General features: G+C 54.3%; 55 protein-coding genes and 2 pseudogenes (2 of these 57 cut by a window edge). 24 read left to right on the top strand and 33 right to left on the bottom strand.

What is annotated here, in order from left to right:
- On the top strand, positions 1-376 hold the 3' portion of the coding sequence (locus M2422_RS05955; RefSeq protein WP_008500779.1) for a glycine zipper 2TM domain-containing protein. 164 nt of this gene lie to the left of the window's left edge; 376 of the gene's 540 nt are visible here — the last part of the coding sequence; its start codon lies beyond the left edge, outside the window; the stop codon is at positions 374-376.
- Between the two features lie 60 nt (positions 377-436).
- On the opposite strand, the gene M2422_RS05950 is transcribed toward M2422_RS05955, so the two are convergent.
- The gene (locus M2422_RS05950; RefSeq protein WP_029739866.1) at positions 437-1,072 is read right to left on the bottom strand and encodes a TetR/AcrR family transcriptional regulator; all 636 of its coding nucleotides are present in this window, start codon (positions 1,070-1,072) and stop codon (positions 437-439) included.
- A gap of 244 nt (positions 1,073-1,316) precedes the next feature.
- Here M2422_RS05950 and bhsA point away from each other — a divergent pair, with 244 nt between their 5' ends.
- Entirely contained in the window at positions 1,317-1,574 is a 258-nt protein-coding gene (gene bhsA / locus M2422_RS05945; RefSeq protein WP_023616599.1) for a multiple stress resistance protein BhsA, read from the top strand.
- Between the two features lie 74 nt (positions 1,575-1,648).
- Here bhsA and M2422_RS05940 read toward each other — a convergent pair.
- From M2422_RS05940 to M2422_RS05930, 3 genes and pseudogenes are all read right to left on the bottom strand, one after another.
- Positions 1,649-2,191, bottom strand: a pseudogene (locus M2422_RS05940) (L,D-transpeptidase family protein); the annotation flags it as partial.
- A 702-nt stretch (positions 2,192-2,893) separates the two neighbouring features.
- A complete protein-coding gene (gene mfd / locus M2422_RS05935; protein ID WP_259140215.1) occupies positions 2,894-6,340 on the bottom strand; it encodes a transcription-repair coupling factor in 3,447 nt (1,148 codons plus the stop codon).
- Positions 6,341-6,489: 149 nt separating this feature from the next.
- Positions 6,490-7,563: an acyltransferase family protein gene (locus M2422_RS05930; protein ID WP_064672288.1), complete on the bottom strand. Its 1,074-nt coding sequence runs from the start codon at positions 7,561-7,563 to the stop codon at positions 6,490-6,492.
- A 256-nt stretch (positions 7,564-7,819) separates the two neighbouring features.
- Between M2422_RS05930 and lolC the strand changes: the two genes are divergently transcribed.
- From lolC to cobB, 5 genes are read left to right on the top strand one after another with little or no spacing between them, the layout of a single operon-like run.
- Positions 7,820-9,019 carry a lipoprotein-releasing ABC transporter permease subunit LolC gene (lolC, locus tag M2422_RS05925; RefSeq protein ID WP_032668182.1) on the top strand — a complete coding sequence of 400 codons (1,200 nt, stop codon included), beginning with the start codon at positions 7,820-7,822 and terminating at the stop codon, positions 9,017-9,019.
- The gene (gene lolD / locus M2422_RS05920; RefSeq protein WP_064672289.1) at positions 9,012-9,713 is read left to right on the top strand and encodes a lipoprotein-releasing ABC transporter ATP-binding protein LolD; all 702 of its coding nucleotides are present in this window, start codon (positions 9,012-9,014) and stop codon (positions 9,711-9,713) included. Before lolC ends, lolD begins: the two co-directional genes overlap by 8 nt.
- The gene (lolE, locus tag M2422_RS05915; RefSeq protein ID WP_045401911.1) at positions 9,713-10,957 is read left to right on the top strand and encodes a lipoprotein-releasing ABC transporter permease subunit LolE; all 1,245 of its coding nucleotides are present in this window, start codon (positions 9,713-9,715) and stop codon (positions 10,955-10,957) included. The genes lolD and lolE overlap by 1 nt, the downstream gene beginning before the upstream one ends.
- Before the next feature lie 53 nt (positions 10,958-11,010).
- Positions 11,011-11,922, top strand: coding sequence for an N-acetylglucosamine kinase (gene nagK / locus M2422_RS05910; protein WP_058840821.1), 912 nt, complete (start codon positions 11,011-11,013; stop codon positions 11,920-11,922).
- A 14-nt stretch (positions 11,923-11,936) separates the two neighbouring features.
- Complete coding sequence (gene cobB / locus M2422_RS05905) at positions 11,937-12,758, top strand: Sir2 family NAD+-dependent deacetylase (protein ID WP_045888802.1); 822 nt, start codon at positions 11,937-11,939, stop codon at positions 12,756-12,758.
- A 45-nt stretch (positions 12,759-12,803) separates the two neighbouring features.
- Here the strand turns inward: cobB and M2422_RS05900 are convergent, their stop codons facing one another.
- On the bottom strand, positions 12,804-14,735 hold the full coding sequence (locus M2422_RS05900) for a methyl-accepting chemotaxis protein (protein WP_033145225.1): 1,932 nt from the start codon (positions 14,733-14,735) through the stop codon (positions 12,804-12,806).
- Positions 14,736-14,971: 236 nt separating this feature from the next.
- On the opposite strand from M2422_RS05900, the gene M2422_RS05895 reads away from it, so the two are divergent.
- Positions 14,972-16,201, top strand: coding sequence for an EAL and HDOD domain-containing protein (locus M2422_RS05895; protein WP_039261925.1), 1,230 nt, complete (start codon positions 14,972-14,974; stop codon positions 16,199-16,201).
- A gap of 46 nt (positions 16,202-16,247) precedes the next feature.
- Here M2422_RS05895 and potD read toward each other — a convergent pair whose 3' ends face one another.
- The 6 genes and pseudogenes from potD to potA all read right to left on the bottom strand — a co-directional run bounded on the left by potD (position 16,248) and on the right by potA (position 22,101).
- Positions 16,248-17,282, bottom strand: a complete 1,035-nt coding sequence (gene potD, locus M2422_RS05890) for a spermidine/putrescine ABC transporter substrate-binding protein PotD (RefSeq protein ID WP_064672291.1) — start codon at positions 17,280-17,282, stop codon at positions 16,248-16,250.
- Entirely contained in the window at positions 17,279-18,070 is a 792-nt protein-coding gene (gene potC, locus M2422_RS05885) for a spermidine/putrescine ABC transporter permease PotC (RefSeq protein ID WP_033145228.1), read from the bottom strand. The genes potD and potC overlap by 4 nt, the downstream gene beginning before the upstream one ends.
- Before the next feature lie 161 nt (positions 18,071-18,231).
- Positions 18,232-18,417 (bottom strand): annotated as a pseudogene (locus tag M2422_RS05880) (hypothetical protein); the annotation flags it as partial.
- Positions 18,418-18,507: 90 nt separating this feature from the next.
- A complete protein-coding gene (locus M2422_RS05875) occupies positions 18,508-19,719 on the bottom strand; it encodes an acyltransferase (protein ID WP_071891535.1) in 1,212 nt (403 codons plus the stop codon).
- A 386-nt stretch (positions 19,720-20,105) separates the two neighbouring features.
- Complete coding sequence (potB, locus tag M2422_RS05870) at positions 20,106-20,969, bottom strand: spermidine/putrescine ABC transporter permease PotB (RefSeq protein WP_064672293.1); 864 nt, start codon at positions 20,967-20,969, stop codon at positions 20,106-20,108.
- A complete protein-coding gene (gene potA, locus M2422_RS05865; protein WP_172421426.1) occupies positions 20,953-22,101 on the bottom strand; it encodes a spermidine/putrescine ABC transporter ATP-binding protein PotA in 1,149 nt (382 codons plus the stop codon). The genes potB and potA overlap by 17 nt, the downstream gene beginning before the upstream one ends.
- A gap of 237 nt (positions 22,102-22,338) precedes the next feature.
- Between potA and pepT the strand changes: the two genes are divergently transcribed.
- Positions 22,339-23,562: a peptidase T gene (gene pepT, locus M2422_RS05860; protein WP_064672294.1), complete on the top strand. Its 1,224-nt coding sequence runs from the start codon at positions 22,339-22,341 to the stop codon at positions 23,560-23,562.
- A gap of 95 nt (positions 23,563-23,657) precedes the next feature.
- On the top strand, positions 23,658-24,149 hold the full coding sequence (locus M2422_RS05855; protein WP_064672295.1) for an REP-associated tyrosine transposase: 492 nt from the start codon (positions 23,658-23,660) through the stop codon (positions 24,147-24,149).
- A gap of 92 nt (positions 24,150-24,241) precedes the next feature.
- Here the strand turns inward: M2422_RS05855 and M2422_RS05850 are convergent, their stop codons facing one another.
- The 8 genes from M2422_RS05850 to rluE form a co-directional block, all read right to left on the bottom strand.
- A complete protein-coding gene (locus M2422_RS05850; protein ID WP_023311180.1) occupies positions 24,242-25,363 on the bottom strand; it encodes a cupin domain-containing protein in 1,122 nt (373 codons plus the stop codon).
- 91 nt (positions 25,364-25,454) lie between these two features.
- Complete coding sequence (gene phoQ, locus M2422_RS05845) at positions 25,455-26,918, bottom strand: two-component system sensor histidine kinase PhoQ (protein WP_064672296.1); 1,464 nt, start codon at positions 26,916-26,918, stop codon at positions 25,455-25,457.
- Positions 26,919-27,590 (bottom strand): two-component system response regulator PhoP, encoded by a 672-nt coding sequence (gene phoP, locus M2422_RS05840; RefSeq protein ID WP_028019015.1) that lies wholly within the window; start codon positions 27,588-27,590, stop codon positions 26,919-26,921.
- A gap of 123 nt (positions 27,591-27,713) precedes the next feature.
- Positions 27,714-29,084, bottom strand: coding sequence for an adenylosuccinate lyase (purB, locus tag M2422_RS05835; RefSeq protein ID WP_008500757.1), 1,371 nt, complete (start codon positions 29,082-29,084; stop codon positions 27,714-27,716).
- A 19-nt stretch (positions 29,085-29,103) separates the two neighbouring features.
- Complete coding sequence (hflD, locus tag M2422_RS05830) at positions 29,104-29,733, bottom strand: high frequency lysogenization protein HflD (RefSeq protein ID WP_032657965.1); 630 nt, start codon at positions 29,731-29,733, stop codon at positions 29,104-29,106.
- A 26-nt stretch (positions 29,734-29,759) separates the two neighbouring features.
- Positions 29,760-30,872 carry a tRNA 2-thiouridine(34) synthase MnmA gene (gene mnmA / locus M2422_RS05825; RefSeq protein WP_032657963.1) on the bottom strand — a complete coding sequence of 371 codons (1,113 nt, stop codon included), beginning with the start codon at positions 30,870-30,872 and terminating at the stop codon, positions 29,760-29,762.
- Between the two features lie 40 nt (positions 30,873-30,912).
- A complete protein-coding gene (locus M2422_RS05820) occupies positions 30,913-31,386 on the bottom strand; it encodes an NUDIX hydrolase (protein ID WP_064672297.1) in 474 nt (157 codons plus the stop codon).
- Between the two features lie 9 nt (positions 31,387-31,395).
- On the bottom strand, positions 31,396-32,049 hold the full coding sequence (rluE, locus tag M2422_RS05815) for a 23S rRNA pseudouridine(2457) synthase RluE (protein ID WP_023311239.1): 654 nt from the start codon (positions 32,047-32,049) through the stop codon (positions 31,396-31,398).
- A gap of 117 nt (positions 32,050-32,166) precedes the next feature.
- Here rluE and icd point away from each other — a divergent pair, with 117 nt between their 5' ends.
- The 3 genes from icd to M2422_RS05800 all read left to right on the top strand — a co-directional run bounded on the left by icd (position 32,167) and on the right by M2422_RS05800 (position 34,162).
- Positions 32,167-33,417: an NADP-dependent isocitrate dehydrogenase gene (icd, locus tag M2422_RS05810; protein WP_032657958.1), complete on the top strand. Its 1,251-nt coding sequence runs from the start codon at positions 32,167-32,169 to the stop codon at positions 33,415-33,417.
- Between the two features lie 77 nt (positions 33,418-33,494).
- Positions 33,495-33,842, top strand: a complete 348-nt coding sequence (locus M2422_RS05805; RefSeq protein WP_023311240.1) for a DUF1304 domain-containing protein — start codon at positions 33,495-33,497, stop codon at positions 33,840-33,842.
- 74 nt (positions 33,843-33,916) lie between these two features.
- On the top strand, positions 33,917-34,162 hold the full coding sequence (locus M2422_RS05800; RefSeq protein ID WP_033145234.1) for a DUF2543 family protein: 246 nt from the start codon (positions 33,917-33,919) through the stop codon (positions 34,160-34,162).
- A 290-nt stretch (positions 34,163-34,452) separates the two neighbouring features.
- Here M2422_RS05800 and M2422_RS05795 read toward each other — a convergent pair whose 3' ends face one another.
- Entirely contained in the window at positions 34,453-35,952 is a 1,500-nt protein-coding gene (locus M2422_RS05795; RefSeq protein WP_064672299.1) for a cyclic diguanylate phosphodiesterase, read from the bottom strand.
- A 235-nt stretch (positions 35,953-36,187) separates the two neighbouring features.
- Between M2422_RS05795 and M2422_RS05790 the strand changes: the two genes are divergently transcribed.
- The 3 genes from M2422_RS05790 (at position 36,188) to M2422_RS05780 (ending at position 39,840) form a co-directional block, all read left to right on the top strand.
- Positions 36,188-37,708, top strand: coding sequence for a cyclic diguanylate phosphodiesterase (locus M2422_RS05790; protein WP_081273714.1), 1,521 nt, complete (start codon positions 36,188-36,190; stop codon positions 37,706-37,708).
- 113 nt (positions 37,709-37,821) lie between these two features.
- Positions 37,822-39,306, top strand: coding sequence for a diguanylate cyclase (locus M2422_RS05785; RefSeq protein ID WP_370642431.1), 1,485 nt, complete (start codon positions 37,822-37,824; stop codon positions 39,304-39,306).
- 285 nt (positions 39,307-39,591) lie between these two features.
- Entirely contained in the window at positions 39,592-39,840 is a 249-nt protein-coding gene (locus M2422_RS05780; protein ID WP_006174788.1) for a GlsB/YeaQ/YmgE family stress response membrane protein, read from the top strand.
- 130 nt (positions 39,841-39,970) lie between these two features.
- Here the strand turns inward: M2422_RS05780 and M2422_RS05775 are convergent, their stop codons facing one another.
- Both M2422_RS05775 and M2422_RS05770 read right to left on the bottom strand, forming a co-directional pair.
- Positions 39,971-40,069, bottom strand: a complete 99-nt coding sequence (locus tag M2422_RS05775) for a YoaK family small membrane protein (RefSeq protein WP_029739841.1) — start codon at positions 40,067-40,069, stop codon at positions 39,971-39,973.
- A 45-nt stretch (positions 40,070-40,114) separates the two neighbouring features.
- The gene (locus tag M2422_RS05770) at positions 40,115-41,143 is read right to left on the bottom strand and encodes a sensor domain-containing diguanylate cyclase (protein WP_064672933.1); all 1,029 of its coding nucleotides are present in this window, start codon (positions 41,141-41,143) and stop codon (positions 40,115-40,117) included.
- 309 nt (positions 41,144-41,452) lie between these two features.
- Here M2422_RS05770 and M2422_RS05765 point away from each other — a divergent pair, with 309 nt between their 5' ends.
- Together M2422_RS05765 and M2422_RS05760 are read left to right on the top strand one after the other, a co-directional pair.
- Positions 41,453-41,707: a DUF333 domain-containing protein gene (locus tag M2422_RS05765; RefSeq protein WP_023311246.1), complete on the top strand. Its 255-nt coding sequence runs from the start codon at positions 41,453-41,455 to the stop codon at positions 41,705-41,707.
- 80 nt (positions 41,708-41,787) lie between these two features.
- Positions 41,788-42,093, top strand: a complete 306-nt coding sequence (locus M2422_RS05760) for a periplasmic protein (RefSeq protein ID WP_039262013.1) — start codon at positions 41,788-41,790, stop codon at positions 42,091-42,093.
- On the opposite strand, the gene M2422_RS05755 is transcribed toward M2422_RS05760, so the two are convergent.
- The gene (locus M2422_RS05755) at positions 42,094-42,438 is read right to left on the bottom strand and encodes a DUF488 domain-containing protein (RefSeq protein WP_064672300.1); all 345 of its coding nucleotides are present in this window, start codon (positions 42,436-42,438) and stop codon (positions 42,094-42,096) included.
- A 101-nt stretch (positions 42,439-42,539) separates the two neighbouring features.
- Here M2422_RS05755 and M2422_RS05750 point away from each other — a divergent pair, with 101 nt between their 5' ends.
- Positions 42,540-43,247, top strand: a complete 708-nt coding sequence (locus tag M2422_RS05750) for a CTP synthase (protein WP_033145239.1) — start codon at positions 42,540-42,542, stop codon at positions 43,245-43,247.
- Positions 43,248-43,279: 32 nt separating this feature from the next.
- On the opposite strand, the gene M2422_RS05745 is transcribed toward M2422_RS05750, so the two are convergent.
- The gene (locus tag M2422_RS05745) at positions 43,280-44,467 is read right to left on the bottom strand and encodes a CynX/NimT family MFS transporter (RefSeq protein WP_064672301.1); all 1,188 of its coding nucleotides are present in this window, start codon (positions 44,465-44,467) and stop codon (positions 43,280-43,282) included.
- 99 nt (positions 44,468-44,566) lie between these two features.
- Here M2422_RS05745 and M2422_RS05740 point away from each other — a divergent pair, with 99 nt between their 5' ends.
- Positions 44,567-45,358, top strand: coding sequence for a helix-turn-helix transcriptional regulator (locus M2422_RS05740; RefSeq protein WP_033145241.1), 792 nt, complete (start codon positions 44,567-44,569; stop codon positions 45,356-45,358).
- On the opposite strand, the gene M2422_RS05735 is transcribed toward M2422_RS05740, so the two are convergent.
- Complete coding sequence (locus M2422_RS05735; RefSeq protein WP_064672302.1) at positions 45,342-45,788, bottom strand: DUF441 domain-containing protein; 447 nt, start codon at positions 45,786-45,788, stop codon at positions 45,342-45,344. The two genes, M2422_RS05740 and M2422_RS05735, sit on opposite strands and share 17 nt — an antisense overlap.
- A 145-nt stretch (positions 45,789-45,933) precedes the next feature.
- Here M2422_RS05735 and yoaI point away from each other — a divergent pair, with 145 nt between their 5' ends.
- A complete protein-coding gene (yoaI, locus tag M2422_RS05730; RefSeq protein ID WP_087822389.1) occupies positions 45,934-46,038 on the top strand; it encodes a small membrane protein YoaI in 105 nt (34 codons plus the stop codon).
- 21 nt (positions 46,039-46,059) lie between these two features.
- Here the strand turns inward: yoaI and M2422_RS05725 are convergent, their stop codons facing one another.
- From M2422_RS05725 to yeaG, 3 genes are all read right to left on the bottom strand, one after another.
- Positions 46,060-46,560 (bottom strand): YbaK/prolyl-tRNA synthetase associated domain-containing protein, encoded by a 501-nt coding sequence (locus M2422_RS05725; RefSeq protein ID WP_064672303.1) that lies wholly within the window; start codon positions 46,558-46,560, stop codon positions 46,060-46,062.
- 98 nt (positions 46,561-46,658) lie between these two features.
- Positions 46,659-47,942 carry a YeaH/YhbH family protein gene (locus tag M2422_RS05720; RefSeq protein ID WP_032651499.1) on the bottom strand — a complete coding sequence of 428 codons (1,284 nt, stop codon included), beginning with the start codon at positions 47,940-47,942 and terminating at the stop codon, positions 46,659-46,661.
- Positions 47,943-48,017: 75 nt separating this feature from the next.
- Positions 48,018-49,952, bottom strand: coding sequence for a protein kinase YeaG (gene yeaG / locus M2422_RS05715; protein ID WP_008500713.1), 1,935 nt, complete (start codon positions 49,950-49,952; stop codon positions 48,018-48,020).
- Between the two features lie 431 nt (positions 49,953-50,383).
- On the opposite strand from yeaG, the gene M2422_RS05710 reads away from it, so the two are divergent.
- A complete protein-coding gene (locus tag M2422_RS05710) occupies positions 50,384-51,130 on the top strand; it encodes a MipA/OmpV family protein (RefSeq protein ID WP_032657936.1) in 747 nt (248 codons plus the stop codon).
- A 78-nt stretch (positions 51,131-51,208) separates the two neighbouring features.
- On the opposite strand, the gene M2422_RS05705 is transcribed toward M2422_RS05710, so the two are convergent.
- Positions 51,209-52,093 carry a D-hexose-6-phosphate mutarotase gene (locus M2422_RS05705; RefSeq protein WP_064672304.1) on the bottom strand — a complete coding sequence of 295 codons (885 nt, stop codon included), beginning with the start codon at positions 52,091-52,093 and terminating at the stop codon, positions 51,209-51,211.
- 74 nt (positions 52,094-52,167) lie between these two features.
- Positions 52,168-53,163 (bottom strand): glyceraldehyde-3-phosphate dehydrogenase, encoded by a 996-nt coding sequence (gapA, locus tag M2422_RS05700; RefSeq protein ID WP_023311257.1) that lies wholly within the window; start codon positions 53,161-53,163, stop codon positions 52,168-52,170.
- A 340-nt stretch (positions 53,164-53,503) separates the two neighbouring features.
- Here gapA and msrB point away from each other — a divergent pair, with 340 nt between their 5' ends.
- Entirely contained in the window at positions 53,504-53,917 is a 414-nt protein-coding gene (gene msrB, locus M2422_RS05695; RefSeq protein ID WP_008500710.1) for a peptide-methionine (R)-S-oxide reductase MsrB, read from the top strand.
- Positions 53,918-53,973: 56 nt separating this feature from the next.
- Positions 53,974-54,237 (top strand): YeaC family protein, encoded by a 264-nt coding sequence (locus M2422_RS05690; RefSeq protein ID WP_196238666.1) that lies wholly within the window; start codon positions 53,974-53,976, stop codon positions 54,235-54,237.
- Positions 54,238-54,282: 45 nt separating this feature from the next.
- Here M2422_RS05690 and pncA read toward each other — a convergent pair whose 3' ends face one another.
- The 3 genes from pncA to sppA all read right to left on the bottom strand — a co-directional run.
- Complete coding sequence (gene pncA / locus M2422_RS05685; protein ID WP_064672305.1) at positions 54,283-54,924, bottom strand: bifunctional nicotinamidase/pyrazinamidase; 642 nt, start codon at positions 54,922-54,924, stop codon at positions 54,283-54,285.
- Between the two features lie 9 nt (positions 54,925-54,933).
- Positions 54,934-55,950 (bottom strand): asparaginase, encoded by a 1,017-nt coding sequence (gene ansA / locus M2422_RS05680; protein ID WP_008500705.1) that lies wholly within the window; start codon positions 55,948-55,950, stop codon positions 54,934-54,936.
- A gap of 63 nt (positions 55,951-56,013) precedes the next feature.
- On the bottom strand, positions 56,014-56,391 hold the end of the coding sequence (gene sppA / locus M2422_RS05675; protein WP_064672306.1) for a signal peptide peptidase SppA. Its footprint extends 1,479 nt past the window's final position; 378 of the gene's 1,857 nt are visible here — the last part of the coding sequence; its start codon lies beyond the right edge, outside the window; the stop codon is at positions 56,014-56,016.

The raw sequence follows: 56,391 nt of genomic DNA, 5'->3' as shown, positions 1-56,391 counted from the left end.
TAACGTCTCCGTGACGCACCGTCGTCCGGTGCAGGATGAAAACCGCATTGCCGGTTCTGTTCTGGGGGCGGTAGCGGGTGGCGTAATTGGTCACCAGTTTGGCGGCGGCCGGGGTAAAGACGTGGCGACTGTGGTCGGCGCGCTGGGTGGCGGCTATGCCGGTAACCAGGTGCAGGGCGCGATGCAGGATAATGATACCTACACCACGACTCAGCAACGCTGCAAAACCGTCTATGACAAGTCGGAAAAAATGCTGGGCTATGACGTGACGTACAAAATTGGCGATCAGCAGGGTAAAATCCGCATGGATAAAGACCCGGGCACGCAAATTCCACTGGATGGAAACGGCCAGCTGGTTCTGAATAACAAAGTGTAAAAAAGATGTTCTCTGAATTTAGCTCCTCATGCGCTCAGGCTGAGGAGCTTTTTTTTTGCTTCAGATTTTCAGTAGCTCAGGCCACAGCCGCAGCGTGGTTTCGCTAATATGCTGCAGTTTTTCCAGCGTGGCCCCTTCGCGGGCGCTGATCGACATCCCCTGCAAAATACAGCTCAGGTATTGCGCCAGCAGCTGAGGGTTGCATTGCGCGGGGATTTCACCGCGCTGCTGGCGCTGAGCCAGAAATGCGCTGAGGGTCTCCTCCTGCATGGCATGCCGTGATTTCACCGTATTGGCAATCTCTTTAGAGGACGCCGCCAGGGTGGCAGAGGTGTTAATCATAAAGCAGCCCGCAGGCGTCTCTTTACTGGTAAAGCAGGTCGCGACGGCGGTGAAATAGTCCCGGAGCGCCTGTTCAACGCTTTTCTCTTCGCAGAACAGCTGGGCTTCGTGTTTCGCCGCAAAGCGCGAAATGTATCTGTCCAGCACCGCCCTGAACAGCCCCTCTTTATTAGTAAATTCGGCATACAGCGTCGGCGCTTTGGCTCCGGTAGCTTCTACCAGATCGGAAAGCGAGGTTGCTTCATACCCATGTTGCCAGAAGAGAGTCATGGCCTTATCAAGCGCTGCATCCCTGTCAAACACTTTTGGTCGGCCACGGCTTTTCTTCGCACAACTCGTGACATCGGTTGTCATTTGCCGTTGGTCCTCTGTTGGTTTGGTGAATGACCATTATAAAAATAAACGCAACCCACCACCAGTGCAGAATGCTTAAAAATAAATTAATCATATATGTATGAAAAATAACAATTTTAAAATTAAGTTAACGCTCGTTATAAAATTATGTTGACGCGTGACATGGATCACATTTATGATTTACCTATCGATCGTTAACTAAATGATTAACGACCTCCAAATTCATCTGCTAAAGGTAAACATCATGAAAAACGTAAAAACTCTCATCGCTGCCGCTGTCCTGAGTTCACTCTCTTTCGCAAGCTTTGCTGCTGTACAGGTGCAATCCACCCCTGCCGACCAGCATAAAGTCGGGACAATCTCTGCGTCTGCAGGTACTAACCTGGGTTCCCTGGAAGATCAGCTGGCGCAAAAAGCGCAAGAGATGGGTGCAAAATCTTACCGCATCACCTCAGTGACCGGTCCTAACACCCTGCACGGCACGGCGGTCATCTACAAATAAGCCGTGCATAAACCCTCATTTATGCCACTGCAATAAAAAACGCCCTGCTCAGCAGGGCGTTTTTTATTTCTGATTTACATCGACTGCGGGACGACATCGTGATGCCGGGTGACATCGGTCGGCATGCCTGACCGGGCTTCCATCGCACGCTCCATCACCACGCTGTTGGTATTGGCATTCGTTTTAAAGCTTACCATCGCGGCATTCAGGTTGATGGGCAGCGTCTGCGGATCGTCACCAATGTTTTTCGATAACGGCTGATGTATCTCAACCAGCCGCACGCCGCCGGGCTCCTCTGAAACTTTAATCGGCGTATTGATAATATTCACTTTGGTTCCCGGCGTAACGACGTTAAACAGCGTTTTGATATCGTCATCGCGCAGACGAATACAGCCGGAGCTGACGCGCATGCCGATGCCAAAGTCCGCATTCGTTCCGTGCAGCAGGTAGACGCCGCCGTATGCCGCGAGGCGTATCGCGTGGTGCCCCATCGGGTTATCCGGACCAGCCGGCACCACGGCAGGAAGATCGATCCCCTGGGCCTTATAGCGGGCACGAATGTTGGCCGTCGGGGTCCAGGTTGGATTCGCGCGTTTATCCGAGACGGTGGCTGCCAGCGCCAACAGGGTCATCCAGCGAGTAAAACGCGAAGAGGTCATCATCACCATAATCCATATAAATGATAAGGTTATTTTTTTATAAGGCGTTAAACATAATTATGGCGAATGGGTGTGTCGGGAAGATCGGGTGAAGTGCAAAGAGTTTGTAAATTGTCCCCCCGTAGCGCCGGGCTAACAGGGGGAAGGGATCCCATAAAATAATGCCTTCACGGACGACCCCCTTTCCCTTGAGGGAGAGGGCTGGGGTGAGGGGGAACATACGGCTCTGGTGGTCATTCCGTTCACTTCATGTTCCTTGCTACTCTTTAACGACATAACCGGTGAACGTGCCAGGGTGGCTCAATCGCCACCACCCTGGCGACCCAGGCTCCCGGCGGTAAATCGCCGCTTCGCGGATTGTTCGCCCCATCCCTGGGGCTCACCCCTTCGGGGCCAGCGCAAGCGCTGTCCAAAATTGCTCCCGGCAATTTTGTCTTCGGCTTATTCCTTCCGGCTTATCGGGGACGGGCGGAGGCAACGACCATGTAAAGCCCGCCCTCTCGGCGCATCCCTGCGCCTCGCCCCGGCCTGCAGGAAACGCCTCAGCGATTTACAGCCGGACCAGGGTGTCGCTGTAAGCTGTTCATTCCCGGAAGCAACTTTCATCGCTTCCGGTTAATAAACTACATGAAACTCCTCAGCTAACAGGGGGAAGGAAGGTTAAGCGATCGCGTTCTCTTCCAGCTGACGCATAAAGTTACGCACCCAGTCCATACGGGTTTTGCGCTCCGTCAGCTCCTGGGTAAATTTCAGACGGGTTGGACCATCCAGACGGAAATGCTGCGGCTGTTTTTGCAGCAGGCCGATTAGCCACATCGGGTTGACGTGATTCTTCTCGGCGAATTCAATCACGCCGCCTTTTTCATTGCCTTCAAGCTTGCGGATCCCCAACTTTTGCGCCTGCTGGCGCAGCCTCGCGATATCCAGCAAATTTCTCGCCGGATCGGGCAGCAGACCAAAGCGGTCAATCAGCTCCACCTTGATCTCTTCCAGCTCGTTCTCCTTCTTCGCGCTGGCGATGCGCTTGTAGAACGACAGTCGGGTATTCACGTCCGGAATGAAATCGTCCGGCAGCAGGGAAGGCATACGCAGCTCGACCTCGGTCTGCTGGCTGGTGAGATCTTCCAGCGACGGCTCGCGTCCGTCCTTCAGGGCATCAACCGCGTTCTCCAGCAGCTCCATATAGAGCGAGAAGCCGATGGTCTCCATGGAGCCGCTCTGGTCTTCACCCAGCAGCTCGCCGGCACCGCGGATCTCGAGATCGTGCGTGGCCAGCGCAAAGCCTGCGCCGAGGTCTTCCAGCGAGGCGATGGCTTCCAGACGCTTTTGCGCGTCGGTGGTCATCGCTTTCGGATGCGGCGTCAGTAGCCAGGCGTAGGCCTGATGGTGCGAACGTCCGACGCGGCCGCGCAGCTGGTGAAGCTGCGCCAGGCCAAAGTGATCCGCACGCTCAATGATGATGGTGTTTGCCGTCGGAATGTCGATCCCGGTCTCAATGATGGTGGTGCACACCAGCACGTTAAAGCGCTGGTGGTGGAAGTCGTTCATTACCCGCTCCAGCTCGCGCTCGCGCATCTGCCCGTGACCGATAGCTATGCGCGCTTCCGGCACCAGCTCCGCCAGCCTGTCCGCCGCTTTCTGGATGTTTTCCACGTCATTGTAGAGGTAGTAGACCTGACCTCCGCGCAGCACTTCACGCAGAATGGCCTCACGCACCACCAGATTATCGTACTCGCGGACAAAGGTTTTCACCGCCAGACGGCGCGCCGGCGGCGTGGCGATAATAGACAGATCGCGCATGCCGCTCATCGCCATGTTCAGGGTTCGCGGAATCGGCGTTGCGGTCAGAGTCAGGATATCGACGTCGGCGCGCATCGCTTTGATGCGCTCTTTATGACGCACCCCGAAGCGGTGCTCTTCGTCGACGATCAGCAGCCCCAGATCTTTCCACTTCACATCGCTTTGCAGCAGCTTGTGGGTGCCGATCAGAATATCGATTTTGCCTTCGCTGGCCTGTTCGAGGATCTGCGTCTGCTCTTTAGTGCTGCGAAAACGCGAGAGCATCTCGATACGTACCGGCCAGTTGGCGAAACGGTCGCGGAAGTTGTCAAAGTGCTGCTGAGCGAGCAGGGTGGTCGGCACCAGCACCGCCACCTGCTTGTTGTTTTCCACCGCAAGGAAGGCGGCGCGCATCGCCACTTCGGTTTTGCCGAAGCCGACGTCGCCGCAGACTAAGCGGTCCATGGCCAGCGGCTGGCACATGTCGCTCAGCACGGCGTTGATGGCCTGGGCCTGATCCGGCGTGGTTTCAAACGGGAAGCTGTCGCAGAACAGCTGGTACTGTTCTTTATCGTGCTTAAAGGCGAAGCCCTGTTTGGCCGAGCGCTGGGCGTAGATATCCAGCAGCTCGGCCGCCACGTCGCGCACTTTTTCCGCCGCCTTCTGGCGCGCGCGCGCCCAGGCATCGCCGCCCAGCTTGTGCAGCGGCGCATTTTCTTCGGCGCCGCCCGCGTAGCGGCTGATCAGATGCAGGGAGGAGACCGGGACATACAGTTTGGCGTCGTTGGCGTAGGTGAGCATCAGATATTCACCTTTGATGCCGCCCGCTTCCAGCGTGGTCATCCCCTGATAGCGCCCAACGCCGTGTTCCAGGTGAACAATCGGCTGGCCCGGATGCAGCTCGGCCAGGTTACGGATCAGCGTGTCCGGGTTGATGGTCCGACGGCTGTCCTGACGGCGGCGCGCGACGCGCTCGCCCAGCAGGTCGCTTTCGCAAATCAGCGCCAGGTTGTTGAGCGTGTCGATGAACCCGTGCTCGGCGGCGCCAATCATCAGGTAACGACCGTTTCCGGTCGCTTCGCTCAGACGCAGGATGCGCTTCGGCGCCACCTTAATGCGTCCCAGCAGCTCACCTAACGCTTCGCGGCGGCCTTCACTCTCAACGGAGAACACCACCGGGCCGGTGAAGGACTCCAGGAACTTGCGCAGATTATCCAGCGGGGATTTCTGCTGCGCCTGAACGGCCAGGTCCGGCAGCGTCCGGAAGGCGAGGTTGGTATTGGCGGCCTTTTCGGCAAGCGAATCGGTTTTCAGCTGCATGCGCGGCCAGCGCTTCAGCTCGGCGTTGAGCTCGTCGGTGCGCAGCCACAGCGCTTCCGGCGGCAGCAGCGGACGCATTGGGTCAACGCCACGGTTTTCAAAACGGGCGCGGGTTTCGCTTTCAAAGCGGCTGGCGCTGGCGTCGATATCCCCGGTGTTGACAATCAGCGTGTTCGCCGGGAAGTAGCTGAACAGGGCAGGCAGCGGCTCGTTGAAGAACAGCGGCTGCCAGTATTCGATCCCGGCTGGAAGCGTGCCTTTACTGACCTGCTGATAAATATGTTCCGCGTCGCGCTTCACCTCGAACTTATCGCGCCACTGGCTGCGGAACAGCTCGATAGCGGTTTTGTCCGTGGGGAACTCATGCGCGGGCAGTAAATTGATCGACTCGACTTCCTCCAGCGTGCGCTGCGTGTCGGCGTCGAATACGCGCAGACTGTCGATTTCATCATCAAAGAAATCCAGACGATACGGCTGGTCGCTGCCCATCGGGTAAAGGTCAAGCAGCGCGCCGCGGGTCGCGTATTCCCCGTGCTCCATCACCTGGTCGACGTGGCGATAGCCGGCACCGTCAAGCTGCGCGCGCAGGGCATCACGGGAGAGGCGCTGGCCTTTTTTCATCACCAGCGCGTGACCGTGCAGATAGCTGTGCGGACAGACGCGCTGCATCAGGGTGTTCACCGGCACAATCAGCACGCCGCGCTGCATGGTCGGCAGCTGATAGAGCGTCGACAGGCGCGAGGAGATGATCTCCTGATGCGGAGAGAAGCTGTCATACGGCAGCGTCTCCCAGTCGGCCAGGCTGAATACCAGGCTATCGGTGAACTGGCGAATTTCGTCGTGCAGGCGCAGGGCGTTTTGCATATCCGGGGCAACCAGAATCACCGGGCCTGGGTGACGCTCGGCGATTTCCGCCACCAGCGTGGCGCACGCCGCGCCCGTGAGTTCACCCAGCTGGCGCTGGTCGCCCGCTTTGACAGGCAAGGAATAACGATAGTGTTCAGGCATAGCTATGTCAGAGTCTCTTATGGATATACCAACAGTATTGGGGCATATCACTGATACGCAATGTCTTTATTATCCTCGATCGTTTTACATAAGCAAATCGTAACCGCACGGCGGGGCTAAACGCCCCCGAAACGGGGGCGGAGAGGGCATTAACGCGTTGAAGGTGACAGGGTTAGCGTAGACGGAGGAGAGAAGAAAACGTCCCCAAACAGCGCGGTGGAGATTTTACGCACTCCGAGCCCGGCAAGGGTACAGATAAGCAGGCTGGCAAACGGGTAGACCAGCACCAGGGTGAGCTCTGCCCAGACCGGCCACGAGGCGGCATTCATTTCGCCAATCAGGAACAGGCTAAAGGCCTCAATCAGGATGCGGTGGGTGGTATAAATCGCAATGGTATTGGAGCCAATCACGTTCAGCAGATTGTTCGGGTTAACGGCGTAGCGCTGCTCAAGGCTGTAGAACAGCTTCATGATCAGCACAATCGACAGCAATGAGAGGAGCAGCGGAACGTTAGCAAACCACAGCACCACGGAGACGGCGGCGAAAGCCCCGGTTGCCAGCCAGATGCGGCGCAGGTTGACGCTTTTCATCCACGCCATCAGCGCTGCGCCATACCACGCCCCGAGGCTGTAGTAGATCATGTTGCGGACCACGCTGTTCATTCCCCACCACGGCAGCGGCAGGAAGTTAATCGCGATGCTCGCCAGCGCCAGCAGTCCAAGAACCGGCAGCTTCCAGCGGCTCAGCAGTTTACACAGCGTGAAGTAGACCACCAGGGCATACAGATACCACAGGCTGGTGCTGGCGGTGAGCATACCCCGTACAAATCCTGAGAGCGAGTCGGCGTAGGCCGCGTTCGACGCGGTGGCAAGCTCACGCTCGGGCGCCAGCCAGGCGTTCAGGTGGGTCAACGCCTGCCATTGCAGAACGCCCCACAGCGCCAGGACCCAGACAATGCTCCAGATCCGTTTATCGAGACTGGTTCGCCAGTCCACTTCGTCAATATAACGACGGATCAGATAGCCGGAGATAAAGAAGAAGACCGGCATACGAAACGGTGCGAGATAGAGGTTAAAATAGACCCAGCATTTGGCGAGAAGGCCGGAGAGCGGGTGCTGCAGCCCGATCAGATGCGGATAAAACGTGATAACCGAATGATAGATAACCACCAGGCAGATACACAGCCCTTTTATCTGGTTAATCCATAATGCTTTTTGCTTCATTGTTCGCCACTACCTTATTGCCATAAACGAACGAGCAATTGTTGTAATACGAAGCCGGGATGTAATGGGTAACAGTCTGTATCCGGCGGTTTTTCGGAAAAGGTGGAGGTTGCGAGGCGAGTATTCAGACAATAGCACCCTGATTTATCTGAATTTTTAGGAAGAATGATTACCAAAGCTTACTGTTTCAGTCATTTACGCTTAACGGATTCGCTTATATACTCGTGGGTCTGCTATCAGCAAACAGACGGATTTCATGTATCAACCTGTCGCACTCTTCATAGGCTTACGTTACATGCGTGGGCGCGCCGCGGACCGCTTCGGTCGCTTTGTCTCCTGGCTTTCGACTATTGGCATTACGCTTGGCGTGATGGCACTGGTGACGGTGCTTTCCGTCATGAATGGCTTCGAACGCGAGCTGCAAAACAACATCCTGGGGCTGATGCCGCAGGCCGTTCTCTCATCATCCAACGGTTCGGTTAACCCGCAACAGCTGCCGGAAAGCGCGGCGAAGTTACAGGGCGTCACGCGCGTCGCGCCGTTGACGACCGGCGACGTGGTGCTGCAAAGCGCCCGCAGCGTGGCGGTCGGCGTGATGCTGGGTATTGACCCGGCGCAAAACGATCCGCTGACGCCGTATCTGGTTAACGTGAAGCAGACCGATCTGGAAGCCGGGAAATACAACGTGATTCTGGGTGAACAGCTTGCCGGACAGCTTGGCGTCAACCGTGGCGATCAGCTGCGCGTGATGGTGCCTTCTGCCAGCCAGTTTACGCCGATGGGGCGCCTGCCAAGCCAGCGCCTGTTTAACGTGATTGGTACCTTTGCCGCCAACAGCGAAGTCGATGGTTACCAGATGCTGGTTAACATCCAGGACGCTTCACGCCTGATGCGCTACCCGGCAGGGAATATCACCGGCTGGCGCCTGTGGCTCGACGCGCCGCTGAAGGTCGATACCCTCAGCCAGCAAAAACTGCCGGACGGCACCAAATGGCAGGACTGGCGCGAGCGTAAAGGCGAACTGTTCCAGGCCGTGCGGATGGAAAAAAATATGATGGGGCTGCTGCTGAGCCTGATCGTGGCCGTGGCCGCATTTAACATCATCACATCGCTGGGCCTGATGGTAATGGAGAAGCAGGGCGAAGTCGCCATTCTGCAAACCCAGGGGCTCACGCCGCGCCAGATTATGGCGGTGTTTATGGTGCAGGGTGCCAGCGCAGGCATCATTGGCGCGCTGCTCGGCGCCGTGCTGGGGGCCTTGCTTGCCAGCCAGCTTAATAACTTAATGCCGATCATCGGCGCCCTGCTCGACGGCGCGGCGCTGCCGGTGGCTATCGAGCCGCTGCAGGTGGTCGGTATTGCGCTGGCCGCGATGGCCATTGCGCTGCTTTCTACGCTTTATCCTTCCTGGCGCGCTGCCGCCACTCAACCCGCTGAGGCTTTACGTTATGAATAAGATCCTGTTGCAATGCGACAACCTGTCCAAACGCTATCAGGAAGGCACTGTGCAAACCGACGTGCTGCACAATGTGAGCTTCAGCGTGTGCGAAGGCGAGATGATGGCGATTGTCGGCAGCTCCGGCTCGGGTAAAAGTACGCTGCTGCATCTGCTGGGCGGGCTGGATACGCCAACTAACGGCGACGTGATTTTCTCCGGCCAGCCGATGAGCAAAATGTCCTCTGCGGCGAAGGCCGAGCTGCGCAACCGCGAGCTGGGCTTTATCTACCAGTTCCACCACCTGCTGCCGGATTTCACGGCGCTGGAAAACGTGGCGATGCCGCTGCTGATTGGCAAAAAGAAACCGGCAGAAATTAACGCCCGCGCCAGCGACATGCTGAAAGCGGTAGGGCTGGGCCATCGCGGTAACCATCGTCCCTCTGAGCTTTCCGGCGGCGAGCGCCAGCGCGTGGCGATTGCCCGTGCGCTAGTCAACAACCCGCGTCTGGTGCTGGCGGATGAGCCTACCGGTAACCTGGATGCCCGCAATGCGGACAGTATTTTCCAGCTTCTGGGCGAGCTGAACGCCTCGCAGGGCACCGCGTTTCTGGTCGTAACCCACGATCTGCAGCTGGCAAAACGCATGGGGCGTCAGCTTGAGATGCGCGACGGCCATCTGAACGCGGAACTGACCCTGATGGGAGCAGAGTAATGGCGTCACCGTTATCGTTACTCATCGGTTTACGTTTTAGCCGCGGCCGCCGTCGCGGCGGCATGGTGTCGCTGATCTCCGTCATCTCGACCATCGGTATTGCGCTCGGTGTGGCGGTGCTGATTGTGGGCTTGAGCGCCATGAACGGCTTTGAGCGCGAGCTGAATAACCGCATTCTGGCGGTAGTGCCGCACGGGGAGATCGAGCCGGTTAACCAGCCGTGGACGAACTGGAGCGATGCGCTCGCCAAAGTCGAAAAGGTGCCGGGCATTGCCGCCGCCGCGCCCTACATTAACTTTACCGGGCTGGTGGAGAGCGGGGTAAACCTGCGCGCCATTCAGGTGAAAGGGGTCAACCCCGTCCAGGAAGCGCGTCTCAGCGCGCTGCCAAACTATGTGCAGAACGGCGCGTGGGCCAACTTTAAGGCCGGCGAGCAGCAGATCATCATGGGTAAAGGCGTGGCCGATGCCCTGAAGGTGAAGCAGGGCGACTGGGTGTCGATCATGATCCCGAACGCCAGCGCCGACCACAAGCTGCAGCAGCCTAAGCGCGTGCGCCTGCACGTCACCGGTATTCTTCAGCTGAGCGGTCAGCTTGACCATAGCTTTGCGATGGTGCCGATGGAGGATGCGCGCCAGTATCTCGACATGGCTGACAGCGTGACGGGCATTGCCATTAAGGTGAACGACGTCTTTAACGCCAACAAGCTGGTCCGCGACGCGGGCAGCGTGACCAATAACTATGTCTACATCAAAAGCTGGATCGGCACTTACGGCTATATGTACCGTGATATCCAGATGATCCGCGCCATCATGTATCTGGCGATGGTGCTGGTGATTGGTGTCGCGTGCTTTAATATCGTCTCGACGCTGGTGATGGCGGTCAAGGACAAGAGCGGCGACATCGCGGTGCTGCGTACGCTGGGGGCGAAAGACGGTCTTATTCGCGCCATCTTCGTCTGGTACGGTTTGCTGGCAGGGCTGTTCGGCAGCCTGTGCGGCGTAGTGATTGGCGTGGTGGTTTCCCTGCAGCTGACGCCGATTATCAATGGGATCGAAAAGCTTATTGGTCACCAGTTCCTGTCGGGTGATATCTACTTTATTGACTTCCTGCCGTCTGAACTGCACTGGCTGGACGTTTTTTATGTGCTGGTTACAGCACTTTTACTGAGTCTGCTGGCAAGCTGGTATCCGGCGCGTCGCGCAAGCCGAATTGATCCGGCGAGGGTATTAAGTGGCCAGTAATTACGTCATGATCTAGCGGCTTTCGGGCCGCCAGGTTAAAAGAGGAATGCGTTATGTATTACGGATTTGATATTGGCGGCACCAAGATTGCGCTAGGCGTGTTTGATAAAGACCTCAAACTACAGTGGGAAACCCGCGTTCCCACGCCGCGCGAAAGCTACGACGAATTTTTAACAGCGATTGCCGCGCTGGTGGCGCAGGCCGATGAACGCTTTGGCGTGAAAGGCAGCGTCGGCATTGGCATTCCGGGTATGCCCGAAACCGACGACGGCACGCTGTATGCCGCCAACGTGCCTGCCGCCAGCGGTAAACCGCTCCGCGCCGATCTCTCTGCCCTCCTTGAACGCGACGTGCGTTTAGACAATGATGCTAACTGCTTTGCGCTCTCCGAAGCCTGGGACGATGAGTTCCGTCAGTATCCGCTGGTGATGGGGCTGATCCTCGGTACCGGCGTCGGCGGGGGAATTGTGATCAACGGGAAGCCAATCACCGGGCGCAGCTACATCACCGGCGAGTTTGGTCATATCCGTCTCCCGGTGGATGCCCTGGAGGTAGTGGGGCGCGATTTCCCGCTGACCCGCTGCGGCTGCGGCCAGCACGGCTGTATTGAGAACACCCTCTCCGGTCGCGGGTTTGCATGGCTTTACGAACACTTCTATCATCAGAAACTTGAGGCCCCTCAAATCATTACCCTGTGGGAGCAAGGGGATGCGCAGGCGCGTGAGCACGTCGAGCGTTATCTGGATCTGCTGGCGGTGTGTCTGGGAAATATTCTCACCATCGTCGACCCGGATCTGCTGGTGATTGGGGGAGGGCTGTCAAACTTTACCGCGATTACGGAACGGTTGTCCGGGCGTTTGCCCCGACATTTATTGCCGGTTGCCCGCGTGCCGCGTATTGAACGCGCGCGACACGGGGACGCAGGAGGCATGCGCGGAGCCGCATTCCTTCATCTCACCGATTAGTTTACGAGGTTTCTATGCTGTCGCGTCGCCAGGGTCGACTCAGCCGTTTTCGCAAAAACAAACGCCGCTTGCGTGAGCGCTTGCGCCAGCGGATTTTTTTCAGAGACAGAATAATGCCAGAAGCGATGGATAAACCCAGAGTGGTGGTGCTGACCGGGGCGGGGATCTCCGCCGAGTCAGGAATTCGAACCTTCCGCGCGGCGGACGGGCTATGGGAAGAGCACCGCGTGGAGGATGTGGCCACGCCGGAAGGCTTTGCCCGCGATCCGGATCTCGTGCAGGCGTTTTACAACGCCCGCCGCCGTCAGCTTCAGCAGCCTGACGTCGCGCCGAATGCGGCACATCTGGCGCTGGCGAAGCTCGAAGAGGCGCTCGGCGATCGTTTTCTGCTGGTGACGCAGAATATCGATAACCTGCACGAGCGGGCCGGTAACAAGAACATCATCCACATGCACGGCGAGCTGCTCAAGGTTCGCTGCGCCTGGAGCGGTCAGGTGCTGGACTGGCAAGAGGACGTGCTGCCAGAGGATAAGTGCCACTGCTGCCAGTTCCCGTCGCGCCTGCGTCCGCACGTGGTCTGGTTCGGCGAAATGCCGCTGGGAATGGATGATATCTACAGCGCGCTGGCGATGGCCGACGTGTTTATTGCCATCGGCACATCCGGTCATGTTTATCCGGCGGCGGGGTTTGTCCACGAAGCGCGACTGCACGGTGCGCATACGGTAGAACTCAATCTTGAGCCAAGCCAGGTGGGCAGCGAGTTTGAAGAGAAACACTACGGTCTGGCAAGCACGGTCGTCCCGGAGTTTGTCGACAAGCTGCTGAAAGGGCTATAACGGCAATCGCGTGAAAAGGCACCCGTCCAGCGGGTGCCTTTTTATTTATGAATGGAAGAACGCCAGCGTCTTCTCGAGCGATTTAGCCTGCTCATCCAGCGAGAGCGCCGCCGCAGAGATCTGCTGAACCAGAGAGGCGTTCTGCTGGGTCGTGCTGTCCATCTGGTTAACGGCGGTGCTGACCTGGCTAATCCCGCGATTTTGCTCGTCCAGCGCCTGAACGATATCGTTGATGACCAGATGCACATGCGACACCGCTTCAATCACCTGTTTCATCATCACGCCGGTTTCATTGACCAGCTCAACGCCTTTGCTGACGCGCCCTGAGGACTCGGCAATCAGCTGAGAGATCTCTTTTGCCGCGTTAGCGCTTCGCTGGGCAAGATTGCGCACTTCCCCAGCGACAACCGCGAAGCCGCGCCCCTGTTCGCCTGCCCGTGCCGCTTCAACGGCAGCATTCAGCGCCAGGATATTGGTCTGGAAGGCGATGCCGTCGACGATGCTGTTAATCTCGCCGATCTTACGCGCGCTCTCATCAATCTCCCCAATCACCACGACCACGTCGTTCACCAGCGTTTCGCCATGCCCGGCGAGGCTCGCGGCGCGATCGGTCAGCGTGGTCGCCTTGTGGGCGTTGTCGGCGTTATTCTTCACCGTGACCGAAATCTCTTCCATGCTGGCTGCCGTTTCAACAATCGCAGCCGCCTGTTCCTCGGTTCGCGAGGCGAGGTCAAGGTTGCCCGCCGAAATTTCGCTGGTGCCGCCGTGCACGGAGTGGCTGGCTTCGCTGATATTGTCGACGATGCGCTTGAGCTGCATCTGCATGGTGTGCAGGGCGTAAAAAATGCTGTGGGTATCTCCGGAACGCACCGGGATGGTGTTGTTCAGGTCTCCCCGGGCAACGGCCAGAGCGATCCCGGCGGCCTCAGAAGGTTCTCCCCCAACCGGACGGTCAACTTTGCGGGTGAAGATCTGTGCCATGACCAGGCTAACCGCCACGATGCTTAGCACCATCATGATGATGGCTTTCAGTAAAAATGCGCGCGCTTCGGCCATCACTTCGCTGACCGGCGTGATAATGGCAAGTTTCCACGGCGTCTGGCTGTTACCGACGGCAATGTCCTGCCAGGTGATAAACACGTCCTCCTTCAGCAGCGGATCGTTAATGCGGGTGACGTCATGACCGGCAATCTGACCGGCGTAAGGCTTGCCCGCCGCGCGCTTGTCCGGGCTGGACACCACGTTATGACCTGCGGAGAGGAGCAGGGCATAGCCCGTGCCGTTCCACGGTTTAATCGCGCCGATCGTCGACTGCAGCGTGGCGAGGGAGAAGTCAGAGGTGACCGAGCCCAGAAACTGACCGTCACGCATGATGGGGGCGGCAATCGAGGTGAGCATCACGTCCACGCCGTTGTAGGGATAGATATAGGGTTCGATGATCACATCTTTATGGCGTTGTTTCGGCAGCAGATAATAATCGCCGCTGCCGGGCGTTTCGATGTCCGTCAGCAGGTGTAATGCCGGTTTGCCGGTGGCGTCCCGGTCAACGTAGCGGGCGTAGCGCCCGGCAGGATCTTCACCGCTTTGACCGGCCCAGACGGCATCTTTATCGTCGAACGCGTTAGGCTCAAAGGCCATCGACATGGAGAGAAACTGTGGGTGAGCCGAAAGGTAGTGGATGAGCAGCTGGTTCAGGCTCTGGCGATCGGTCACGCCCGCCTCGCGCAGCGCCAGGGCGCTGTTGCCCATATCCCGGGCGGCAGTCAGGGCAGAATCCAGCTGTTTACTGACCTGCAACGCTTGCACCTCGGCAATCTGGCGGATATGCTTTTTGGCCAGAACCTCCTGCTGTGCCATCCACTGCCACATCATAAACCCGATCGTTGCCGTAAAGCCCACCGTTACGGTGAGGAAAATGGACAATAGCATCAACGTCTTGACTCTTATTTTTTTTCTTTGGACCACGGCGTCTTTCATTCTCATCTCCCGTAATATCGTGCATGTCGGGCAGGCACATATTCCTTATCGGATATTTTCTCCTCTTTCTGTAGAGCGCCAGGGATATTTAATTTAAATTTTGATTTGTAAATCCAGTTAATTAGTGTGGATGCTTTTATTTTGTGCATTCAATCAAAATAGTGCTCGATAAAGCTCGTTATCGTCGTGTAGAAAGAGGATGCTAATAAATATAAAGTTGTAGAGGAGGATGGGATATGTACGGATTTATTGCGCGACAACCCATTTTTAACCCTGAGATGAAGACGGTGGCCTATGAACTGCTCTTCAGAGATGGGATGACAAACCGTTTTCCGGACGTGTCGGCGGAATATGCCACCTCCAGGATGATATCAGATCAGTTTTTATGCGTGCCGTCCCAGCGCATCGCCGGGGCACATACGTCGTTTATTAATTTCCCTTCGCGGATGGTCATAGACCGCAGTGGAGAAGCGCTGGATAAAGAGAGCGTGGTCATTGAGATCCTGGAAGATGCTGTGCCGGGAGCGGAGCTGTTGCAGGCCGTCAGGGAAATGAGTGCGGATGGTTATCAGTTTGCGCTTGATGATTTCACCCTTGCTCCAGAATGGGATGCTTTTTTACCCTATATTTCAATACTGAAATTTGACGTCAGAAATTATACCTTAGCGCAAATTAAACAGTATCTGAAAGAGCGTAAACATTTAACCGGACATATTAAATATCTCGCTGAAAAAATTGAGACTAAAGAGGAATTCAGCCAATACAGGGAAGAGGGATTCTCGCTGTTTCAGGGCTATTTTTTCTGCCGTCCGGAGGTCATTAAATATAAACGGCTATCGCAAAATCAGCTGGCAATTTTTCGGCTGCAAATGGAGGTTGGGCGCAATAAGCCTGATTTTCGGATCGTCGAGTCGTTGATTAAAACCGATCTCACGCTGTCCTGGAAAATCATGCGCTACATGAAGCACACCGCCTTTAAACATATCGGTGCCTGTAATTTCAGCAAGTTAACCCTGAGTGAAGTCCTCAGATACCTTGGAGAAAATCAGCTGAGACGGTTTGTTGCCGTCGTGGTCCTGGCGAGCGCGGGCAATGACACCGTCAGCGAGCTTTATCCGCTGAGCATGATGCGCGGCAAGTTCTGCGAGCTGATAGCCGGGACGATGAACGAACCGGCGCTGGCTGAAAATGCCTTCATGTGCGGCCTGTTTTCGCTGCTCGATACCCTCCTCGAACAGCCGATGGCCGAGTTGATGAAGCAAATTGCGGTCCCGCAGAGCGTGAGCAATGCCCTGTGCCATCAGGAGGGACGGTTAGCCGATATGGTGAGCCTGTGCCGATACTATGAACAGCAGCAGTGGGACGAGGCGACCCGGGTTCGTCAGGCGCTGGGTCTGTCGGATGAGGATGTGGTTGAGGCGATGAGAAAGGCGACGATCTGGGCTGGGGAGAATGCGGTCGGTTAATCCTCCTCACGCCGCACGTACGGCGTGAGGAAGAACGCGATACCGTTTATCGGCCCGCTTTTAATTTCTGGTAATACTCTTCGTAGAGGCGGCTGGCGTCACCGACATCGTTTTGCCATTCACCTTTGCTGATGGTTTCGGCATTCGGGTAGAGCGATTTATCGTTAGCCACTTCAGGTTTCAGCAGCTTGCGTGCGGCGAGGTTTGGCGTCGGGTAGCCAATCGTCTCGGCAACCTGTTTCGCCACGTCCGGGCGCAGCAGGAAGTTAATCAGCTTGTGCGCCCCTTCAACATTTTTCGCGTTGGCGGGGATCGCAAGGCTGTCCATCCAGAAGATCCCCCCTTCTTTCGGCCAGACCACCTCAAGCGGCGTCCCGGCCTGGCGGGCGACATACGCGGAGCCGTTCCACACCATCCCCAAATTCACTTCGCCTTCCATATACGGGTTTGCCGGGTTATCAGAGTTGAACGCCGCCACGTTAGGCATCAGCTTTTTCAGCTCGTTATACGCCGCTTCAATCTCTTTAGGATCCGTCGTGTTGCCCGAGTAGCCCAGCTTGCGCAGCGCGACCTGGAACACTTCACGCGCGTCGTCGGTTAACAGCAGGCTACCCTTGTATTCTGGTTTCCACAGGTCGGCCCAGCTTGTCACCGTTTTCGGATCGACGGCATCGCTGTTCACGCCAATCGCGGTTGCCCCCCAGATGTACGGAATGGAGTAGTCGTTATTGGGGTCGAACGGCTTGTTGAGCATCTCTGGATCGAGGTTTGCAAAATTGGTTAGCTTCGTTTTGTCGATCTTCTGGATCATGCCCTCTTTGCGCATTTTGTCGACAAAGTAGGTGGAAGGCACGACCAGATCGTACGCGCCGTCTTTGTAGGTTTTCAGCTTGGCGTACATGGTTTCATTCGACTCGTAGGTCGAGTAGATAACCTTGATGCCCGTCTCCTTCGTGAACTGTTCCAGCAGGCCCGGCGGCACGTACTCGGTCCAGTTGTAGAAGTAGAGCGTTTTGCTGTCATCAGCGTGCGCGGCACCCATGCCAAGCACCAGCGCCGCAGCGGCGAGCATTTTTTTCATTTCATTGTCCCCTGAGATTTTGTTTTATCACGAGCAATAACCTGGCTGGCGATCACCAGCACCAGCGAAAACACCAGCAGAATGGTCGCCAGCGCGTTCACCTCCGGTGAGACGCCGACTTTCACCATGGAATAGATCTTCAACGGCAGAATTTCATAGCTCGGACCGGTGACGAAGGAGGACACGACCACGTCATCCATCGACAGGGTGAAGCTAAGTAGCCATCCGGCCGCCACGGCGGGCATCGCCAGCGGCAGGATGATTTTGCGCAGGATGGTCATCTCGCTGGCGCCCAGATCCTTCGCCGCCTCCAGCATGCGCACGTCGAACCCTTTCAGGCGCGCGAAAACGGTCACCACCACAAACGGCAGGCAGAAGGTGATGTGCGAGAACAGCAGCGACCAGAAGCCAAGCTGTACGCCCAGCAGCATAAACAGCACCAGCAGCGAAATGGCCATCACGATGTCCGGCGACATCATCACCACAAACAGCATGCCGCTGACGAACGGTTTGCCGCGAAAGCGATAGCGGTACAGCGCCACGGCGGTGAGCGAGCCAATCAACGTCGCGAAGGTGGCGGAGAAGATCGCCATCGTCAGCGAGTGCTGAGCGGCCTGAAGGAGGCTATCGTTGTTCATCAGCAGGCTGTACCAGCTGGTGGTAAAGCCCTGCCAGTTAATCCCGAAGCGTGAGCTGTTAAACGAGTTCACGATCAAAATAACGATCGGGATATAGAGATAGGCATAAATGGCGGTCATAAAACCGCCGCGAAGCAGTCGACCGATCATTCGAGTTCCACCTTTTTATTCAGAAGGCATGATGCTTTCAGCATATTGAAAATATTCAAGTTTTCCCTTCTCCAAACCTCTCCAAAGCTTTTCACCAAAACCAACGACCACAACAACACAGAGCGACCATCACTAAGGCCGCGCATTTTACAATAATTTTCTTATGATCGGGAAAAAACGGCCATTCTTATGACCAGCTTGCTCCACTCTCGCCCGCTACTGTAATTATATTTGTCGGTAGTGGCCTGTACTTTATGACCCAACAGAGTTTTCGTGTCGATCCCTTGTGCTCGATATAAACGTTCTGACAGAGAGCGCTGTTCGTGAAATCTAGTTGGATTTTCTCCCTCCATAATAAGCCTGAGGGGTAGTTATAATATATTATTAACTAAGTGAATGTGTATGTGTATGTTTTATAACATTCACTTAGTTATGTTTTATTCTTTGGTTTCTTTTAGTGATGAGTATCCATTAGCCCTGAATTTATTAATAAATAAAACGGAAGCTATTTTACTGGAGAGTCTCATTGATGGCTTGTCGACCATTTTAAATACTAAATTTGATAGCGCATAAATTAATAATGCAGATACGATAGATGCACTGAGGGCACAGGTTGCATAACCGAAGCCTTTTCCATAAAAATAATTAAATATAAGTGGGGATGTGATTACTAGTATGGGTAAGTGGAAAAGATATACGCTGAAGGAAACTTTACCCATAAATGTAAAGATCCCATGCCCGAATGTTTTTTTGAATGATACGTTTTTAAGGATAATGGTTGTGATTATAACCCCGGATATGAAGTTAAATAGGATGTATGCATTTGATTCTTCGCCATTTAAAAAGAATCGAGTATAATATATTGTATAAATATAAGGGGATGAACCATAATGTATCCCCCCTGCATATATGCCAAGGATTAATAAAATGAATGCTGATATATTACTTACTCTAAAGTTAGAGAAGAAAAGATAAATCCCAACAAGAAATGCTATGTAACCATACTTTTCTTTTTGAGGAATGGTTGAAAGGAAAAACATCATTCCAAAGAATAAAATTATTAGGCTTTTCTTATGAGATTTAATAAGAGTTGTGCACAAAAAATATGTAAGAAACGAACCTATTAATTCTATTTTCATAGTCCAAAGCACTGGGTTGTAAGAAGAACCATCTCCCAAAAATGCGCTGATACTACCTGAATATAAAGCGTTTGCAATTGAAGGGTTGTCGACCCTATAAGATTGGATCCAACTTGATAGCATTTCTCGGTTTGGAAGATCACTTGTTAGAACCATTAGACAAAAAAAACAAGAGACAACTGCAGGTATTGCCAGTCTAAAATAACGTTTTGTGACCATTGGCGTAATATTTTCTAATAAATCTTTCCCATTCATAAATGCATGAGAAAGAATAAAACCACTTAACGTGAAGAAAATAAAGACTGCTGCCGTGCCGGAATAAAAAAATGAAAGAGGGCTATTGAATATGAAATTAACAAATTGGTTATTGTTAATCAGATTGGAATCGTGCAATCCAGGATAAAAAATTAAAGCCAAATGTGAAAAAACGACCATAAGACAGGCTATACCTCTGAGCCCATCAACGTGATGAAGCTTATCATAAGCAACAGCTGATTTTGTACTATACATTTTTTGCGATTTGATGAGTTAGTCTGGAAGAACATTATATCATGAAATTTTTATTGTCACAGAACTATAGTTAATTCAGCTGATTAAAAAGGCTAAATTACATGCTAGAGATTTAAAAATGTGAAGTTGTCTAACCAAATGACACTGAAAATGTCCGATGCAAACTGAGCAGCTTCGCTATATGAAATAGAGGGTGGCTCAGGGTAGTGAAGGCTGAGTCCATCACTAACGCGTTTATGATGAAAGAAATTTTTACGTTAACGATGGTTAAAAAATCGTTCTCCAAAACTCAAGCGTAAATGCTTGAGTTTGGTTGTTTTAGGGGAGCGTTTATTAGCAATGGTTTTGTGCTAAAAAACGCGACTTAATTTTTTGATTTATGATGATTAATCATCAATATCGCTAACCTTTTTATTCAGCAAGCGTGAGGCGCGCCAGTAGACCAGCAGCATCAGGCCCATGATCACCGTCAGCGTAATGCTGGTCGCGGAGCCGAACGGCCAGTCGCGGATGTTCAGGAACTGGCTCTTGATCACGTTACCGATCAGCAGGTTTTTCGCGCCGCCCATCAGATCCGACACGTAGAACAAGCCCATCGCCGGGAGCATTACCAGCAGACAGCCCGCGATAATGCCGGGCATGGTCAGCGGGATAATAATGCGGATGAAGGTCTGCAGCTTGTTAGCGCCCAGATCTTTTGCCGCCTCCAGCAGCGGTTTATCCAGCTTCTCGATGCTGGAGTAGAGCGGCATCACCATAAACGGCAGCAGGATATAGACCAGGCCGACAATCACCGCGCTCGGGGTAAACATGATGCGGATCGGCGTCTCAATCACCCCCAGCCACAGCAGAAACTCGTTGAGATAGCCTTTAGTGCTAAGGAAGATTTTCAGCCCGTAGATGCGGATTAACGAGTTGGTCCAGAAGGGAACAATCAGTAAAAACAGCAGCAGGGGCCGCACCTTTTGCGGCAGGCCCGCGAGGAACCATGCGAAAGGATACCCCAGCACCAGACAGGCAAGGGTGGCAATCAGCGCCATGTTGAGCGAGTGCAGCAGCACGTCAAAATAGAGCGGATCGAGCAGGCGCGCGTAGTTGTCCAGCGTAAAGACCAGCGAAACGAAGCTAGCGTCGTCGCGGGTCAGAAAGCTGGTGGCAACGATCATCAGGTTGGGTAAAAAGACAAACAGCACAAGCCAACCGACGATCGTGGCGATCACCACATTCTGGAATTTACTTGTGTTCTTCATCAGCCAGCACAACCTCCCAGCTTTCTACCCAGTTGATAACCATTTTCTGGTCGAGAGAGTGGTCGAAGTCAGGGTCGTCTTCGTTAAAGAACTCGCTGACCATCACCATCTTGCCGTTCTCCAGCTCGACAACGGACTCCAGCGTCATCCCTTTGTAGTTGCGCTCGCGGATATAGCCGATTAACCCTTCAGCCTCGGTATTGCCGTGAATTTCATCGACGCGCAGATCTTCCGGGCGCAGAAGAACGTTGAGCTTTTGTCCCTTTTCGACGGGGAAATTCACCGTGATATTACACTCGCGTCCTTCGACGCTGGCGCGCACGCGCTGGTCGTCCAGACGCTCAATCACCGTGGCGTCGAAGATATTGATCTCGCCAATGAAGCTGGCGACAAACAGATTCTTCGGCTCTTCGTAGATTTCGCGCGGCGTGCCGTCCTGCTCGATTTTGCCGTCGCGCATTACCACGATGCGGTCGGACATGGTCAGGGCCTCTTCCTGATCGTGGGTGACGAAGACAAAGGTAATGCCGAGCTTGCGCTGCAGGGCTTTAAGCTCGTTCTGCATCTGCTTGCGCAGCTTGTAATCCAGCGCGGAGAGGGATTCATCCAGCAGGAGCAGGCGCGGCTTGTTGACCACGGCGCGGGCGATGGCCACGCGCTGCTGCTGGCCGCCGGAAAGCTGATGGGGTTTACGCTGGGCAAACGTCTCAAGCTGCACCATGCGCAGGGCGTCGGTGACGCGCGGTTCGATCTCATTCGCCGGCGTTTTTTGCATCCGCAGGCCAAACGCCACGTTTTCAAACACGGTCATGTGCGGGAACAGGGCGTAGCTCTGAAAGACGGTATTGACGTGGCGGTCTTCGGCAGGAACTTGGGTGATGTCCTGGTTTTCAAGATGGATATGGCCGTTATCGACGCTTTCCAGCCCGGCGATAAGGCGCAGTACGGTTGTTTTGCCGCAGCCCGAGGGGCCAAGCAGCGTCAGAAACTCACCGTCATTGATGGTCAGAGTGAGGTCGGAAATAACGTCTTTACCATCAAAACTTTTACGAATTCGTTCCAGTTGCACCAGCGGTGAACGTGAACGGGATTGTGTATTCAATTTTTGCGCTGTCCCATATAGACGCCTCAGGCAGCAGACTGAAGCGGGGTTTGTGTGTAACCACCTTGGTGACTCGTAATGAGGGCGGACATTCTACGGCAATCCCCTGCGAACGCCAAACCTTGTCACTGATTCATAAGCTACATTTACTAACGCATAACCATATAAACGGAAAATATTCTCGTTTGCGGGATAAAAGTGACCTGACGCAATATTTGCGTTTTGATGCTTACTGATAATGTTGTCACGAAAAGTGAGGGTGACTGCATGGATAAATTACTTGAGCGTTTTTTACAGTACGTTTCGCTGGATACCCAATCTAAACCGGGTGTTCGCCAGGTGCCGAGCACCGAAGGCCAGTGGAAGTTATTAAACCTGCTTAAAGAGCAGCTTGACGCCATGGGGCTGGTCAACGTCACGTTAAGTGAAAAAGGCACTGTGATGGCAACGCTGCCGGCGAATGTTAAGGGTGATATTCCGGCGATTGGCTTTATCTCCCATGTCGACACCTCTCCGGATTTTAGCGGTAAACATGTGAACCCGCAGATTGTGGAAAACTACCGCGGCGGCGATATTGCGCTGGGCATTGGCGACGAGGTGCTCTCGCCGGTGATGTTCCCCGTGCTGCACCAGCTGCTGGGCCAGACGCTGATCACCACCGACGGTAAAACGCTGCTGGGGGCGGATGACAAGGCGGGTATCGCGGAGATCATGACGGCGCTGGCGGTGCTGAAGGGCAAAAATATCCCGCACGGGGATATCCGCGTGGCCTTTACGCCGGATGAAGAGGTCGGCAAGGGCGCGAAGCACTTCGACGTGGAAGCTTTTAACGCGCAGTGGGCCTATACCGTCGACGGCGGCGGCGTCGGTGAACTGGAGTATGAAAACTTCAATGCCGCGTCCGTCACGATCAAAATTGTCGGCAACAACGTTCACCCCGGCTCGGCGAAAGGTGTCATGGTGAACGCGCTGTCGCTGGCGTCCAGAATTCATGCAGAAGTCCCGGCGGAAGAGAGCCCTGAACAGACCGAAGGGTATGAAGGTTTCTATCACCTGACCAGCATCAAAGGCACCGTGGACAGCGCGCAGATGCACTACATCATCCGCGATTTCGACCGCAAAGCCTTTGAGGCGCGCAAGCGCAAGATGATGGAGATCGCCAAGAAGGTCGGTAAAGGTTTACACCCTGATTGCTATATTGAGCTGATCATTGAAGACAGCTATTACAACATGCGCGAGAAGGTGATGGCGCATCCGCATATTCTCGATATCGCCCAGCAGGCGATGCGCGATTGCGATATTGAACCGCAGCTGAAGCCGATTCGCGGCGGCACCGACGGTTCTCAGCTGTCGTTTATGGGGCTGCCGTGCCCGAACCTGTTTACCGGTGGCTACAACTACCATGGCAAGCATGAGTTTGTGACGCTCGAAGGAATGGAAAAAGCGGTGAAGGTGATAGTGCGGATAGCGGAGTTGACCGCGAAGCGGTAAGAAAAAGCCCGGTGGCGCTACGCTTACCGAGCCTACGATCGTAATGTAGGCCGGGTAAGGCGAAGCCGCCACCCGGCATTCAGGCAAGGAGCGCCATGTCAAACTATCGTCGCCACTACGTCCCTGGTGGAACCTGGTTCTTCACCGTCAACCTGCAAAACCGCCAAAGCGATTTGCTTACCCGTCATATCGACAGCCTGCGTGCTGCCACCTCAACGGTTAAACATGCAAAGCCATTTACTATCAACGCATGGGTAATCCTTCCTGAACATATGCACTGTATCTGGACCTTACCGGAAGGCGACAGTGACTTTTCGGCCCGCTGGCGCGACATTAAAAAGACATTCAGCCGCTACATCGGCATGCGCCATATCTGGCAGCCACGCTTCTGGGAGCACACAGTCCGTAACGAAAAAGACTACCGTCGGCATGTGGATTACGTCTACATCAATCCGGTGAAACATGGCTATGTCAGTAAGGTCAGCGACTGGCCGTATTCAACGTTTCATCGCGATGTACGGGAAGGCTTGTATCCGGTGGATTGGGCGGGAGAGATCGAGGATTTTGCGGCGGGTGAGCGGAGATAAAAACGCCCGGTGGCGCTACGCTTACCGGGCCTACGGGATCGTGCTTTTGTAGGCCGGGTAAGGCGAAGCCGCCACCCGGCAAATATCACGACTTAGTCCTCAAAGAACCAGTACCCGCTGTTGACCAGCGCGGCGAGCATCGCGAGGAAGGAAGGATCTTCCAGCGCATCGCCAAAGGTGTCGGCAGTCAGCACCAGATGGCTGGCAATGGCTTCCAGCGCCGGACGGTGCGGAGAGTCCAGCTTCTCGCCGTTGACGAACACCTCTTCACCAATGCGCAGCACGCGCAACCCGCCCAGACGCGTCAGCTTGTCGCCCTGCTGAAGCGCATCATAAATCTCGTCGGCCTGATACGGCGGCTCCGGCGGCGCAACGTCCAGCTCATGACGAGACTGGCTGATAAACTCACCAAACCACTGTTTGAAGTGCTCCGGCTCGTTGATCAGATCCAGCATCATGCCGCGCAGCTTATCGAGTTCTTCTGGCAGAATATCCGCCGGATGCTCGCGCGCAGGCACATCAGGATCGCTGTAACGATAGCTGCCCAGCTCGCGTTGCAGAACATAGTCGGCAAATCCGCTGATCATCTCGCGGCCGCTTGGCGCGCGGAACCCCACGGAGTAGTTGAGTGAGTTTTCCAGGGAGTAGCCTTCGTGAGGGAATCCCGGCGGAATGTAGAGAATATCACCCGGCTCCAGCTCTTCATCGATAATCCCTTCAAACGGGTCAACCTGAAGCAGGTCAGGATGCGGGCAGTGCTGCTTCATCGGGACTTTTTCGCCCACGCGCCAGCGGCGGCGGCCCGTACCCTGAATGATGAACACGTCGTACTGGTCAAGATGTGGACCTACGCCGCCGCCCGGCACGGAGAAGGAGATCATCAGATCGTCCATGCGCCAGTCGGGCAGGGCGCGGAACGGGCGCATTAAGGCGGCAGTCGGCTCGTGCCAGTGGTTGACCGCCTGCACCAGCAGCGACCAGTTGTTTTCACCGAGGTGATCGTAGCTCTCGAAAGGACCGTGGCTAACCTGCCATTTCCCGTCCTGGTGGCTCACCAGACGGCTGTCGACTTCGTTTTCCATGGCCAGACCTGCCAGCTCGTCAGGCGAGATAGGGTCGACAAAATTGCTGAATCCGCGTTTCAGAACCACCGGGCGTTTTTGCCAGTAACGTTCAATAAACTCGGGCCAGTTAAGCGTTAAGTGATAATCCATATTTTTTTATTCCGCAGGCTCTTACTGACTCGGATTATAACGGAAGCTCAGCCCCCCGGCTGCGAGATCCTCGCATTTTTCACATAACGGGTTAACTATCGTTCAATGTGGGCTGCTGGCGGCCAAAAATAACCTCCATTCTGGCGCCGCCCAGAAGACTTTCGCCGGTTTCGATTTTCCCGTCGTACTGGTCGACAATCTCACGGGCGACGGCTAATCCTACGCCCTGGCCAGGACGTAGCGTATCGGCGCGCTGACCGCGATCGAACACCACATCGCGTTTATTTCGCGGGATCCCCGGGCCATCATCCTCAACGATAATATGCAGTTCGGTTTCCGTCTGACGCGCAGACACTTCCACGAACTCCAGACAGTATTTGCAGGCGTTATCCAGCAGGTTACCCATCACTTCCATGAAGTCATTTTTTTCACCCACAAAGCTTATCTCTGGCGAGATATCGAGGCTGATGTTCACCCCTTTACGCTGATACACCTTGTTGAGGGCGGACGTGAGGTTATCCAGAAGCGGGGCTACCGGGTGCAGCTCGCGGCTCAGAAGCGCGCTTCCTGAACGCATGCTGGCGCGATGCAGGTAATAGCCAATTTGCTGGGAAATACGGCTGATTTGCTCCAGCATCACCGGCTCGGCATCATCGACGCTCAGCTTCGAACTGCGCATTGAACGCAGGGTACTTTGCATGACGGCCAGCGGGGTTTTCAGGCTGTGGGTCAGATCGGTAAGGGTGGTACGGTATTTATCGTAGCGTTCGCGTTCACTTTTCAGCAGGCGGTTGAGGTTACGCACCAGGCTGGTGAGCTCTCGGGTGGTCTCCGGGTTCAGCTTCTCGCGATGATGTTCTTCCAGCTCACGAACCTCTTTCGCCAGTGACTCAATGGGGCGCAAGCTCCACCACGCCGCCACCCACAGCAGCGGGATCACCAGCAGGAGATTCGCAGCCAGAACGTAGATGAACCAGCTCCAGACCATATAAGAACGCTTCAGCTCGACCGGAATGGTGTCGATCACCACAATGGTCAGCTGCGGCATGTTCAGCGTCGCCGGATAGAGGTTAATCGCGACGGAGTGCGTCATCTCCGTTTCGGCGTTGTCGGCGCGGATCTCGTTCAGCTTTTGCTGCAGGGAACGATCTTCACGGATCAGCGAGCTGGTGGTGTTGAGATCGGCTTCAATTTCATGAAACCCGTTGGTTTTGAGCCAGTCCGGACGAATGCTTTTAACCAGCCAGGGGATATCACGCTGCGCCCACAGTAATTTCCCTTTTTCGTTATAAATCAGGGCCAGCGTTGGGCTCTGCTGGTTGAGGTTTTCCGGCATTTCGACGGTGATTCGGTTGTTTTCCCACTTCGCCAGGGTATAAAACAGATTGCTTTCGCCGCGCAACAGCCGAAAGGTGGTTTTATCAAAGCTGACGCTGTAGCCCACCAGGGCGACCATGCCGTAGGAGAGCGACAGCACCAGCACGACGGCGGCTGTTGCCAGTAAGAAACGAACCCGCAGCGAGAGGGGCAGAATGTGGCGTAAAATCCCTCTCATTTAGCGTAATTCGAACAGGTAGCCCTGGCCACGGACGGTGGTAATCACATCCTGCGGATACTGCGCCTGAATTTTCTTACGCAAACGGCCCATCAGCACGTCAATGGTATGGCTCTCGCGCAGTTCAGCATCAGGGTAAAGCTGGAGCATTAAGGAATCTTTGCTCACCACTTTGCCATTGTTACGGATCAGCGTTTCCATAATGGTGTATTCGAAGGCGGTGAGCTTAATCACTTCATCATTGATTGCTAATTCCCGGCGGGAGAGATCGACCTGGAATGGTGGGATGGAAATAACCTGTGAAGCCAGCCCGCTGTTGCGGCGTAACAGCGCCTGCATGCGCGCCGCCACCTCTTCAATATGAAACGGCTTGGTGACGTAATCGTCTGCACCCGCGCTGAGCACTTCGACCTTATCCTGCCAGCCTTCACGGGCGGTCAGAACCAGAACCGGCAGGGAGACATCGTGGCTGCGCCAGCGGCGAATTAACGACAGACCGTCTTCGTCAGGCAACCCTAAATCGACAATGGCGATATCCGGCAGGTGTTCATTGAGATAATAATCGGCTTCTTTTGCATCTTCAGCATCGTCCACCTGATGTCCCATCTCCTGAAGCTGAACCTTCAGGTGATGGCGTAGCAATGCGTTATCCTCAACAACCAGTACGCGCATCATCTCTTCTCCCTAAATAATTGGTATGAATAGTTTAACGCTGATTATGTTGTTGTGGGGATAAACATTGAGTAAACCGGGGAAAAGCATCCCCCTTTTCGGGCGAAAAGGGGGAGAGGGGCGTTACTTCAGCTCGTCGACCATGGTGATGGCGCGGCCAATGTAGTTCGCCGGGGTCATCGCCTTCAGGCGCGTTTTCTCTTCTTCCGGCAGCGCCAGACCGTCGATAAACTGCTTCATGCCTTCGGCGTCAACGCGTTTGCCGCGGGTCAGCTCTTTCAGCTTCTCGTACGGTTTTTCGATACCGTAACGGCGCATCACGGTCTGGATTGGCTCCGCCAGCACTTCCCAGTTGTGATCCAGCTCGTCCAGCAGACGGTCACGGTTCACTTCCAGTTTGCTCACGCCTTTCAGGGTGGACTGGTACGCGATCAGCGCGTAGCCAATGCCCACGCCCAGGTTACGCAGTACGGTGGAGTCGGTCAGGTCGCGCTGCCAGCGGGATACCGGCAGTTTGCTTGCCATATGCTGCAGCACGGCGTTCGCCAGGCCCAGGTTGCCTTCGGAGTTTTCGAAGTCGATTGGGTTCACTTTGTGCGGCATGGTGGAAGAGCCGATTTCACCGGCGATGGTTTTCTGCTTGAAGTGGTTCAGGGCGATGTAGCCCCACACGTCACGATCGAAGTCGATCAGGATGGTGTTGAAGCGCGCGATGCAGTCAAACAGTTCGGCGATATAGTCGTGCGGCTCAATCTGCGTGGTGTACGGGTTCCACTGAATGCCCAGAGAGGTCACGAACTCTTCGCTGAACTGGTGCCAGTCCACTTCCGGGTAAGCGGCGATGTGGGCGTTATAGTTACCGACCGCGCCGTTGATTTTGCCGAGGATCTCAACCTGCTCCAGCTGACGGTACTGGCGCTCCATACGGTACGCGACGTTCGCCATCTCTTTACCCATCGTGGATGGGGTGGCTGGCTGGCCGTGGGTACGGGAGAGCAGCGGAATGTCGCGGTATTCCACGGACAGCGCTTTTACCGCGTCGATGATTTTACGCCAGTAAGGCAGCACCACCTCTTTACGCGCGGTGGAGAGCATCAGCGCGTGAGAGAGGTTGTTGATGTCTTCAGAGGTACAGGCGAAGTGAATGAACTCAGACACGGCATGCAGCGCAGGGACGCTTTCCACTTTCTCTTTCAGGAAGTACTCAACCGCTTTCACGTCGTGGTTGGTGGTGCGTTCGATGGTTTTAATGCGCGCGGCGTCTTGTTCGCTAAACTCGGCAACGATTTTATCAAGGTAATCGTTTGCCTTTTCGTCAAAAGCAGGAACTTCCTTGATTGCTGCCTGGGCGGCCAGCTTTTGCAGCCAGCGTACTTCAACCTGAACACGGAACTTCAGCAAACCATATTCGCTGAAGATCCCGCGCAGCGCGCTGACTTTATCGCCGTAGCGTCCATCGACAGGGGATACGGCGGTCAGTGAGGATAATTCCATAATTCGCAACTCCGGGAGGTTAACAATGAGCAAGAATTTGTTTTGCCTGAGTGGTCAGGCGATTACGAGAAAACATTAACTGCAGGCGGCCACCGCCCACCTGGTGCCACAGCACGGCGGCGCGGATACCTGCCAGCAGGGACGCGCGCACTTTTGCCTGTACCTGCGGACTTTGCAGCACGGCAGGGGATCCGGTGACCTGAATACGCGGCCCCAGCGGGCTGATGACGTCAACATAAATGCCGGCCATAGCGCTCAGCAGCGTTTCGGACTGCAGATCAAAATGGTCAAGTTGGCGCTGCAGCCCGGCAATACGATCGCCCAGGGTATTCATTGCGCCTTTTGCGGCGCTCAGCTTACGCTCCAGCACCATCAGGCTCAGCGTGTAGCGGGTCAGCTCCGCGTTTAATCCCTGACGGCTGCTGGCGTTAAGCACGCCGAGCAGGGTTTCAAGACCGAGACGAAGATTAGTTTCACTGCCGCCGAACACGCCCAGGGTCGAGCCGGGGTTGAGATCGATAACGCTGTTCAGTGAAACGTGCAGGGCATCTGCGTCGCAATGACCCTGATGCGCCAGCTGTTGCACCAGACGGGCTGACTGGCAAATTCCCGCCAGCGCCAGGGTGATGTCATAGTAGTTCTTCGCCACACGGTCTCCTTTATGTGTGAATCGTATTAAACAGCAGGCAGCGGCAGGCGCTGTTCAATGATCCCGCCGCCCAGACAGATTTCGCCGCTGTAGAAGACAGCAGACTGACCCGGGGTGACGGCTGCGACCGGCTCGTCGAAACGCACGTCAATGCGATCGTCATCAAGCGCGGTAATGGTGCAAGGAATATCGGTCTGACGGTAGCGTGTTTTCACCGTGCAGCGCAGGGTGCCTTTCAGCGGCTCACGATCGACCCAGTGAAGCTGCTGCGCGATAAGGCCAACGGACATCAGACGCGGATGATCGTGACCCTGGGCAACAACCAGAATATTGTTTTCGACGTCTTTGTCGACAACATACCATGGATCTTCGCTACCTTCTTTTGTCCCGCCAATACCCAGCCCTTTACGCTGGCCGAGCGTGTGGTACATCAGCCCCTGATGCTGGCCAATCTCTTCCCCGTCGACGGTGACAATTTTACCCGGCTGAGCAGGCAGGTAACGTCCCAGGAAATCGCGGAATTTGCGCTCGCCGATGAAGCAAATGCCGGTAGAGTCTTTTTTCTTCGCGGTGATCAGGTCCAGCTCTTCGGCGATTTTACGCACCTGCGGCTTTTCCAGCTCGCCGACCGGGAACAGGCTCTGGGCGATTTGCTCGTGGCTCAGCGTATAGAGGAAGTAGCTTTGATCTTTGTTGCCGTCCAGACCGCGCAGCAGCTGGCTTTTGCCATTGACGTCTGCGCGACGCACGTAGTGACCGGTCGCAATGTAGTCAGCGCCCAGATCTTCCGCGGCGAATTCCAGGAAGGCCTTAAATTTGATCTCTTTGTTGCACAGAATATCCGGGTTCGGCGTGCGGCCCGCTTTGTACTCTTCCAGGAACAGTTCAAAAACGTTGTCCCAGTATTCTGCGGCAAAGTTAACGGTGTGCAGTTCAATGCCGAGCTTATCGCATACGGCCTGCGCGTCGGCGAGATCCGCAGCGGCGGTGCAGTATTCCTCGCCATCATCTTCCTCCCAGTTCTTCATGAACAGGCCCTCCACCTTATAGCCCTGTTGCTGTAACAGGTAGGCGGAAACGGAGGAATCGACACCGCCGGACATGCCGACGATCACTTTTTTCTGGCTGTTATCTGACATGGAATACTCACGACATTGAACTTCAAGGCGGCGTATTCTATCACGCCCCCCCACCATTGACACCCTCTGTAAACGGCCAGTTAAATGCGCCGATGACGTCCAGCGGTAAGCGGCCAGCAGACTGCCAGCAGCGAATGCTTTCCGCAACCAGCGGCGAGCGCAGGTTTGGCGCGTTCAGGATCTCTTCGGCGGTGACCCATAGACAGCGATCGATATCGTCATCCTGCGGCTCTGTGGCGCACGTTTCGCTAAGCTCAACGGCGAATAAAAAGCGCAGGAACGGGGTGTGATCCGGCGCGATCCACTGGTGCATACGGATGAAGTGCTGGGGCTCAGCGTGAATACCGGTCTCTTCCCACAGCTCGCGTTTTGCTGCCTGCAGCAGGGTTTCATTGGCTTCAAGGTGTCCGGCAGGCTGGTTCCACAGCGCTTTGCCGTTAATGCTCTCTTCAACAACAAGGAATTTACCCCTGGCGTGGACCACGCAGGCAACCGTGACATGAGGTTTAAACATAGTGACTCCTTAAGGGGTGACGTCGCGCCATTCGCCGTTTGCCAGCGTTTCCAGGGTGTAGCTGCCCATGGCGTAGCGAATGAGACGCAGGGTAGGGAAGCCGACGTGTGCGGTCATGCGGCGAACCTGGCGGTTGCGGCCTTCATAAAGGGTGATTTTGAGCCAGCTTGTCGGGATGGATTTGCGTTCGCGAATCGGCGGGTTGCGCGGCCACAGCCACTCCGGCTCATTCACGCGTTCAATACCTGCGGGCAGGGTTGGGCCGTCGTTCAACGTCACGCCGCTGCGTAGCGCTGCCAGCGTCGCGTCATCCGGCTCGCCTTCCACCTGGACGAAGTAAATTTTGCCGGTGCGTTTGCCCGGCTGCGTGAGCTTTGCCTGCAACGCGCCGTCGTTGGTTAAGACCAGAAGGCCTTCGCTGTCGCGGTCCAGGCGCCCGGCCGCGTAGACGCCCTGAACGGGAATGTAGTCCTTCAGCGTGCTGCGCCCGGCTTCATCGGTAAACTGCGGCAAAACATCGTAGGGTTTATTGAACAAAATAACCCGCTTCGGCTGGGTTTCCTGCGGTCTTCTGGCGGCTTGTCGCGAGCTGAATCGCTCAACCCGGTGTTTTGTAAAAGAAGTTTTCTTCATGGTATTTTCAGGCGTTATCAATTGCCGCATTATAGCCTAATAACGAAGACCTTTCATGGCGCAGGACAATCAGGTACTATCGAAGGGCTCATTACAATTTATTAACATAAGATCAGTAACAACCAGAAGCGCTCGAAGGAGAGGTTAATGGAAAGCAAAGTAGTTGTTCCGGCGGAAGGTAAAAAGATCACCCTGCAAAACGGCAAGATTAACGTTCCTCACAATCCGATTATCCCGTTCATCGAAGGTGACGGTATAGGTGTAGACGTTACCCCGGCGATGCTGAAAGTGGTTGATGCCGCTGTTGAGAAAGCCTACAAAGGCGAGCGTAAAATTTCCTGGATGGAAATTTACACCGGTGAGAAATCTACTCAAGTTTATGGCCAGGACGTCTGGCTGCCAGCAGAAACGCTGGACCTGATCCGCGACTACCGCGTTGCTATTAAAGGCCCACTGACGACGCCAGTTGGCGGCGGTATCCGTTCCCTGAACGTGGCACTGCGTCAGGAGCTGGACCTGTACGTGTGTCTGCGTCCGGTTCGTTACTATCAGGGCACCCCAAGCCCGGTTAAGCACCCTGAACTGACCGATATGGTTATCTTCCGCGAAAACTCAGAAGACATCTACGCGGGTATCGAATGGAAAGCGGACTCTGCTGACGCAGAAAAAGTGATTAAATTCCTGCGCGAAGAGATGGGCGTGAAGAAAATTCGCTTCCCTGAGCATTGCGGTATCGGCATCAAGCCATGCTCTGAAGACGGTACTAAACGTCTGGTGCGTGCGGCCATCGAATACGCGATCACCAACGACCGTGACTCTGTGACTCTGGTTCACAAAGGCAACATCATGAAGTTCACCGAAGGCGCGTTCAAAGACTGGGGCTACCAGTTGGCGAAAGAAGAGTTCGGCGGTGAGCTGATCGACGGTGGCCCGTGGCAGAAGATCAAGAACCCGAACACCGGCAAAGAGATCATCATTAAAGATGTGATCGCCGATGCGTTCCTGCAGCAGATCCTGCTGCGTCCTGCAGAATACGACGTGATTGCCTGTATGAACCTGAACGGTGACTACATCTCTGACGCCCTGGCAGCTCAGGTTGGCGGTATCGGTATCGCCCCTGGCGCGAACATCGGTGACGAGTGCGCCCTGTTCGAAGCAACCCACGGTACTGCACCTAAATACGCGGGCCAGGACAAAGTGAACCCAGGCTCTATCATCCTGTCCGCAGAGATGATGCTGCGTCATATGGAATGGTTCGAAGCCGCAGACCTGATCGTTAAAGGTATGGAAGGCGCGATCAACGCGAAAACCGTAACCTATGACTTCGAACGTCTGATGGAAGGCGCTAAGCTGCTGAAATGCTCAGAGTTTGGCGACGCGATTATCGCGAACATGTAATCCAGATTCTGGGTTAAACAAGAGCGGGGGCCTGAGGGTTCCCGTTTTTTTTGCCTCTGCCTGCGGGAGACAACACGATGTTAGCCACCGTCCTTATCGCTGTCGTTGCATTCATCCATCTTTATATTCTTGTGCTGGAAATGTTCCTGTGGAATACCAAAACAGGGCATAAGGCCTTTAATCTGCGTCCTGATTTTGCGCGCGAGACCCGCGTGCTGGCCGCGAATCAGGGGCTGTATAACGGTTTTCTGGCGGCCGGTCTGCTCTGGAGCCTCTGGCTCGGGGAAAAGGGGATTCAGGTGGCCATCTTCTTCCTGACCTGCGTGCTGATCGCCGGACTCTTTGGCGCAGCCACCGCCAGCCGAAAAATTTTGTATGTACAGGCCGCGCCTGCTCTCGCAGCGCTGCTTGCGTTACTCATCTGAAGCAATGCTTTGGTTGAGATAGGGCGTCCGATATACTGATGGCTTTACCTGTAAAAATTAGCGACGAGACTGTTATGAACAACGATATCCCACTGAAATATTATGACATTGCCGATGAGTACGCGACGGAAGCCGCTGAGCAGGTCGCTGAGTCAGAGCGCGACGCGCTCGCACATTATTTCCAGCTGCTGCTCACCCGTTTATCGAATAATGAGGAGATTAGCGAGGAAGCCCAGCAGGAGATGGCCACTGAGGCCGGGATCCGTGCGGGTCGCGTTGATGATATTGCGAACTTCCTCAATCAGTGGGGAAATGAATAGTCTGCTTCAAAAACCGTTATGCTGATGCTTTGCGATACAGCTCAGCATCACGCTATCGGACCACATGCATTTTTTCCGCAGAATATGCGAAGCGGGGGCGTCGATAAACAGCGCGAAAATAACGGTCAGACAAAAGAGTGCCACTGGGAATAGTAAGGATAATTTCACGTTTTTAACCAAAATATGAGTGTGCTTCAGGGTAATCTACCGTCTGAATGTGACGACTATATGTTTTTGCGTAAAAAATAGAAATGCCCGACTGGAAAAAAACGGACGCGCAAGGCTTCGGGTTACGGTGCGACCCCGGTGAGTCGCTTCGCCAGCTCGCTCCGGGTGAGTGCTTTTGAAAAATACCATCCCTGAATCAGCGCATCGGGATATCTGCTTGCAATAAAGCGATATTGAATTTCATTTTCCACGCCCTCGAAAACAAGCGTTTTATTCAATTTTGCAAGGGCATCGCAGAAGATTGCAAAGATGTTTTGCTTATAATGCTCGCTGATGCCGTCCACAAGCGACTTATCGATTTTGATTTCATCATATTCAAGCAGCGACAGGCGGGCGAGATTGGAGTTTTGCACGCCAAAATCATCTATTGATATTTTAACGCCGAGCGATTTCAGCTCCTGACAGAATCCCTCGAGGATATCTGCCGTGGAAACGGCTTTCTCAGAAAGTTCGACCTTCATCAGGGAAAGGGGAAGGTGATTGGCAAAACACGCACGACGCAAAATGGTAATGAACTGTCCATCTTCAATTTCCTTGTGCCCAACGTTTATTGAGACTATCAGCTGGTGTTTTATGGCCAGAGGGGCAATTTCGGAAAGGGATTTTTCGATAATATTACTGTAATATTTTTTATACAGACCGATCTTCTTAATTAATGGGATAAACAGCTCCGGAGAGACGTCCCCGTGCTTTTGGTCACGCCATCTCGACAGAACTTCTACACCCACGATTTTTTGATCGTGAATGCGAATAATGGGCTGATAGTTAACACTGATGGTATTCGTGAGGACGGCTTTTATCAGCGTACGTTCCAGAGAAAAACGGTCTTCATAGATACGGAAGATAAATAACGTTATCGCAATCCAGATAAAACAGAGAATGACCGCGAGAAGCACAAAGATAAACGGAGGTAACGAGGCGAGCCCGGCGTCGTGATGCTTCACGATGACGCACAGGTCCCAGAAGGCGCTGCACTGTGTCAGGGTCAGGGTAAACAATGTCGAATGCAGCCAGCTCTGCTGATTTAGCTCCGTGGTGGCCGAAAAAAAGACTCTGCCGAAGTCTTTGGTGGTAGCACTGAGCGAATAGCTTGCGGTAACCGGGGTGAATTTATCGTAAGCATAGCGGGAGGTGAAGATAATAATATTATTATAAATTGCCGCATTACCCGTGAAAAAGTCTTTTCTCGAAAACTGGGCCAGGAGAAAACCCCTCGGCGTTTTATGCAGTTCTGCAGGAAGTGCAACGGGCGTCGCGAGTTTCCCCCAAAAAGCGGTACAGACTATTTTTCCCTTCTCAATAAAGCCGATATCGGCAAAATAAAGATTATTAAGCTTAATTTGTCTGTAGCGATCGAGGCTGGTTTTATCGCATCCCTGCGTCGTGATGCTTTTGAGACCCAGCGCCACGCTTTGGGACACGTCTTCTGAATAATGTAAAAGGGTACGGGATATTTCACGCTGTTTGCTCTTCTGCTGACCAATGATTACAGCATTGACCGCATAAAGAGACAGGAAGACCAGAAGCGATGAAACAATAGCAACGGCAATGAGCTTTTTCATTTTCCAGTTATCCAGTCCGCTCCCTGATTTCACAAATCTTAACACAGCCAGGGCAAGGAACAAGCCTGATAGTCACGTCATGTGAGTAAATGCCGGCAGGTGAACTCATACGAAAGTATCAGTTTTTTAAGACAATTCTCAGCTAAGCTATTTTCATTGTTATAAGCAATACCGGGTTAGCACAGGCTCTTCTACCAGAACATCCATGCTTGTTTTTTCTATTAAGGAAAACATCGTGCGCAACGTGATGATCCCTATTCTTAGCGCTCTGTTTCTTTTTCTGAGCGGCATTTTGATTATTAACTGGCAGCTATGGCAGATGGCGAAGCTGAGTAATAGTCATACCGCCACGGCGGGCACCCAAAAAATAGAAAACATTCTGGCTGAAGCAGTCAGTGCGGCCAGCACGGCAAAGCGCGTTGCGGCTCAAGGGTGTACCAGTAGCGGACAGCTGGCGCTGGGGACAGAGGCAGCGCTAAAACCGCATCTGCGCGCCATCATGATCGAGCTGCAGGGTAAAATCATCTGTACTTCCCTTCCCGGGAATGGCGTGTTGATTATTCATCCTGAGACGTTACCTTCCGAAAAATTGATGCTGTTACCCGGCAATCGACTGGTGAACGGCATTCCGGTGCTTATCTTCCAGATGCCCATAGAGGGAGGGCGCGTCATCGTCAGCATCAGTGACGCGCATTTGCAGGACGTCATTGCAAGCGCATCGAACAGCGTGGATCTGAGGCTGGTTGTCGGCGAAAGCATGCTTGTTCGCAACGGCGATGTGAGGGGCTGGAAAGCGGCCTCCTGGACGGGGGCGCTTACGGCGTCAACGCAATTTCCCTTTAGCCTGGCGTGGCAACCTCCTGCCTTTTTCAGCCTGACGCGGCTTTTGCAGCAGGGATGGAGCCTGATACTGCTTATTCTCGCGCTATCGGTGGCGGTGGGCATTTTGATCCGCCGATACAAGGGGAAAAGCACCTCATTTGAAGACGACTTGCGTAAGGCCATTTTGCAGGGGGAGATCGAGCCTTATTACCAGCCGATCGTGAACGGCGATACCGGCGGGCTGTACGGCGTTGAGGTCCTGGCAAGATGGAAGCATCCAAAGTCAGGCTTTATCCCGCCGGATGTCTTTATTCCGATTGCCGAACGTAGCGGGTTGATTATTCCGCTGACCAAAGGATTGATGGCGAAAGTAGTGACCCAGCTTAAGCCGCTTTTGCCTAAGCTACCGGACGGGTTTCATATCGGGGTGAACATCAGCGCCAGGCATATTAATGCGCCTTCATTCATCGGTGACTGTCGCGTCTTCGGGAAGGGGTTTCAGGGTAAAGAGGTTAAACTGGTTCTCGAAGTGACCGAGCGTGAACCGCTGGTTGATAATCCTCACCTCGTGGAGAACCTTAACATGCTGCATAACGCCGGCTTTGTTATTGCCCTGGATGATTTTGGTACGGGTTATTCCGGGCTGTCATGCCTTAATGCGCTTGCCATTGATTATATTAAAATTGATAAAAGCTTTGTGAAACGGGTTTCAGAGGAAAAGGACTCAACCATCTTGCTGGACTGCGTCATTGACCTGGCGAAAAAACTCTCATTGCGCATTGTCGCTGAAGGCGTAGAAACAAAAGAGCAACTGGAGTATCTCAACCGTAATGAGATAACCCTGTTACAGGGATATTATTTTGGTAAGCCCGTCTCCTATATCGATTTTATTAAGGTTATTTTATCTAAACCCAGGGAGACCGTTAGTTTGTAAAACGAAATAAAGACGAGCTTCTGTTGTATGCTTAAGTGCAATTCATTTTCCTCTTATCCCCAGCTTTGTTACAGTGACAAGAGTTGTCAGCCAGGGATGTCAGGCGTGATAAGGTGGAAAAGCTCGTGCATGTGAAAAATACTTTTTACACAACAACCATTACCGTCATCATTGTCTCATTGATCATCTCGCTGTCGCTTGCCGTCCAAATTGCCACGTCCAGACAGCAGTCAATTCAGCAAATTAATACCAGCGTTGCTAACCTGAGCCATACCCTTGATGTCTACACCGAGGGGATCATGCGCCAAAGCGAAATGTTAATTACTACCGTTTCCGACATAATCGAAATTTATGGCATGACGCCGCAACAGGCGACCAATATTCAGCGGATGATAAATAATCAGGATAATCTTCTTACCCAGATTAATAATGTGGTTGTTTACGACGCTCAGGGCGATATCTTTACCGCGCTGCATGAAACTTTTACAGGCCCACGCAAAGGATCGGACAGGTCATTTTTTATCTATCACAAGGAAAATAAAAATCAGCAGATTTTTATTGGTGAGCCCGTGGTAAGCAGAACCAATGGCAAATGGGTCATTACCATTAGTCGTCGCCTTGAAACCCACACCGGGGCATTTAACGGTGTCGTGGTGGTGACGCTGGGTATCGAGAATTTTCTCGCGCTTTACGGGCAGATTAATATTGGTCACCTGGGCGTCATTGGCTTAACGACACAATCCGGCGTGCTGCTGGTCCGTCACCCCTTTAAAAATACCTACGTCGGCACGATTTTTTCTGATTCACCCCTCTTCAGGAAATACCTAAAGGTACAAAATACCGGGATAGCCAGTTCCGTTTCGCGGTTTGATAAAATCGAACGCATTTACGCCTATGAGAAAAACCGACGCTACGGGCTGGTGACCACAGTGGCCGTCAGCATTGATGAAGCCCTCGCACCGTGGCGCAAGCAGGCTATTCAGCTGGCGCTGCTCATTTTCGTTTTCACTGCGATACTTATCGTCGCGTCATACTTCCTGTATTCCGACTTATCCAGAAAAACCAGAGATAATAAGGCGCTGAAGATTATCGCTTCCGAGGATGCGTTGACCGGGCTGTACAACCGTCGCATTTTTGATGAAAGAATCCTCTCGGAAATCGCGACTTGTGCCGCGCATGACGCAGCAATTTCGATACTGATTGTGGACGTGGACTACTTCAAAAAATACAACGATAACTACGGCCATCCGGAAGGGGACCGGTGTCTGACGCTGCTGGGAAACAGTCTCCGGGAGAGCCTTACCCGTGATAATCAGATTGTGGCGCGCTATGGCGGAGAGGAGTTTGCGCTGATATTGCCTGATACGGATATCCAGGAGGCGCTTCGACTGGCGCAGACGATTATTCGCAACGTGTTCTCCCTTCAAATCGCGCATGATTTTAGCCCCTTCGGGCGGGTGACGGTAAGCGTCGGGATTTCCACCGCGCGTGCGGTCGACATCGCGGGCAGCCAGCAGAATATCATTATTGCCGCTGACCAGGCGCTCTATCAGGCAAAGCGCGCAGGACGTAACCGGTACGCGTTTGTTGGGGTATGAACAGGAAAAAAAGCCCACTCAGGAGTGGGCAAGAAATACTGGAAGCAATGTGAGCAATGTCGTACTGAATACCTGAGTGTTACGCTCAACTATTCAGTGTTGAGAAAGATAATCTTTCTCAACAAAAGATGCAACCCCACAGTTTATGCGGCTGAACCCTTTTGTTGATGAATAATTGCGCACTCTCTCATTGTGATGCTTATCACAAATTTCCTTTCTGAAATCCTGTGCTATTCTTTTTTGTGTCGTTGATTTAATGACAAAAACCATACAGAGAGGAAAGTTATGGGAATTTTATCCTGGATTATCTTTGGGCTTATTGCGGGTATTCTGGCGAAGTGGATCATGCCGGGCAAAGATGGCGGTGGGTTTATCGTCACCGTAATACTGGGTATTATCGGCGCGGTAGTCGGCGGCTGGATCAGTACGCTGTTCGGTTTTGGCAAAGTCGATGGCTTTAACTTCGGCAGCTTTGCCGTCGCGGTCATCGGTGCGCTGGTTGTTCTGTTTATCTACAGAAAAATCAAAAGCTAAGGCTTACAAGCGTGAAAAAAGGCTGCCAGATGGCGGCCTTTTTACGTAGTGGCGTTTACCACCAGCCAAGCTGCGTGCCGGCAAACGCCGCGATGGCAACGATCAGCATAACGAGGGTCGTTTTTCTCATTTATGCCCCAGGCGCCGCGTAACCACCGACAAAAAACCATGCTAAAAAAATCACCGCCGTTATAAAAATAACGACCGGGAAGAGGATCCCTATTCTCATATCATCACCTGTTTCGGTTTTTGTAACGCCGTAGAGTGTACGGGGTTAATCCATAGCGAGAAAGCGTGTTTTGCTTTTTCCTTTCTTATCCTGATACATCGCGACATCCGCATCGCGTAATGCGCTGTCCGGATCGGTTACCCGAGGGTCCACTTCGATAACGCCGACGCTGGCTCCGGGGTAAATGAGGTTGACGTTACCCAGCCAGTATTCCCCGGCAATACAGGCGCTCAGGCGCGTTCTGAGCAGCGTGACCTGCGCGTTATCTCCTTCGCTGTGGGATGTGCTCAACGACGCCACCAGAAACTCATCGCCGCCCAGCCTGCCAATGATATCGTCCTGCTGTTTTTCTTCCGTCAGACGCTTGCCCACTTCAATCAGGAACTGGTCGCCAGCCTCGTGGCCGTAGCGATCGTTAATCAGCTTGAAATCATCGAGATCGATGAACGCGATGACGGTGTTACGTTTAAGGTGACGCGCCAGGGAAAACAGCGTGGTCAGATCTTCAAAAATGGCGCGACGGTTGGGTAAACCGGTAAGGGCATCCGTGTAAGAGTGCGCGATGAGGGCCGCGTTGGCTTCGCGAAGCTGGGTTACCAGCGACTCTTTCTGAATGGACTGGGCAATCAGACCGGCGAATAACTTCAGGACCTGTTCACCGCGCTCGCTAAGCGGCTTTCTGGCCGTGCTGGTGGCACAAAGCGTTCCGTAGAGTGAACCATCCGCAAGATGGACAGGAATACTCATGTAGGTCGTAATGCCGAGCGCTTTCGCCGCCTCGCACTCCGGCCAGCGTTCGGGAACGTCGTTGCTGAATACGGTGTCGCTATCCAGCGCGCGCTTGCACAGTGTTTCATCCCATGGGACGCTCAGCCCCTCAGGAATTGTCATCTGCTTGCTGTTGCGGGCGTAGAGGATATGCTGCAGTCGGGCTTCGATATCTACCTTGGTGAGGTAAGTCGACTCCATGTCAGTCACAATCTCCAGCATCTCCAGCAGCTGGCGAACGAGACCTTCAAGGGATTGTTCAGTGGCGAGGGTTTCTGAAACACGGGCAAGGATAATATCCGACATGACGTAGAATGACTCCCAGGCAGAAGACGTCTGCATCTGCATGTTATGCTGAATTTTTAGACTTCAGGCATAGTAAAACATGAATATAAAAAATTTAATATATGCAGGGAGAGGGCAGCAGCAGAGAAAAAAAGCCCCGTTGTTGAGATCGGGGCAAAGACATCTTGATTACGGAATGATGTTCTCTGGTCATATCGAGAACATGCCACACTATAGTGTTGAAAAGTGCAGTTAAAATGGAGAAATCATGGAGAAAGGGGCGATGACCCGTTAACCTTAGACTGCCATGATGTTACAAGGATCAATGAGATGAGATTTCTGCTTCTGGCGCTGGCGCTTCCCCTGGCTGCCTGCACCGCGAAAACAACCCCACCCGATGCGCCGAAACCACCGCACGCTATCGGTATGGCGAACCCGGCCTCCGTGTACTGCCTGGAGAAAGGTGGGGAACAGATCCCGGTTCAAAGCCCGCAGGGCGTACGCACGGAGTGCAAACTACCGGGGGGCGAAGTGATTGATGAATGGACGCTCTACCGTCGCGATCGTCCGCAACCCACCAGGTGACAGACGTATATTGCCTGCGATACACTTCTCTTTAGGATTATTCTTAGCCAGTCCCTGGCTATCGTTACCGTGAGAGAAGTATGTTTCAGCTTAAACCGGGCAGCATGGCGATGATCATCGGTGCCCGCACGGCGTCAGGCCGTCGCAATATTGGTAAATCTGTTGAGCTGTTTGGCCTTTGTCAGCCTGGCCTGCGTTTCGTTAACCCGGTCAACGGCGTGATGACGCAATTACCCGCTACCGCCGATCGCGCCCTTTGGCTGGTGACTGGCGATGTTTACGCCTTTGACAATCAGCACGGCTTTGCCTTTGTCCGCGCCGAACATCTGATGCCGCTCACTCCCGATGAAGCGCCGCAAATCCTCGATGAGCTGGCGATCGGCTGATCAGAGATGGCGCAGCCAGTCGGCTAATACCAGGGCGTGATTTTGCTTCGTGTCTTTGGCAGCGTAGAGCAGGGTGACGGTCTGCCTGTTCGCCAGCGTCGCCAGACGCATTCCCTCGTCAGCATGCTGCGCCAGCTCTTCCCGATAGGCTTTGCTGAAGGCGGCGAAATCAACGGTTTCGCTATGAAAGGCCTTGCGTAATTCATTCGAAGGCGTGAGCGCTTTACACCATTCATCATACGCGAGGTCCGTTTTCTTGACCCCGCGCGGCCACAGCTTGTCTACCAGCACCCGATAGCCGTCGTCCGGACCAGCCTGCTCGTATACGCGTTTGCATTGAATCATAATTCCACCCTCCCAATTTAAGGTATTGTGATAATTGCAGAAGATCGGTAGTCTGAGGTTCCTTATGTTATCTGATAATACTCTGGCATAAGGAACCTTTCATGGAACACCTCCCGGTTAAAACGACGCTGCGCATTGCGCTGGTTGGCGATTACAATCCCAGTGTTATTGCGCATCAGGCGATCCCGCTGGCGATTGACGACGCCGCCGCAGTCCTTGACCTCACCGCCGATTACGACTGGCTTGCCACCACGGAGCTGACAAGCCCTGAAGATCTGGTGGGCTACGATGCCATCTGGCTGGTGCCTGCCAGCCCCTATAAAAACACCGAGGCGGCCTTTATCGCCGCGCGCTACGCGCGTGAAAACGGCGTACCGTTCCTGGGCACCTGCGGTGGATTCCAGCACGCGCTGATTGAGTATGCCCGCAATGTGTTGGGCTGGGCCGATGCGGCACATGCCGAGACGGATACAGAAGGCACCATGGTGATTGCGCCGCTGACCTGCTCGCTGGTGGAAAAAACCGATGCCATTGAGCTGCGCAAAAATACACTGATCGCGAAAGCCTACGGCAAGCCGGAAATTGAAGAGGGCTATCACTGTAACTATGGCGTGTCGCCGGCGTTTGCACAGGCGCTGGAAAGCGGTGACATGCACGTTACGGGCTGGGACGAACAGGGGGAAATTCGCGCCGCAGAGCTGGTTACGCACCCGTTCTTCGTGATCACCTTATTCCAGCATGAGCGTGCCGCGCTGGAAGGCCGTCCGGTCGTGCTGGTGCAGGCGATGCTGCGCGCGGCTCGCGGGTAGGAAAAGGCAGACCCGATGGTCTGCCAGAGTCTTTAACGGGGCGCGATCTCGCGGTCTCGCCCGGCAAGCACGCCGCAGAGCGCCATTATCACGGCGGCCAGAGCGCAGCCCAGAAGCGGGATTTGCCAGTCTCCCGCGCTATCGTGAATTTTCCCCATCAGCGGAGGGCCGCAGGCGGCGAGCAGATAGCCAATCGACTGCGCCATGCCGGACAGCGCCGCAGCCTGGTGCGCGGAGCTGGCGCGCAGACCGATGAAAGTCAGGCCGAGGATCATCGTTGCTCCAGAGCCAAAGCCAAACACCAGCGTCCACATCACCGCCATGTCAGGCATAAACCATAGCCCCGCCGCGCTTACCGCGCACATCAGCGCCACCGCGCCGGCGATCCCCCGCTGGTCTTTCAGACGGTGGAGGATCAGCGGAACGGCAAGCCCCGGCACGGCCGTGGCCAGCTGCAACAGTCCGTGCACCGAGCCGGCCTGCGCTTCGCTGTAGCCGTGGCTGAGCAATATCGCCGGCAGCCAGCCGATGATGACGTAGTAAATCAGCGAGTTAATCCCCAAAAAGAGCGTTACCTGCCAGGCGAGGGCCGAGCGCCAGATGGCGCGGTTATGCAGCGCGCCAGCGCCCGTTACCGTCGCAACGTGTTTCTGGCGCCACTGCGGCAGCCAGAGCAGCAGCGCGACCAGCGGAAACGTCATTAGCATCAGCAGCGCGCCATGCCAGCCTGCGCTACCCTGCGCCAGGGGAACAATCATCGCTGAGCCAAACGCCGCCGAGACGCCCATCGTCAGGGAATAGGCCCCGGTGAGTCGGGCTACCTGGCCCGGGAAGTCACGCTTAATTAATCCGGGTAACAGCACGTTCCCGAGCGCAATTCCGCAGCCGATGACCGCGGTTCCGATGAAAAGCAGCGCGGCGGAGGGCAGCGAGCGAACCGCAATTCCGGCGCAAATCAGCAGCAGGGCGACAAACAGGCTGCGCTCCATGCCGATACGTCGGGCAACGCCTGCGGCGAGCGGTGAGACAAGGGCGAAAGCCAGCAGGGGCAGGGTAGTCAGCAGACCGGTTTGCGCCGTGCTTAAGCCATAATCAAGACGAATAGTGTCGAGCAGCGGGGCTGCGCCGGTAAAGGTGACGCGAAGCGTAGTGGCAATCATCAGGATGCCTGCAATCAACAGCGCGCCGTGTTTTCCTGAGGTGCGAATAGCAGTAGTCATTATGTTCTCATACGTTCAAGCGAGCGCACACAATACCGATTTTCCCGGCGGTTTAAATCAGGCTAAAATGACAGTTTATCGCTAAAATCGGACAAACTGATGATTGGTCTGGGACTGGACGGCTATGATCCCGATAGCCAGCACGACGCGGCCGTCGCATTTCGCATCCGCGTGGTGGCGGAGGAACAGTATATTCCCCGGCATCATCACCGTAAGGGGCAGCTGATTCTGGCCCTCGGCGGCGCGATCACCTGCGAAGTGGAAAATGCCATGCTGATGGTTCCGCCCCAGTACGCCGTCTGGATCCCCGGCCAGATGCCGCACAGCAACAGGGCCACCCCGGGCGCGCAGCTCTGCTTTTTGTTCATTGAACCGGGGGCGGCAAGCTTGCCCGACCGCTGCTGCACCCTGAAAATCTCCCCTCTGGTGCGGGAGCTGATTTTATCCCTGGCGGAAAAATCGCGTGAACAACTCTCTCTTGCGGCCACGTCGCGCCTGGTAGACGTTCTGTTTGACGAGCTGCCGCTCCAGCGTCAGGAGCATCTGCAGCTGCCCGTCTCGCCCCATCCTAAAATTCGGCTGATGAGCGAGAAAATGGCGGAAGAGCCCGCCGCCTGGCAGACGCTGACGCAGTGGGCGAGCCACTTTGCCATGAGCGAACGCAACCTGGCGCGGCTGGTAGTGAAAGAGACCGGTTTAAGCTTTCGCCGCTGGCGTCACCAGCTGCAGCTGATCGTGGCGTTACAGCATTTGATCGGTGGGAAATCGGTACAGCAGGTGGCACAGACACTCGGCTACGACTCTACCACCGCGTTTATCACCATGTTCAGAAAGGGACTGGGCCAGACGCCGGCGCGTTATATGGCCAGCCTGACTACGACTTCCCAATAAACAGAGAGACAAGGCCTGCCGCAATCAGCGGCCCCACCGGAACGCCGCGAAAGAGCGCCACGCCCAGCACGGTGCCCACCAGCAGACCCGCCACCAGCGAGGGCTGGCTGCTCATCAGCGTAACGCCGCGCCCGCCCAGCCACGAAACAAAAATCCCCACCGCGATCGCCACCAGCGATTTCCAGTTTACAAACGAGTGCAGCAGGGTTGAGGCGGGAAGCGTGCCGCTGCCGATAGGCGCCATTACCCCGATGGTTAAAATAATGATCCCGATGGTAAGGCCTTGTTTTTCTATCCACGGGAAGAAGGTATTTAACGGGGTCACGCGAACAATAATCAGCACCAGAATCGAGATGGCGACCGTGGTGTTATGGCTGACAAAGCCGAGCGCGGCGAGTGCCAGAAGAATGAGCAGAGTAGGGTCAAACATAGGGAATCCTTGCCAAAATAATCAACTTGCTTACTTTACGCGCAAACGCGGCGGAGGACAGTTTTAAAAAGATTATATTGCTGTCATAACCTTGTCATTTACGCGGATTAAAACGAAGGCAGATATCGCAAAAGGGGTCGCCATCATGAACGATCACATGTTTGTTGAAACGCTGATTATCTCCTCATCGTTTTTTGCTATTGCCATTATTCTCGTCGCCTCCGTGCTGTTTCTGGAAAGAAAAGGCTGACAGGGTCGCCAGCCATCGCGGTTACGCTTTGTGGAAGGTCACCAGCTCAGGACGGGCGATGCGCAGGTAATCCTGGGTATCCATAATCACGGATTTCTCCAGCAGGCCGGCGTTAAAGGCGATTTCGTCAAAGCGCTCGAACAGCAGCGGGTCGGCAACCAGCGCCAAATCAGGATGGAAGCTAAAGGGCGGGATCGCGCCGAAAACGCAGGCGGTCAGGATATCGACCTCGGCCGGGCTGGCGAGGGAGGCCTTTAGCCCGCCAAAATGGCTGGCAAGCTGGCTCAGGTCAGCCTGCAGATCGGCGGCCAGAATCGCCAGAACGTGTTTTTTTACGCCGTTTCCCTTCACCTTGCAGACCAGGGCCTTTGCGCCTTGCCGCAGATCGGTCCCGCGAATTTCACTTACCGCTTCACATTTCCCGACCGCCTCGTGCTCCATGACGCGAAAACGCGCGCCCTGCTCGGTGAGTAAGGTAATCAGCTGCTGGTGGGTTCCTGCCCCAATAACGTCGTCAGTCATAACGATTTCCCGGTGATAATCCATTTTGCAGGGTTCTACATTAGCACGGGATGAACGGGGTCGAAAGAAAACAGCCAGCGGGTTCGCTGGCTGTTGGATTATGCGTTGCTGGTAGCAGATTGTTTATGGAACAGCTCCCTGAACACCGGATAGATATCATCCTGGTCACGGATATGCTGCATGGCAAAATTATCGAACATTGCTTGCAGATGTTCATACTCCCGCCACAGGGTCTGGTGCGCGCGACGGGTAATTTCGATATAGCTGTAGTAACGCACCACCGGCAGAATTTTCTTCGCCAGAATCTCGTGACACAGCGGTGAGTCATCGGCCCAGTTGTCGCCATCGGACGCCTGCGCGGCATAAATGTTCCACTGCGCCGGGTCGTAACGCTCTTTCACCACTTCATCCATCAGCTTCAGGGCGCTTGATACGATGGTCCCGCCGGTCTCCTGCGAGTAGAAAAACTCATGTTCATCTACTTCTTTCGCCTGAGTATGGTGACGAATATAAACCACCTCCACGTTCTTATAGGTTCTGCTCAGGAACAGGTAGAGCAGAATATAAAAACGCTTCGCCATATCCTTCGTGGCCTGGTCCATCGAGCCGGAAACGTCCATCAGACAGAACATCACCGCCTGGCTGGAGGGCTCAGGGCGTTTTTCGTAATTCTTGTAGCGCAGGTCGAAGGTGTCGATAAACGGTACCCGTTCGATCTTCGCTCTTAGTTCCGCAATCTCTTTACGCAGACGCTCCTCTTCCAGCAGTTGCGCCGGTTCCGTGTTTTCCACGACCTTCAGGCTGCTCTCCAGCTCGCGCAGTTCGCGCCGTTTGCCCGCCGTCATGGCCGTTCGTCGCGCCAGCGAATTCTGTAACGAACGCACGACGCTGATATTGGCGGGCACGCCGTTGGCGGTATAGCCCGCGCGATGGGTTTTGTATTCATTAAGCTGACGATGCTGATTCTTTTTCAGATTCGGCAGCGCCAGGTCTTCAAACAGCAGGTCGAGATATTCGTCTTTCGAAATCTGGAAGACAAATTCGTCCTGACCTTCACCGTCCTGGCTGGCCTGTCCCTGACCGCTTCCTGAACCACCGCCGCCGCCCTGAGGACGCTCAATTCTGTCGTTCTGAACGAAGTGGTCATTACCTGGGTGTACGCGATGGCGCAGGCCGCCTCGCCCCTGATGAAACATCGGTTCGCTGATGTCATCGGTGGGGATGGAAACAGACTCGCCGCTGTCGACGTCGGTCACCGAGCGTTTGTTGATGGCCTCGGAGATAGACTGTTTAATTTGCGCTTTATAACGACGCAAGAAGCGCTGGCGGTTCACCGTGCTCTTGTTTTTGCCGTTAAGACGCCGGTCAATAAACCAGGTCATATACCCCCCGTACTGCATTTGCCAACTTGCATTTTGTAGGCCCGGTCAGCGCTAACCGCCACCGGGCACTTGTTTTTAAGACGATTTACGCACGCGCAGATACCATTCGCAGAGCAGACGGACCTGCTTGCGGGTGTAGCCTTTTTCCATCATACGGTCGACAAAGTCGTCGTGCTTTTTCTGCTCATCGGTTGAGGTTTTGGCGTTAAACGAGATCACCGGCAGCAGCTCTTCGGTATTGGAGAACATTTTCTTCTCAATGACCGTGCGCAGTTTCTCGTAGCTGGTCCAGTTCGGATTGCGCCCGTTGTTATGCGCTCTGGCGCGCAGGACAAAGTTCACAATCTCGTTACGGAAGTCTTTCGGGTTACTGATCCCGGCAGGCTTCTCGATTTTTTCCAGCTCCGCGTTCAGGGATTCACGGTCAAACAGCTGGCCGGTATCCGGGTCGCGGTACTCCTGATCCTGGATCCAGAAGTCAGCATAGGTGACATAACGGTCGAAAATGTTCTGCCCGTATTCTGAATAGGATTCCAGGTAGGCCGTCTGGATCTCTTTGCCAATGAACTCGGCGTATTTCGGGATCAGGTAACCTTTGAGGAACTCAAGGTAGCGTTCAGCCTGCTCCTGCGGGAACTGCTCGCGTTCGATTTGCTGCTCCAGCACGTAGAACAGATGAACCGGGTTGGCCGCCACTTCCGCATGGTCGAAGTTAAAGACGCGGGAGAGGATCTTAAACGCGAAGCGCGTGGACAGACCGTTCATCCCCTCATCAACCCCGGCATAGTCGCGGTATTCCTGATACGACTTCGCTTTCGGGTCGGTATCTTTCAGGCTTTCACCGTCATAGACGCGCATTTTCGAATAGATGCTGGAGTTTTCCGGCTCTTTCAGACGCGAAAGGATGGAGAAGCGCGACAGCGTTTCCAGCGTTCCCGGTGCGCAAGGAGCGTGCACCAGCTCGCTGTGGTTAAGCAGTTTCTCGTAAATTTTGATCTCTTCGGAGATCCGCAGGCAATAAGGCACCTTGACGATGTACACGCGGTCAAGGAAGGCCTCATTGTTTTTGTTATTACGGAAGGTCACCCATTCAGATTCGTTCGAGTGGGCGAGAATAATCCCGTTAAACGGCAGGGCGGAGATACCTTCCGTCCCGTTGTAGTTGCCTTCCTGGGTAGCCGTCAGCAGAGGATGCAGCACTTTAATCGGTGCTTTAAACATCTCGACGAATTCCATAATCCCTTGGTTCGCACGGCACAGCGCGCCTGAGTAACCGTAGGCATCCGGATCGTTTTGCGCGAAGTTTTCCAGCTTACGGATATCGACTTTACCCACCAGCGCCGAGATATCCTGGTTGTTCTCATCACCCGGTTCTGTTTTGGCGATGGCGATTTGCTCAAGGATAGACGGCCAGACCTTCACCACGCGGAATTTGGTGATGTCGCCACCAAACTCGTGCAGGCGTTTTGCCGCCCACGGCGACATGATGGTGCCGAGGTAGCGACGCGGGATGCCATATTCTTTATCCAGAATTTGCGCGTCTTCCTGCGGATTGAACAGGCACAGCGGATGGTCGTTCACCGGGCTGCGTTCACCGTTGGCGCTCAGCACATAGATAGGAACGCGCTGCATCAGCGACTTCAGGCGTTCAGCCAGCGAGGATTTACCGCCCCCCACAGGGCCGAGTAAATAGAGGATCTGTTTCTTCTCTTCCAGACCCTGAGCGGCATGCTTCAGATAGGAGACAATCTGTTCGATGGCATCTTCCATACCATAGAACTCTTCAAACGCCGGATATCGGGCGACCACCCGATTCGAAAAGAGACGGGAAAGCCGAGGCTCCAGGGCAGTGTCAACCATGTTTGGCTCACCAATGGCCATCAATAGCCGTTCTGCCGCATTGGCATAGGCACTGCGATCTTGCCGACAGATGGTAAGAAACTCCTGCAGTGTGAACTCTTCGTCCTTGGCAGCTTCATAGCGCTGGCGATAGTGATCGAATATATTCATGGCATGCCGTCCTTTCGTTTTTTAGCACAGGATAAGAGCCGTTCGTATGAGTAGTGGAGGCTCCCGGAAGAGAATCTCTCGCACCTCACTGCCAGAGCAGCAACCTGTGTGCCAGGTCAGACGCTAAGAACCGCAGGGTGTTCAGGAAAACTCTTCTTAAATTAAAGCGTAGATGGCATTTGCAAAACTTGCATGCCCAGAAAATCTACTTTCAATGACATATCAATAACTCATCCAAAAATTTCCACTGTCGTTATAAGACAAATGCACGTTTTTCATTCAGTGGTCATATAAATGAAAGCGTGTTGTCATCTGAAAAGTTAAAAATAACGGGTTAATCAGACTGATTAGCAGGCAAAAAATTTTGGGATGTACGGGAATGGCGGTTACACTTCATCCGCTGATTATTTGACTACAGGAAAGAATGGATTGTGACCAAACTCAAACTTCTGGCATTAGGCATCCTTGCCGCGACCGCAGTGAACACCGCGCAGGCGGAAAGTCAGTGGACGGTTGGTGCGGGTGTTGGCGTCATTAACAGCCCGTATAAACAGTATGACCGTGATGTTTATCCTGTTCCCGTTATCACCTATGAAGGCGACAACGTCTGGTTCCGCGGGCTCGGCGGCGGCTACTATCTCTGGAACGATAAGGCCGATAAGCTCTCCATCATGGCCTACTACGACCCAACGCACTTCAAGCCGGGCGACAGCGACAGCCATGCGCTTCGCCAGCTCGACAAGCGTAAAAGCACCATGATGGCCGGGCTTTCTTATGTACATAACACCGAGTATGGCTTCCTGCGTACGGCACTGGCGGGTGACACGCTGGATAACAGCAACGGCTTTATCTGGGATCTGGCGTGGTTGTACCGCTACACCAACGGCGGGCTCACGCTGACGCCGGGTATCGGTGTGCAGTACAACAGCGAGAACTACAACGACTACTACTACGGCGTCTCTAAAAACGAGTCCCGCCGCAGTGGTCTGAAAAGCTACAGTGCAGATGACGGCTGGGATCCTTACCTGGAGCTGACCGCGAGCTACAACTTCCTTGGCGACTGGAGCGTGTACGGTACCGGCCGCTATGAGCGTCTGAGCGACGAAGTGAAGGATAGCCCGATGGTCGATAAGTCCTGGGCAGGCATCTTCTCTGTGGGTGTGAGCTACAAGTTCTGATTGTGCATTAATTTAGTGCAATATATGCATCAAAACGGGGCGCTTGCGCCCCGTTTGCTTTAGCGTGGTTCAGTGAATTTATCGCTTAACAATGCGAATCGTCTGCCCTAAACGAGACGGTTTTTCCTCACTCGCTTTTTGCGGGTTGCTCACGCAAGCGGTTTCCACGCAGACAAACGTTTTGTAGCCATCATCCGTCATGTCGGCCATGCTGACGGACAGCGCAGGGCCCGGGTTCCAGCCCACCACGTCGCTGTGATGATGATGGACCACTTCAATGCCGCGGTTTAGGGCGCCGTCGTGGATCACGCTGCACGCTTCCGGGTGCAGGTAAACGCGGTCGGTACGGTCAGGGAATGCCTGGACGCCGTCGCTCAGTTTGCCTTCTTTCGCGTTATCCACTTTGTCGATATAGGTATCGCCCAGGCCGCTCACCTTCACGGCGCTGATATCACCCACGTTGAAATAGGTGTGCAGGGCAGAGGTGGTTTCGAACTCGCCGTGAGCTTCCAGTTCGATTTCACAGGTTTTACCCAGCTTGAAGCGGGCATACAGGGTGAAATCGTGCGGCCAGAGGGCGCGGGTTTCATCATTAGCCTGCAGCTCAAAGGTCAGCACTGCGCCGTTGTCATCTTCGTTATGCGCTTTCAGCGTCCACTGCTGGTTGCGGGCAAAACCGTGAGACGGCAAACCCGGCTGTGCGGACGGGCCGAACCACGGCCAGCAGATCGGTACGCCACCGCGGATTGCGGCCCCTTTTTTGAAGGAGGTCGCATCGCTCAGCCATAAGCCTTCAGCTTCGCCTTCCGGTTTCCAGGAGAGCAGGTGGGCGCCGTTGAGCGCTACGGAGGCTTTAACGCGTGGGTGGTCAACGACGATGACATCAGCACCGTCAATCTGACGGCGGGAGAGCACAGGGGTAAGTTGTTCGACTACCGGAAGTGCAAAAATTTTATGAGTCATTAAGCAATCCTCTGTCTAAAAACAATAAAAAAGGCGACCGAAGTCGCCTTTTTGGATCAAACACTCATCTCAACTTATTTGGAGATGTGAGCGATCAGGTCCAGTACTTTGTTAGAGTAGCCAGTTTCGTTGTCGTACCAGGAAACCAGTTTCACGAAGTTGTCGTTCAGTGCGATACCTGCTTTAGCATCGAATACTGAAGTGCAGATTTCGCCGTTGAAATCGGTAGATACAACGTCGTCTTCGGTGTAGCCCAGAACGCCTTTCATTGCGCCTTCGGAAGCAGCTTTGATTGCTTTCTTAATTTCTTCATAAGAAGCAGCTTTTTCCAGACGAACGGTCAGGTCAACAACGGATACGTTAGGAGTTGGAACGCGGAACGCCATACCAGTCAGTTTGCCATTCAGTTCTGGCAGTACTTTACCTACAGCTTTAGCAGCACCGGTAGAGGATGGGATGATGTTCTGAGCCGCGCCACGGCCGCCGCGCCAGTCTTTGTGAGACGGGCCATCAACGGTTTTCTGAGTAGCGGTAGTCGCGTGAACGGTAGTCATCAGACCTTCGATGATGCCGAAGTTGTCGTTGATAACTTTAGCCAGCGGTGCCAGGCAGTTGGTGGTGCAGGATGCGTTAGACACGATATCCTGGCCAGCGTAAGTTTCGAAGTTTGCACCACGAACGAACATTGGGGTGTTGTCTTTGGAAGGACCAGTCAGAACAACTTTCTTCGCACCAGCGGTGATGTGTTTACGCGCAGTTTCGTCGGTCAGGAAGATACCGGTTGCTTCAGCAACAACGTCAACACCGATTTCGTTCCATTTCAGGTTAGCTGGGTCTTTTTCAGCAGTAACGCGGATGGTTTTGCCATTAACAACCAGGTGGCCGTCTTTCACTTCAACGGTGCCGTCGAAACGACCGTGAGTTGAGTCGTACTTCAGCATGTACGCCATGTATTCAGCGTCCAGGAGATCGTTGATACCAACGATTTCGATGTCAGAACGTTTCTGAGCAGCACGGAAAACAATACGGCCGATACGGCCAAAACCGTTGATACCTACTTTGATAGTCATATATTCCACCAGCTATTTGTTAGTGAATAAAAGGTTGCCTGTAAAATTACAAAAACCTTACGCAGCGTCAAGCGGAATCGTGTCAATCATTGCGACAAATCAATCCTGTGACTAACGTTTGTGCGACTGACTCGCCTCACTTTCCCTTTGAGCTTGCACCCATATGGGGGCTGAGCCGGGATTTTAAAGTCCTCGCAGGATAAAAATGTGAACGTGATCACAATTGCCTGACCGCTTATTCGCGACACATAAGTTTAGATCAAAAGTGCACGCAAGGGTGTTAATGTTTTGTTAGAATCCGGGTTGAAAGATGTCTGTTTCTACAGCGAGATGTAAGCATATGTCGAACCAACGTAACCCTGACGATTTGAAAAAAAACCTCACAGAAATGCAGTTTTACGTGACGCAGAATCACGGAACGGAACCGCCGTTCACCGGGCGTTTACTGCACAACAAGCGAGACGGCGTCTACCACTGCCTGGTCTGCGATGCGCCTCTGTTCAATTCACAAACGAAATTTGATTCTGGCTGCGGCTGGCCGAGTTTCTACGAGCCGGTGAGCGATGAGGCCATCCGCTACCTGACCGACTCGTCGCACGGCATGGTGCGTACGGAAATTCGCTGCGGCAACTGCGATGCGCACCTTGGGCACGTCTTCCCGGATGGCCCCCAGCCTACGGGCGAGCGTTTCTGCGTAAATTCAGCCTCAATGAGCTTCACCGATGATGAAAACGGTGACCAGATTAAGGGTTGAAAAAACGATTCAGCAAATTATTCCTTTGAAAGGGCGCGAGAGTGAATATTGATGACATGATTAGCGGCATGACGCCGGAGATTTATCAGCGTCTGGTGACCGCCGTAGAACTGGGAAAATGGCCCGACGGCGTTGCGCTGACGCCGGAGCAAAAAGAGAACAGTTTGCAGCTGGTGATGCTGTGGCAGGCGCGCAATAACACCGACGCGCAGCACATGACGATCGACACCAAAGGCCAGATGGTCATGAAGAGCAAGCGCGAGCTGAAAGAAGACTTTGGCATCACGCCGAAGCCGATTGCGACGATGAAAATGCAATAACGGTGCAGGTTGATACCCTCTCCCACAGGGAGAGGGCGTAAAAGACTACGCCTGTGTTTCCAGCCAGTCTTCGAGCGTATTCAGCGTTGCGCCTTCCGCAGCCATATCCATAAACGCCTGAGCGCTGTCCTGCGGGTGAATGTTTACCCCGCGGCAGCCGTCGGTGATGACGCTGACGGTATACCCCAACTGGAGCGCGTCCAGCACGGTAAACTTCACGCAGTAATCCGTCGCCAGGCCCAGCACGATCAGCTCCGTGATTTCATGGTGGCGTAACCACGCGTCCAGCGCCGTTTTCTGGCGATGCCCGTTATCAAAAAACGCGCTATAGCTGTCGATAGCCGGGTTTTCACCTTTATGGAACACCGCGTCGATGGCTTTCTGGTTCAGGAGCGGATGCAGCTCCGCGCCTTCCGTCTGCTGTACGCAGTGATCCGGCCAGAAGGTTTGCGCCAGCCCGTCGAGTTCCCCCTGAGTGAAAGGCTCGACGTTGTGCTGGCTGGCAAAGCTGCCGTGGTTCGCCGGGTGCCAGTCCTGGCTTGCGACAACCGCTTCACCGCGGGCTTTGCACCAGTCAATCAGCGTGTTTGCCACGTCAACGGTGCTGTCACCTTCGGCGACGGCCAGCGCACCGCCCGCGCAGAAATCATTTTGCAAATCGACCAGTAACAGGGCGCGTTGCTTCATGAGCACTCCTTATTCGTCCGGGGTCAGCTCGCCGCGCAGGTTTTGCATCATCGCGCTGCGAATAGACTGAATGTCCAGATCCTGACTCAGTAAATAGTGAAGTTTAGTCAGCGTTGCCTCAACGGTCATATCGAACCCGCTGATAACTCCGGCGTGCGCCAGCGCGTTGCCGGTGGCATAGCCGCCCATGTTGACCTTTCCGGACATACACTGGGTCAGGTTCACGACTACAATTCCGCGCTCGCTGGCTTCCTGAAGCTCTTTCAGGAATTCGCCGTTCTGCGGCGCGTTGCCGACGCCATAGGAGCGCAAAATCAGCGCTTTCACCGGCTGGCGCAGGAAGTTACGCACCACGTCGGCGGAGATACCCGGGTAGATAGTGACCACGCCAATCGGTTGCGGAGTGATCGGATGCACGATCAGCTCGCCGGCGGTGTTCGGCGCAGGCGGCGTGCCCAGACGACGGATATGAATCCCGGCCTCCAGCAGCGGCTGCAGGTTAGGGGAGGCGAAGGCGTCAAAACCGTCAGCATGGGCTTTGGTGGTACGGTTGCCGCGATACAGACGGTTATTGAAGAACAGTGACACTTCGTTGATCGGGTAATTCGCCGCCACGTACAGGGAGTTCAGCAGGTTGATCTGCCCGTCCGAGCGCAGCTCCGCCAGCGGGATTTGCGACCCGGTGACGATAACCGGCTTGCTCAGGTTCTCCAGCATGAAGGAGAGCGCCGAGGCGGTAAACGCCATGGTGTCGGTGCCGTGCAGGATCACGAAGCCGTCGTACTGGTCGTAATGGGCTTTAATGTCATCCGCGATATGCTGCCAGTCTTCCGGCGTCATGTCGGAGGAGTCCATCAGCGGCTCGTATTCGTGGATGGTGAAGTCAGGCATCTCCGGACGGTGGAATTCTGGCATCAGCGCAAGCTGACGCTGAAGGTGGCCGGAGACAGGGATATAGCCGTTTTCAGAGCGCTGCATACCGATGGTACCGCCAGTGTAGGCTACATAAATCGATTTCTTCTGCATGGTAGTGAGTTCTTGTTCTTCAAAAGAAAAAAATCCCCTCTTCGCGGGAAGAGGGGACGGTTTTTAACGGACGTTAGCGCAGGTCAGGCAAAACGCGTAACGACTCTGTGGATCGTTAAAGGCCGCGAGCTTATCGCTTTCCGCCTTCATCGCTTTCGCCGCCGTGGCGACCGGCGCAGGCAGGTAAGCCTGCATCGCCTCCGGCAGCATGGCGCGTACCGAGCCGGACATGCTGTCCATGACCATATCGAAGAACGACGGCTCGTCCTGGTAATACTCGATATGCCACTGCTTGAGCTTCGCCAGCTCGGAGGCTTTCTTCACCGCGTCATCGAAGTCGCCCAGGCTGTCCACCAGACCGTTGCTCTTCGCATCCTGGCCGGTCCAGACGTGGCCTTGCGCAATCTGGTCGATCTGCTCTGGCGTCTTTTTACGCGAGTC

Origin of the sequence: Enterobacter sp. SLBN-59 (assembly GCF_024807915.1) — a bacterium.
Taxonomy (GTDB): Bacteria; Pseudomonadota; Gammaproteobacteria; order Enterobacterales; family Enterobacteriaceae; genus Enterobacter; species Enterobacter asburiae_B.
Note: the sequence above shows the minus strand (reverse complement) of the source record. Positions and strands in the feature narration are given on the sequence as shown.

Coding starts and splice junctions, on each gene's coding strand:
- M2422_RS05850 (WP_023311180.1), bottom strand. CDS start 25,363: ATGGATTATCACTTAACGCTTAACTGGCCCGAGTTTATTGAACGTTAC.
- icd (WP_032657958.1), top strand. CDS start 32,167: ATGGAAAGCAAAGTAGTTGTTCCGGCGGAAGGTAAAAAGATCACCCTG.
- M2422_RS05720 (WP_032651499.1), bottom strand. CDS start 47,942: ATGACCTGGTTTATTGACCGGCGTCTTAACGGCAAAAACAAGAGCACG.
- potC (WP_033145228.1), bottom strand. CDS start 18,070: ATGATCGGTCGACTGCTTCGCGGCGGTTTTATGACCGCCATTTATGCC.
- M2422_RS05745 (WP_064672301.1), bottom strand. CDS start 44,467: ATGACTACTGCTATTCGCACCTCAGGAAAACACGGCGCGCTGTTGATT.
- M2422_RS05795 (WP_064672299.1), bottom strand. CDS start 35,952: ATGAAAAAGCTCATTGCCGTTGCTATTGTTTCATCGCTTCTGGTCTTC.
- rluE (WP_023311239.1), bottom strand. CDS start 32,049: ATGCGGCAATTGATAACGCCTGAAAATACCATGAAGAAAACTTCTTTT.
- yeaG (WP_008500713.1), bottom strand. CDS start 49,952: ATGAATATATTCGATCACTATCGCCAGCGCTATGAAGCTGCCAAGGAC.
- ansA (WP_008500705.1), bottom strand. CDS start 55,950: ATGCAGAAGAAATCGATTTATGTAGCCTACACTGGCGGTACCATCGGT.
- M2422_RS05805 (WP_023311240.1), top strand. CDS start 33,495: ATGTTAGCCACCGTCCTTATCGCTGTCGTTGCATTCATCCATCTTTAT.
- potB (WP_064672293.1), bottom strand. CDS start 20,969: ATGAAGAACACAAGTAAATTCCAGAATGTGGTGATCGCCACGATCGTC.
- phoQ (WP_064672296.1), bottom strand. CDS start 26,918: ATGAGAGGGATTTTACGCCACATTCTGCCCCTCTCGCTGCGGGTTCGT.
- M2422_RS05755 (WP_064672300.1), bottom strand. CDS start 42,438: ATGATTCAATGCAAACGCGTATACGAGCAGGCTGGTCCGGACGACGGC.
- yoaI (WP_087822389.1), top strand. CDS start 45,934: ATGAACGATCACATGTTTGTTGAAACGCTGATTATCTCCTCATCGTTT.
- gapA (WP_023311257.1), bottom strand. CDS start 53,163: ATGACTATCAAAGTAGGTATCAACGGTTTTGGCCGTATCGGCCGTATT.
- M2422_RS05765 (WP_023311246.1), top strand. CDS start 41,453: ATGAGATTTCTGCTTCTGGCGCTGGCGCTTCCCCTGGCTGCCTGCACC.
- M2422_RS05690 (WP_196238666.1), top strand. CDS start 53,974: ATGATTAGCGGCATGACGCCGGAGATTTATCAGCGTCTGGTGACCGCC.
- pepT (WP_064672294.1), top strand. CDS start 22,339: ATGGATAAATTACTTGAGCGTTTTTTACAGTACGTTTCGCTGGATACC.
- M2422_RS05780 (WP_006174788.1), top strand. CDS start 39,592: ATGGGAATTTTATCCTGGATTATCTTTGGGCTTATTGCGGGTATTCTG.
- M2422_RS05725 (WP_064672303.1), bottom strand. CDS start 46,560: ATGACTGACGACGTTATTGGGGCAGGAACCCACCAGCAGCTGATTACC.
- mnmA (WP_032657963.1), bottom strand. CDS start 30,872: ATGTCAGATAACAGCCAGAAAAAAGTGATCGTCGGCATGTCCGGCGGT.
- cobB (WP_045888802.1), top strand. CDS start 11,937: ATGCTGTCGCGTCGCCAGGGTCGACTCAGCCGTTTTCGCAAAAACAAA.
- pncA (WP_064672305.1), bottom strand. CDS start 54,924: ATGAAGCAACGCGCCCTGTTACTGGTCGATTTGCAAAATGATTTCTGC.
- M2422_RS05735 (WP_064672302.1), bottom strand. CDS start 45,788: ATGTTTGACCCTACTCTGCTCATTCTTCTGGCACTCGCCGCGCTCGGC.
- M2422_RS05760 (WP_039262013.1), top strand. CDS start 41,788: ATGTTTCAGCTTAAACCGGGCAGCATGGCGATGATCATCGGTGCCCGC.
- bhsA (WP_023616599.1), top strand. CDS start 1,317: ATGAAAAACGTAAAAACTCTCATCGCTGCCGCTGTCCTGAGTTCACTC.
- M2422_RS05705 (WP_064672304.1), bottom strand. CDS start 52,093: ATGACTCATAAAATTTTTGCACTTCCGGTAGTCGAACAACTTACCCCT.
- M2422_RS05895 (WP_039261925.1), top strand. CDS start 14,972: ATGTACGGATTTATTGCGCGACAACCCATTTTTAACCCTGAGATGAAG.
- M2422_RS05930 (WP_064672288.1), bottom strand. CDS start 7,563: ATGAAGCAAAAAGCATTATGGATTAACCAGATAAAAGGGCTGTGTATC.
- M2422_RS05855 (WP_064672295.1), top strand. CDS start 23,658: ATGTCAAACTATCGTCGCCACTACGTCCCTGGTGGAACCTGGTTCTTC.
- lolC (WP_032668182.1), top strand. CDS start 7,820: ATGTATCAACCTGTCGCACTCTTCATAGGCTTACGTTACATGCGTGGG.
- M2422_RS05900 (WP_033145225.1), bottom strand. CDS start 14,735: ATGAAAGACGCCGTGGTCCAAAGAAAAAAAATAAGAGTCAAGACGTTG.
- mfd (WP_259140215.1), bottom strand. CDS start 6,340: ATGCCTGAACACTATCGTTATTCCTTGCCTGTCAAAGCGGGCGACCAG.
- lolE (WP_045401911.1), top strand. CDS start 9,713: ATGGCGTCACCGTTATCGTTACTCATCGGTTTACGTTTTAGCCGCGGC.
- M2422_RS05950 (WP_029739866.1), bottom strand. CDS start 1,072: ATGACAACCGATGTCACGAGTTGTGCGAAGAAAAGCCGTGGCCGACCA.
- phoP (WP_028019015.1), bottom strand. CDS start 27,590: ATGCGCGTACTGGTTGTTGAGGATAACGCATTGCTACGCCATCACCTG.
- msrB (WP_008500710.1), top strand. CDS start 53,504: ATGTCGAACCAACGTAACCCTGACGATTTGAAAAAAAACCTCACAGAA.
- M2422_RS05750 (WP_033145239.1), top strand. CDS start 42,540: ATGGAACACCTCCCGGTTAAAACGACGCTGCGCATTGCGCTGGTTGGC.
- nagK (WP_058840821.1), top strand. CDS start 11,011: ATGTATTACGGATTTGATATTGGCGGCACCAAGATTGCGCTAGGCGTG.
- M2422_RS05875 (WP_071891535.1), bottom strand. CDS start 19,719: ATGTATAGTACAAAATCAGCTGTTGCTTATGATAAGCTTCATCACGTT.
- M2422_RS05800 (WP_033145234.1), top strand. CDS start 33,917: ATGAACAACGATATCCCACTGAAATATTATGACATTGCCGATGAGTAC.
- M2422_RS05775 (WP_029739841.1), bottom strand. CDS start 40,069: ATGAGAATAGGGATCCTCTTCCCGGTCGTTATTTTTATAACGGCGGTG.
- M2422_RS05770 (WP_064672933.1), bottom strand. CDS start 41,143: ATGTCGGATATTATCCTTGCCCGTGTTTCAGAAACCCTCGCCACTGAA.
- purB (WP_008500757.1), bottom strand. CDS start 29,084: ATGGAATTATCCTCACTGACCGCCGTATCCCCTGTCGATGGACGCTAC.
- potD (WP_064672291.1), bottom strand. CDS start 17,282: ATGAAAAAAATGCTCGCCGCTGCGGCGCTGGTGCTTGGCATGGGTGCC.
- lolD (WP_064672289.1), top strand. CDS start 9,012: ATGAATAAGATCCTGTTGCAATGCGACAACCTGTCCAAACGCTATCAG.
- M2422_RS05740 (WP_033145241.1), top strand. CDS start 44,567: ATGATTGGTCTGGGACTGGACGGCTATGATCCCGATAGCCAGCACGAC.
- M2422_RS05820 (WP_064672297.1), bottom strand. CDS start 31,386: ATGTTTAAACCTCATGTCACGGTTGCCTGCGTGGTCCACGCCAGGGGT.